This is a genomic window from Corynebacterium casei LMG S-19264, assembly GCF_000550785.1.
GTDB lineage: Bacteria > Actinomycetota > Actinomycetes > Mycobacteriales > Mycobacteriaceae > Corynebacterium > Corynebacterium casei.
Genome location: NZ_CP004350.1, coordinates 343,397 through 400,685, shown reverse-complemented (window position 1 = coordinate 400,685; position 57,289 = coordinate 343,397). Strand labels below are relative to the sequence as shown.

General features: G+C 55.0%; 55 protein-coding genes, 2 tRNA genes, 1 other RNA gene and 2 pseudogenes (2 of these 60 cut by a window edge). 32 read left to right on the top strand and 28 right to left on the bottom strand.

Translation table 11 applies throughout. The features are described 5' to 3' along the window. Positions 1–1,002 carry the 3' portion of a DUF418 domain-containing protein gene (locus CCASEI_RS02020; protein ID WP_006821293.1) on the top strand. Its footprint begins 288 nt before the window's first position, so only the last 1,002 of its 1,290 coding nucleotides appear in the window; its start codon lies off the left edge, out of view; its stop codon occupies positions 1,000–1,002. A 33-nt stretch (positions 1,003–1,035) separates the two neighbouring features. Further along, a complete protein-coding gene (locus CCASEI_RS02015; RefSeq protein WP_051461177.1) occupies positions 1,036–2,322 on the top strand; it encodes a DUF418 domain-containing protein in 1,287 nt (428 codons plus the stop codon). On the opposite strand, the gene CCASEI_RS02010 is transcribed toward CCASEI_RS02015, so the two are convergent. After that, positions 2,319–3,266: a hypothetical protein gene (locus tag CCASEI_RS02010; RefSeq protein ID WP_006821525.1), complete on the bottom strand. Its 948-nt coding sequence runs from the start codon at positions 3,264–3,266 to the stop codon at positions 2,319–2,321. The genes CCASEI_RS02015 and CCASEI_RS02010 overlap by 4 nt on opposite strands. Positions 3,267–3,316: 50 nt before the next feature. Continuing rightward, on the bottom strand, positions 3,317–6,292 hold the full coding sequence (topA, locus tag CCASEI_RS02005; protein WP_025386990.1) for a type I DNA topoisomerase: 2,976 nt from the start codon (positions 6,290–6,292) through the stop codon (positions 3,317–3,319). A 372-nt stretch (positions 6,293–6,664) separates the two neighbouring features. Here topA and CCASEI_RS02000 point away from each other — a divergent pair, with 372 nt between their 5' ends. Then, on the top strand, positions 6,665–7,297 hold the full coding sequence (locus tag CCASEI_RS02000; protein WP_006821527.1) for a DedA family protein: 633 nt from the start codon (positions 6,665–6,667) through the stop codon (positions 7,295–7,297). Positions 7,298–7,350: 53 nt separating this feature from the next. Here CCASEI_RS02000 and CCASEI_RS01995 read toward each other — a convergent pair whose 3' ends face one another. Beyond that, positions 7,351–7,782 carry a MepB family protein gene (locus CCASEI_RS01995; protein ID WP_006821528.1) on the bottom strand — a complete coding sequence of 144 codons (432 nt, stop codon included), beginning with the start codon at positions 7,780–7,782 and terminating at the stop codon, positions 7,351–7,353. Between the two features lie 238 nt (positions 7,783–8,020). Between CCASEI_RS01995 and CCASEI_RS01990 the strand changes: the two genes are divergently transcribed. Further along, positions 8,021–8,461: a PACE efflux transporter gene (locus CCASEI_RS01990; protein WP_006821529.1), complete on the top strand. Its 441-nt coding sequence runs from the start codon at positions 8,021–8,023 to the stop codon at positions 8,459–8,461. A 130-nt stretch (positions 8,462–8,591) separates the two neighbouring features. Here the strand turns inward: CCASEI_RS01990 and CCASEI_RS01985 are convergent, their stop codons facing one another. Continuing rightward, positions 8,592–8,795, bottom strand: a complete 204-nt coding sequence (locus CCASEI_RS01985; protein WP_006821530.1) for a cold-shock protein — start codon at positions 8,793–8,795, stop codon at positions 8,592–8,594. Positions 8,796–9,048: 253 nt separating this feature from the next. On the opposite strand from CCASEI_RS01985, the gene CCASEI_RS01980 reads away from it, so the two are divergent. Further along, positions 9,049–11,391: a DEAD/DEAH box helicase gene (locus CCASEI_RS01980; protein ID WP_025386989.1), complete on the top strand. Its 2,343-nt coding sequence runs from the start codon at positions 9,049–9,051 to the stop codon at positions 11,389–11,391. Here the strand turns inward: CCASEI_RS01980 and CCASEI_RS01975 are convergent. The 7 genes from CCASEI_RS01975 to ssd all read right to left on the bottom strand — a co-directional run bounded on the left by CCASEI_RS01975 (position 11,388) and on the right by ssd (position 16,125). After that, positions 11,388–11,711: an Rv3654c family TadE-like protein gene (locus tag CCASEI_RS01975; protein WP_006821532.1), complete on the bottom strand. Its 324-nt coding sequence runs from the start codon at positions 11,709–11,711 to the stop codon at positions 11,388–11,390. The two genes, CCASEI_RS01980 and CCASEI_RS01975, sit on opposite strands and share 4 nt — an antisense overlap. After that, the gene (locus CCASEI_RS01970; protein WP_025386988.1) at positions 11,711–12,025 is read right to left on the bottom strand and encodes a hypothetical protein; all 315 of its coding nucleotides are present in this window, start codon (positions 12,023–12,025) and stop codon (positions 11,711–11,713) included. Before CCASEI_RS01970 ends, CCASEI_RS01975 begins: the two co-directional genes overlap by 1 nt. A gap of 38 nt (positions 12,026–12,063) precedes the next feature. Then, on the bottom strand, positions 12,064–12,243 hold the full coding sequence (locus CCASEI_RS01965; RefSeq protein ID WP_035094186.1) for a DUF4244 domain-containing protein: 180 nt from the start codon (positions 12,241–12,243) through the stop codon (positions 12,064–12,066). Between the two features lie 86 nt (positions 12,244–12,329). Next, a complete protein-coding gene (locus CCASEI_RS01960; protein ID WP_006821535.1) occupies positions 12,330–12,959 on the bottom strand; it encodes a type II secretion system F family protein in 630 nt (209 codons plus the stop codon). Between the two features lie 36 nt (positions 12,960–12,995). Next, the gene (locus CCASEI_RS01955; RefSeq protein ID WP_025386987.1) at positions 12,996–13,790 is read right to left on the bottom strand and encodes a type II secretion system F family protein; all 795 of its coding nucleotides are present in this window, start codon (positions 13,788–13,790) and stop codon (positions 12,996–12,998) included. Continuing rightward, entirely contained in the window at positions 13,787–15,076 is a 1,290-nt protein-coding gene (locus CCASEI_RS01950) for a TadA family conjugal transfer-associated ATPase (RefSeq protein ID WP_025386986.1), read from the bottom strand. Before CCASEI_RS01950 ends, CCASEI_RS01955 begins: the two co-directional genes overlap by 4 nt. 5 nt (positions 15,077–15,081) lie before the next feature. Beyond that, positions 15,082–16,125, bottom strand: coding sequence for a septum site-determining protein Ssd (gene ssd, locus CCASEI_RS01945; RefSeq protein WP_025386985.1), 1,044 nt, complete (start codon positions 16,123–16,125; stop codon positions 15,082–15,084). Positions 16,126–16,407: 282 nt separating this feature from the next. Between ssd and CCASEI_RS01940 the strand changes: the two genes are divergently transcribed. The 7 genes from CCASEI_RS01940 (at position 16,408) to CCASEI_RS01910 (ending at position 25,145) form a co-directional block, all read left to right on the top strand. After that, a complete protein-coding gene (locus CCASEI_RS01940) occupies positions 16,408–17,283 on the top strand; it encodes an HAD family hydrolase (protein ID WP_006821539.1) in 876 nt (291 codons plus the stop codon). Positions 17,284–17,534: 251 nt separating this feature from the next. Beyond that, positions 17,535–18,041, top strand: a complete 507-nt coding sequence (locus tag CCASEI_RS01935) for a phage holin family protein (RefSeq protein WP_006821540.1) — start codon at positions 17,535–17,537, stop codon at positions 18,039–18,041. Between the two features lie 195 nt (positions 18,042–18,236). Continuing rightward, the gene (locus tag CCASEI_RS01930; protein ID WP_025386984.1) at positions 18,237–19,142 is read left to right on the top strand and encodes an alpha/beta fold hydrolase; all 906 of its coding nucleotides are present in this window, start codon (positions 18,237–18,239) and stop codon (positions 19,140–19,142) included. A gap of 205 nt (positions 19,143–19,347) precedes the next feature. After that, positions 19,348–20,964: a peptide ABC transporter substrate-binding protein gene (locus CCASEI_RS01925; protein WP_025386983.1), complete on the top strand. Its 1,617-nt coding sequence runs from the start codon at positions 19,348–19,350 to the stop codon at positions 20,962–20,964. A gap of 554 nt (positions 20,965–21,518) precedes the next feature. Next, positions 21,519–22,445, top strand: coding sequence for an ABC transporter permease (locus tag CCASEI_RS01920; RefSeq protein WP_006821543.1), 927 nt, complete (start codon positions 21,519–21,521; stop codon positions 22,443–22,445). Then, positions 22,438–23,436, top strand: coding sequence for an ABC transporter permease (locus CCASEI_RS01915; RefSeq protein ID WP_006821544.1), 999 nt, complete (start codon positions 22,438–22,440; stop codon positions 23,434–23,436). Before CCASEI_RS01920 ends, CCASEI_RS01915 begins: the two co-directional genes overlap by 8 nt. Before the next feature lie 2 nt (positions 23,437–23,438). Then, the gene (locus CCASEI_RS01910) at positions 23,439–25,145 is read left to right on the top strand and encodes a dipeptide ABC transporter ATP-binding protein (protein WP_025386982.1); all 1,707 of its coding nucleotides are present in this window, start codon (positions 23,439–23,441) and stop codon (positions 25,143–25,145) included. 150 nt (positions 25,146–25,295) lie between these two features. Here CCASEI_RS01910 and CCASEI_RS01905 read toward each other — a convergent pair whose 3' ends face one another. The 4 genes from CCASEI_RS01905 to nth all read right to left on the bottom strand — a co-directional run bounded on the left by CCASEI_RS01905 (position 25,296) and on the right by nth (position 28,638). Then, positions 25,296–26,489, bottom strand: coding sequence for a MarP family serine protease (locus CCASEI_RS01905; RefSeq protein ID WP_006821546.1), 1,194 nt, complete (start codon positions 26,487–26,489; stop codon positions 25,296–25,298). A gap of 43 nt (positions 26,490–26,532) precedes the next feature. Continuing rightward, on the bottom strand, positions 26,533–27,255 hold the full coding sequence (locus tag CCASEI_RS01900) for an NUDIX hydrolase (protein ID WP_006821547.1): 723 nt from the start codon (positions 27,253–27,255) through the stop codon (positions 26,533–26,535). Between the two features lie 18 nt (positions 27,256–27,273). Further along, a complete protein-coding gene (locus CCASEI_RS01895; protein WP_006821548.1) occupies positions 27,274–27,921 on the bottom strand; it encodes a TlpA family protein disulfide reductase in 648 nt (215 codons plus the stop codon). Between the two features lie 75 nt (positions 27,922–27,996). After that, a complete protein-coding gene (gene nth / locus CCASEI_RS01890; RefSeq protein WP_006821549.1) occupies positions 27,997–28,638 on the bottom strand; it encodes an endonuclease III in 642 nt (213 codons plus the stop codon). Between the two features lie 317 nt (positions 28,639–28,955). Here nth and glxR point away from each other — a divergent pair, with 317 nt between their 5' ends. Then, positions 28,956–29,639 (top strand): CRP-like cAMP-activated global transcriptional regulator GlxR, encoded by a 684-nt coding sequence (glxR, locus tag CCASEI_RS01885; protein ID WP_006821550.1) that lies wholly within the window; start codon positions 28,956–28,958, stop codon positions 29,637–29,639. A gap of 181 nt (positions 29,640–29,820) precedes the next feature. On the opposite strand, the gene CCASEI_RS01880 is transcribed toward glxR, so the two are convergent. The 4 genes from CCASEI_RS01880 to CCASEI_RS14655 form a co-directional block, all read right to left on the bottom strand. Further along, the gene (locus CCASEI_RS01880) at positions 29,821–30,648 is read right to left on the bottom strand and encodes an MBL fold metallo-hydrolase (protein ID WP_006821551.1); all 828 of its coding nucleotides are present in this window, start codon (positions 30,646–30,648) and stop codon (positions 29,821–29,823) included. Positions 30,649–30,666: 18 nt separating this feature from the next. Continuing rightward, complete coding sequence (locus CCASEI_RS01875; protein WP_006821552.1) at positions 30,667–31,125, bottom strand: RidA family protein; 459 nt, start codon at positions 31,123–31,125, stop codon at positions 30,667–30,669. 3 nt (positions 31,126–31,128) lie between these two features. Next, positions 31,129–31,284: a DUF4177 domain-containing protein gene (locus CCASEI_RS14970; protein ID WP_006821553.1), complete on the bottom strand. Its 156-nt coding sequence runs from the start codon at positions 31,282–31,284 to the stop codon at positions 31,129–31,131. A 237-nt stretch (positions 31,285–31,521) separates the two neighbouring features. After that, positions 31,522–31,848, bottom strand: a complete 327-nt coding sequence (locus CCASEI_RS14655) for a WhiB family transcriptional regulator (protein WP_035094188.1) — start codon at positions 31,846–31,848, stop codon at positions 31,522–31,524. A gap of 158 nt (positions 31,849–32,006) precedes the next feature. Here CCASEI_RS14655 and CCASEI_RS01865 point away from each other — a divergent pair, with 158 nt between their 5' ends. Beyond that, on the top strand, positions 32,007–34,445 hold the full coding sequence (locus CCASEI_RS01865; RefSeq protein ID WP_081748452.1) for a transglycosylase domain-containing protein: 2,439 nt from the start codon (positions 32,007–32,009) through the stop codon (positions 34,443–34,445). 117 nt (positions 34,446–34,562) lie between these two features. On the opposite strand, the gene CCASEI_RS01860 is transcribed toward CCASEI_RS01865, so the two are convergent. Next, on the bottom strand, positions 34,563–35,015 hold the full coding sequence (locus tag CCASEI_RS01860) for a GatB/YqeY domain-containing protein (RefSeq protein ID WP_006821556.1): 453 nt from the start codon (positions 35,013–35,015) through the stop codon (positions 34,563–34,565). Between the two features lie 32 nt (positions 35,016–35,047). On the opposite strand from CCASEI_RS01860, the gene CCASEI_RS01855 reads away from it, so the two are divergent. Both CCASEI_RS01855 and CCASEI_RS01850 read left to right on the top strand, forming a co-directional pair. Further along, positions 35,048–35,944 carry a metallophosphoesterase gene (locus tag CCASEI_RS01855; protein WP_025386979.1) on the top strand — a complete coding sequence of 299 codons (897 nt, stop codon included), beginning with the start codon at positions 35,048–35,050 and terminating at the stop codon, positions 35,942–35,944. Positions 35,945–36,040: 96 nt separating this feature from the next. Next, a tRNA-Pro gene (locus tag CCASEI_RS01850) sits at positions 36,041–36,117 on the top strand. A 4-nt stretch (positions 36,118–36,121) separates the two neighbouring features. Here CCASEI_RS01850 and CCASEI_RS01845 read toward each other — a convergent pair. Beyond that, complete coding sequence (locus tag CCASEI_RS01845) at positions 36,122–36,679, bottom strand: hypothetical protein (RefSeq protein WP_025386978.1); 558 nt, start codon at positions 36,677–36,679, stop codon at positions 36,122–36,124. A gap of 67 nt (positions 36,680–36,746) precedes the next feature. Here CCASEI_RS01845 and CCASEI_RS01840 point away from each other — a divergent pair. The 3 genes and pseudogenes from CCASEI_RS01840 to CCASEI_RS01830 all read left to right on the top strand — a co-directional run. Next, positions 36,747–37,076 (top strand): annotated as a pseudogene (locus CCASEI_RS01840) (ATP-binding cassette domain-containing protein); the annotation flags it as partial. Continuing rightward, positions 37,073–38,029, top strand: a complete 957-nt coding sequence (locus tag CCASEI_RS01835; RefSeq protein ID WP_038574345.1) for an ABC transporter substrate-binding protein — start codon at positions 37,073–37,075, stop codon at positions 38,027–38,029. The pseudogene CCASEI_RS01840 and the gene CCASEI_RS01835, both read left to right, overlap by 4 nt. Positions 38,030–38,056: 27 nt before the next feature. After that, a complete protein-coding gene (locus tag CCASEI_RS01830; protein WP_025386975.1) occupies positions 38,057–38,317 on the top strand; it encodes a flavin reductase family protein in 261 nt (86 codons plus the stop codon). 14 nt (positions 38,318–38,331) lie between these two features. Here the strand turns inward: CCASEI_RS01830 and CCASEI_RS01825 are convergent, their stop codons facing one another. Further along, positions 38,332–39,198: a hypothetical protein gene (locus tag CCASEI_RS01825; protein ID WP_404825275.1), complete on the bottom strand. Its 867-nt coding sequence runs from the start codon at positions 39,196–39,198 to the stop codon at positions 38,332–38,334. Between CCASEI_RS01825 and CCASEI_RS14650 the strand changes: the two are divergent. Further along, positions 39,184–39,348, top strand: a pseudogene (locus CCASEI_RS14650) (transposase); the annotation flags it as partial. The gene CCASEI_RS01825 and the pseudogene CCASEI_RS14650 overlap by 15 nt on opposite strands. Before the next feature lie 53 nt (positions 39,349–39,401). Continuing rightward, positions 39,402–40,603 (top strand): IS3 family transposase gene (locus tag CCASEI_RS01815; protein WP_404825269.1). Its coding sequence is split into 2 segments (ribosomal slippage): positions 39,402–39,696 and positions 39,696–40,603, totalling 1,203 coding nucleotides; the frame shifts between segments, so codons are not numbered across the junction. 28 nt (positions 40,604–40,631) lie between these two features. On the opposite strand, the gene CCASEI_RS01810 is transcribed toward CCASEI_RS01815, so the two are convergent. Together CCASEI_RS01810 and CCASEI_RS01805 are read right to left on the bottom strand one after the other, a co-directional pair. Then, positions 40,632–40,904, bottom strand: a complete 273-nt coding sequence (locus CCASEI_RS01810; protein ID WP_025386974.1) for an FAD/NAD(P)-binding protein — start codon at positions 40,902–40,904, stop codon at positions 40,632–40,634. Further along, entirely contained in the window at positions 40,901–41,845 is a 945-nt protein-coding gene (locus tag CCASEI_RS01805; RefSeq protein WP_006821840.1) for a pyridoxal-phosphate dependent enzyme, read from the bottom strand. The genes CCASEI_RS01810 and CCASEI_RS01805 overlap by 4 nt, the downstream gene beginning before the upstream one ends. Before the next feature lie 292 nt (positions 41,846–42,137). Between CCASEI_RS01805 and CCASEI_RS01800 the strand changes: the two genes are divergently transcribed. From CCASEI_RS01800 to tgt, 3 genes are all read left to right on the top strand, one after another. Further along, positions 42,138–42,539, top strand: a complete 402-nt coding sequence (locus CCASEI_RS01800) for a hypothetical protein (RefSeq protein WP_006821839.1) — start codon at positions 42,138–42,140, stop codon at positions 42,537–42,539. 210 nt (positions 42,540–42,749) lie between these two features. Continuing rightward, a complete protein-coding gene (locus CCASEI_RS01795; RefSeq protein WP_006821838.1) occupies positions 42,750–45,293 on the top strand; it encodes an MMPL family transporter in 2,544 nt (847 codons plus the stop codon). A 44-nt stretch (positions 45,294–45,337) separates the two neighbouring features. After that, positions 45,338–46,606: a tRNA guanosine(34) transglycosylase Tgt gene (tgt, locus tag CCASEI_RS01790; protein WP_006821837.1), complete on the top strand. Its 1,269-nt coding sequence runs from the start codon at positions 45,338–45,340 to the stop codon at positions 46,604–46,606. A 5-nt stretch (positions 46,607–46,611) separates the two neighbouring features. On the opposite strand, the gene CCASEI_RS01785 is transcribed toward tgt, so the two are convergent. Next, positions 46,612–47,976: a dihydrolipoyl dehydrogenase family protein gene (locus CCASEI_RS01785; RefSeq protein WP_006821836.1), complete on the bottom strand. Its 1,365-nt coding sequence runs from the start codon at positions 47,974–47,976 to the stop codon at positions 46,612–46,614. 237 nt (positions 47,977–48,213) lie between these two features. On the opposite strand from CCASEI_RS01785, the gene CCASEI_RS01780 reads away from it, so the two are divergent. Next, positions 48,214–49,398 (top strand): IS1249 family transposase, encoded by a 1,185-nt coding sequence (locus CCASEI_RS01780; RefSeq protein ID WP_038574342.1) that lies wholly within the window; start codon positions 48,214–48,216, stop codon positions 49,396–49,398. A gap of 433 nt (positions 49,399–49,831) precedes the next feature. On the opposite strand, the gene CCASEI_RS14965 is transcribed toward CCASEI_RS01780, so the two are convergent. Continuing rightward, positions 49,832–50,416, bottom strand: coding sequence for a hypothetical protein (locus CCASEI_RS14965; RefSeq protein ID WP_006821582.1), 585 nt, complete (start codon positions 50,414–50,416; stop codon positions 49,832–49,834). A 473-nt stretch (positions 50,417–50,889) separates the two neighbouring features. Continuing rightward, positions 50,890–51,588: a queuosine precursor transporter gene (locus CCASEI_RS01770; protein ID WP_006821581.1), complete on the bottom strand. Its 699-nt coding sequence runs from the start codon at positions 51,586–51,588 to the stop codon at positions 50,890–50,892. Between the two features lie 39 nt (positions 51,589–51,627). Between CCASEI_RS01770 and gluQRS the strand changes: the two genes are divergently transcribed. The 3 genes from gluQRS to CCASEI_RS01755 are packed head-to-tail and all read left to right on the top strand — an operon-like array spanning position 51,628 to position 54,642. Further along, positions 51,628–52,647 carry a tRNA glutamyl-Q(34) synthetase GluQRS gene (gene gluQRS / locus CCASEI_RS01765; protein WP_025386972.1) on the top strand — a complete coding sequence of 340 codons (1,020 nt, stop codon included), beginning with the start codon at positions 51,628–51,630 and terminating at the stop codon, positions 52,645–52,647. 56 nt (positions 52,648–52,703) lie between these two features. Beyond that, positions 52,704–54,266, top strand: coding sequence for a cation:proton antiporter (locus CCASEI_RS01760; protein ID WP_006821579.1), 1,563 nt, complete (start codon positions 52,704–52,706; stop codon positions 54,264–54,266). 28 nt (positions 54,267–54,294) lie between these two features. Beyond that, positions 54,295–54,642 (top strand): hypothetical protein, encoded by a 348-nt coding sequence (locus CCASEI_RS01755; protein WP_025386971.1) that lies wholly within the window; start codon positions 54,295–54,297, stop codon positions 54,640–54,642. Positions 54,643–54,767: 125 nt separating this feature from the next. Here the strand turns inward: CCASEI_RS01755 and ffs are convergent. After that, an RNA gene (gene ffs, locus CCASEI_RS14645) (signal recognition particle sRNA small type) lies at positions 54,768–54,866 on the bottom strand. Positions 54,867–55,085: 219 nt separating this feature from the next. On the opposite strand from ffs, the gene CCASEI_RS01750 reads away from it, so the two are divergent. The 4 genes from CCASEI_RS01750 to CCASEI_RS01735 all read left to right on the top strand — a co-directional run. Beyond that, positions 55,086–55,174 (top strand) — tRNA-Ser (locus CCASEI_RS01750). A gap of 195 nt (positions 55,175–55,369) precedes the next feature. Then, positions 55,370–56,641 (top strand): aminotransferase class I/II-fold pyridoxal phosphate-dependent enzyme, encoded by a 1,272-nt coding sequence (locus CCASEI_RS01745; protein ID WP_006821577.1) that lies wholly within the window; start codon positions 55,370–55,372, stop codon positions 56,639–56,641. An 87-nt stretch (positions 56,642–56,728) separates the two neighbouring features. After that, positions 56,729–57,199 carry a suppressor of fused domain protein gene (locus CCASEI_RS01740; protein ID WP_081748450.1) on the top strand — a complete coding sequence of 157 codons (471 nt, stop codon included), beginning with the start codon at positions 56,729–56,731 and terminating at the stop codon, positions 57,197–57,199. Between the two features lie 29 nt (positions 57,200–57,228). Beyond that, on the top strand, positions 57,229–57,289 hold the 5' end (the start) of the coding sequence (locus CCASEI_RS01735) for a DNA polymerase III subunit gamma and tau (protein ID WP_025386969.1). It continues 2,954 nt past the right edge of the window; 61 of the gene's 3,015 nt are visible here — the first part of the coding sequence; its start codon is at positions 57,229–57,231; the stop codon falls past the right edge of the window.

Genomic DNA, 57,289 nt, shown 5'->3' with positions numbered 1-57,289 from the left:
AGCCTGTGGCGCAAGCAGTTTCCGGCCAAGCGCGCGCGGCAGGTCATTCTTCGCCGCTACTTCTTCCTCGCTTTATTCGGTGCCATCCACCTCATCTTTATCTTCTATGGCGACATCATGTTCTACTACGGGTTGACCGGCATTATCCTCGGTTTGTTGTTGACCGTGCGCGATAAAATCCTCAGCATCGTCGCTTATGTGGTGCTCGCCGTGTTGACTGCCGCGGGCACGCTGTTTTTGATGTGGGCATTGGTATCCGGGCTGGATATGAGCGGGGTTACTGAGAGCACAAACATCGGTGACTTTGATACCACCACGCTGGGCGGTTTGCTGGCTTTTAATGCCACGACCTTTGCTATCAACTTCGTAAATTACCCGTTTTACCTGGTGGGTTACGCACCCATCATGCTCATTGGTTTTACGTGGGCGCGTCGCGGTGTGCTTGTTGATGTCCCCTCCCACCGCAAAGAACTGTGGACCTGGGTGGTTATCGGCTGGATTTATATCCTCGGTGTTGGCCTGCCGTGGGGGCTTTCAGAAATTGGGGTACTGCCGAATGAATACGCAGAGACCTTCATGTTCGCCAACTTGATGAATGGCGCAATCACCGGTCCTGCTTTGCTGGCGATGTTCGCGCTGGCGCTGCAGCCATTCCAGGATCGCGTCAACCGCGGTGAAACCCCGCCAGTCTGGCTGAAGGCGCCGATGGCTTTGGGCAAACGCTCCATGAGTGGCTACTTGTTCCAGTCCTTCGCCTTCTTCATCATCTGCTACCCCGTCGTCCTTGGCATCAGGCCCGATAGCGTCAGCGCACAGATAGGCCTGGCAGTCGGAGTGTGGGGCGTGTCCCTCATCCTGGCCTGGGTGTTGGAAAAGGCAGACATGCAAGGCCCATTTGAGAAGGTGCACCGGCGCCTGTCTTATGGCCCCACAATGCAGCCAGAGTTGCACACTAAGAAGCAGCGCCGGGAGTTGGAAGCACGCGGCAACGCCGCACAATAACCGTGCGGGAATTGTGCTGCTATTCTTGGCCGCATGGCAGTAGATGACAATGGAATGCAACAATCCCCATCGAAGGGCTTAAGCACAACCCGCATGGTGGTACCTGACGTCGCGCGTGGCGTGGCATTGCTGGGCATCGCGGTGGCGAACCTCCCCACCGCGTGGTTAACGCCCGGGGCGGCACATTCGGAGTTTCTCGGCTCCATCAATAGTGTTTTTGACCAGATTCTGGCTGTGTTGACCACGTTGTTTGCGCATACTCGTGGTTTGCCGTTGTTTACCACGCTGCTGGGATTCGGCGTGGGTCTGATTGCCATGAGCTTGTGGCGCAAGCGCTTTCCACCACAACGCGCACGACAGATCATCGTCCGCCGTTACTTCTTCCTCGCCGTTTTCGGCGCTGTGCACCTGTTGCTGATTTTCTATGGCGATATCATGTTCTACTACGGTCTCTCCGGCATGATCATCGGTTTGTTGTTGACCATGCGCGATAAAGTGCTGTCCATTATTTCTTATGTCATCATCGGATTGACGTTTGTCGGCAGCCTTGCGTTCTTGCTGTGGGGTCTTATCTCCGGCATTGATATGAGCGCGTTTACCTCGGCTGGCATCGCGGGCACGGACTACAGCACCCTCGGGGGTTTGTTGCAGTACAACGCCATTACCTTTGGTTTGGGTCTGACCGGCTACCCGTTTTATCTCATTGCTTATGGCCCGATCATGCTCATCGGTTTCACCTGGGCGCGTCGCGGTGTGCTTGCCGATGCCGCCTCGCACCGCAAAGAACTCATCGCCTGGACGGTATTCGGCTGGATCATCATCCTCGGAATCGGACTGCCGTGGGGCCTGGCAGCCATCAGCGTTTTGCCAAATGAGCTAGAAGCGTTGTTCTTAGCCACCAACTCCTTTGTTGGCACGCTCACCGGCCCAGCACTGCTGGCGATGTTCGCATTGCTGCTGCAGCCTTTCCAAGCCCGCGTCAACAATGGCGAAGCCCTGCCGGTGTGGCTGCAGGTGCCCATGGCGCTGGGCAAACGCTCCATGAGCGGCTATGTCTTCCAGTCCATTGCCTTCTTCATCATCTGCTACCCCGTTGTCCTTGGCTACACGCCTGATAGCGTCACCGCGCAGACGGCGCTGGCATTCGGCGTATGGGTGGCGTCGCTGCTTCTCGCGTGGATGCTGGAAAAGACCAACAAGCGTGGTCCTTTCGAGGCTATCCACCGCCGCCTGTCCTATGGCCCGACGCTGCAGCCCGAGCTCTACAGCGCGAAGCAGCGCAAGAGGCTAGAGCAGCAGCCGCAGCAGGGCCAGGATTAGCGGCGGTTGAGGCCATCCGCGAGCAGCAGGTGGCCAATGAAGCTGGAGGAGCTTTCCGCCGCACCGAGGATTGAGTAGAGATTGCGCTTGTGCCGCTTCGCCTCGATGCTGCCTTCTACTATCGCGCGGGCAAAGGTCATGGCTTCTGCGGCAAAGAGTAGGTTCGCGCCGTGGCTAGCGCCGCGCGCGGCGATGGAACCGGAGCGAAAGACGGACTCATCCGATGCCAGCGCAGCGGTGGTCGCAGAAGCCGCACCGCCCAAGATGACGGCGGGGACCATATCGTTCGAGACCTTCTTGGACTTCGCTGCAAGCACCGCAGCGCCCACGCCAGCGGCCCAGACCCCGGCATAAAGACCGATGGTCTTTCCTTGCGGGCGCGCACCCGCACCGAGTGCCGCTGCGGAATAGCCCAGGTTGGACAAGACAACGGCTTTTACGCCCCAACGCGACGGCGTGCGCAGGTCAAGAGTCTTTTCGGCCCTGTTCTTCGCGATACGCGCCATCGCTCCCGCGACTAAGCCACCGGTGGTTTGCCACAAAGAATCTGTTTCTAGCGTCTGCGGTGTGGCAGTCGGGGCATCGATAGAGCCCGGGTTGCGCTTTTCCTGCGCGTATTCGTCCAAGGACACATAGTGCCCCGGCGTAATTTCACCCGCGCGGGCAATCGAATTACCGGCAAGCAGGAGCAAGATTGCTGGCTCTGCCAGCACATGCACCTTCGGTGCGAAGGGCACGATGCGGCTAAAGAAGCTGACATCATTAAGGATGGCTGCCGCTAGGCGTTCTTGTTCTTTGGGCATAGGCAGCAGCGCAGCAACTAAGGCATGGAAACCTTCGAGAGAACGGGTGCCGAATTCGCCTTCGGCTTTCATCGGTGCAACATCGACAAGTAGCTCATCGAGCCCTTCTTCCAACGTTTCGGTCAGCGGCAGCTGTGGCATGGGTTAGTCCTTTCGCGCTTGTGCTAACCCTGCCCAGACTACCGCTGTTTTTACTTCCGGCGAGAGCCTGCCTTGACCACGTTCTTCGTTGCTGGTGAAGGCTTCTTAGTAGCGCGCTTGGTCGACTTCTTGGCCGTCGACTTTGTAGACTTCTTAGTGGTCTTTTTAGCCGAAGACTTCGTGGCCTTCTTAGTGGTCTTCTTCGCGGCACCACCGTCAGCGTCCTGCTTGGCGCGACGCTCAGACAGCAGCTCGTTCGCGCGCTGGTCCGTCAAGGTTTCCGGGGAGTCGCCCTTGCGCAGCGAAGCATTCGTGGTGCCATCGGTGACATAAGGGCCGAAGCGGCCATCCTTGACCGACATTGGCTTGCCGGAAACGTCATTATCGCCCAGCTGCTTTAGCGGCGGCTGCGCAGCCTGACGTCCACGACGCTTCGGCTCAGCATAGATGCGGCGTGCCTCATCCAAGGTGATGGAGAAGATCTGCTCTTCATTTGCCAAAGAACGCGAATCCGAGCCCTTCTTCAGGTACGGACCATAGCGGCCGTTCTGCGCGGTAATCATTTCATTATCCGCGGTATCAACGCCAACCTCGCGTGGCAAAGACAGCAGCTTCAACGCGTCATCAAGAGTGACCTTGGATGGCTCCATGGAGCTAAACAGCGAGGCAGTGCCCGGCTTGAGTTTTTCATCGATGTACTCGGCGATACGCTTTTCTTTTTGCTTCGCAGCTGTCTTGGTTTCCCAATTCTTCGCGCGCATGCCATCTTCTTTGCGCTGCTTATCTTCCGCAGCACGTTCCTGCGCCACAACGTCCTCGGCCTCGGCTTCTGCCTTGGCGCGCTCATCTTCGCGCACAACCTCGGTGACATAAGGACCGAAACGGCCTTCCTTAGCCACCACGGTGCGGCCATTGGCTGGGTTCTCACCCAACTCACGTCCACCCTGCGGGGTAGCAAAGAGCTTTTCTGCCAGTTCCTCATTGAGCTCATCCGGAGTGGTGGTCTCAGACAGATTTGCGCGTTGGTATTCCGGCTCGCCTTCAGCGTTCACACCGATCTGACGCTCGATGTATGGACCATAGCGGCCCACGCGTACGAAGACGTCACGGCCCTCGGTATCCGTGTACAGCTTGATGGAGTTGACCTTGCGGGCGTCAATGCTTTCTAGGTTGACATCGACAAGTGATTTAAGCCCGCCGTGCCTAGCGATGGAAGCTGCCTTGACGTCTCCTGCCTCACTGCCCTTTTCGGCATCACCGAAGTAGAAGCTGTTGAGCCAGCGCGTGCGGTCCTCATTGCCGGACGCGATAGCATCCAGCTCATCTTCCATCGAGGAAGTGAAGTCAAAGTCCACCAGCTCCGTGAAGTTGGACTCCAACAGACCAACAACGGCGAAAGCAACCCAGCTTGGGACCAGCGCGTTGCCACGCGAGAGCACGTAGCCGCGGTCCTGGATGGTCTTGATAATGGATGCATAGGTGGAAGGACGGCCGATGCCGAGATCTTCCATCTTCTTCACCAAGCTGGCCTCGGTATATCGTGCCGGCGGGTTGGTGGAGTGACCATCGACGGTAACTTCTGCGACGTTGAGGTCATCGCCTTCTGCCAGCTGTGGCAGACGGTTTTCATCCTCATTCTTCGCCGATGCCTGGTCCTCATAAGCTTTGAGGAAGCCAGGGAAGGTAATAGTACGGCCGGTAGCGGAGAACTCCACGTTCTCCCCGGTTGCGGCCTGACCTGCGACGGTGACCTTCATGGACTGGCCCTTGGCGTCCTCCATCTGGGAGGCGACGGTGCGCTTCCAGATCAGCTCGTAGAGCTTAAACTCCTCAGTATCCAGCTGACCAGACAGCTGACCTGGGGTGGCGAAAGTTTCGCCGGCAGGACGAATTGCCTCGTGCGCTTCCTGCGAGTTTTTGACCTTGCGGTCATAACGACGCGCGCTAGAAGCCGCATACTCCTTGCCGAAGTTCGACACCGCAGCATCACGCGCAGCGGTCAAACCCTGCTGAGACAGCGACGTGGAGTCAGTACGCATATAGGTAATGTGACCGTTTTCGTACAAACGCTGCGCAATACGCATGGTGCGCTCAGAAGTAAAGTGCAGGCGACGGCCCGCCTCCTGCTGCAGAGTCGACGTCATAAACGGTGCATAAGGCTTACGGGTATAAGGCTTGTGTTCCACAGAAGCGACGTGCATGGCGGCTTTATCGAGGCCATCGGCAAGCGACTGTGCTCTCTTTTGATCCAGCACCACCACTTCATTGGTGGTGAGCTTGCCGTCATCACCAAAGTCACGGCCCTGCGCCACGCGCTCACCATCAACGCTGCTCAGACGCGCATTGAACTGCGCCGGATTCGCCGAGTCCGCGTTCTGGGCAGCCAAATCAGCTGAAAGATCCCAGTACTCCGCAGACACGAACGCCATGCGTTCACGCTCACGCTCAACGATCACGCGGGTGGCAACCGACTGAACACGGCCTGCGGACAGACGTGGCATGACCTTCTTCCACAGCACCGGGGAGACCTCATAGCCGTACAGACGGTCCAATATGCGGCGGGTTTCCTGCGCATCAATCAGGTCCTCATCCAGCTCACGGGTATTCTCCGCCGCTTCCAAAATAGCGGCTTTGGTGATCTCATTGAACACCATTCGGCGAACCGGAACCTTGGGCTTCAAGACCTCCAGCAAGTGCCACGCGATGGCTTCACCTTCGCGGTCCGGGTCTGTTGCCAGATAAAGCTGGTCGCACTCTTTGAGCTTAGCTTTGAGGTCCGCGACCTTCTTTTTCTTATCCGGGCTAATGACATAAAGCGGAGTGAAGTCATCTTCTGGGTTCACGCCCAGGCGCGCCCATGCTTCCTTCTTGAACTTCGCAGGAACGTCAGCAGCACCACGAGGCAAGTCGCGAATATGGCCCACTGAGGCCTCAACTATGTATTTGTCACCCAGGTACGGCTGAATCTTCTTCGCCTTGGTACCTGACTCCACGATGACCAGTGTCTTGCCTGATGGCTCTGCCACGTCGACCTCATCTCCTTCGATGATTCGAACCTAATGTCTAATTGCCCCTACAGTACACAGCGAAAGAAACCACCAAGTCATCTTGGGCGCAGATTTAACTTTCATACAGTATTTAATAGGGCTGTTTCAGATGTTACTACCACTACTTCACCACACGATACAAAAGGCTACAAATTGCGCCCCGCATTTTCGCCGCTAATTTGGCAAACTCACACATACCTGCAACTACCGTGGCTTTCTGATGCTTTGCCATGAAATAGCCATTAGAGTGCTGCTTAACTGTTGAACTTATTACACATCAGTAGAAGTTTGGGCGTTTGCAACTAGAATCTTTTCAAGACCCAATTTGCTCAAAGAACGGAGTACGCAACAGTGGTTGACACCCTCATGATGTGGATTGAATCCCTAATGTCCACTGCATGGGTTTACCCAGTTGTCGGTATTTTAATTTTCGGCGACAGCTTCATCCCAGTACTACCTTCTGAAATTCCTTTGAACCTGGTCGGCGCCTGGGCCGGCGCCCGCGGTGAGCCCAACATTGGGTTGATGTTCCTAGTGGCCATCATGTGCGCAATCATCGGTGACAACCTGTGCTTCTTACTGGGTACACGGCTGATGCCTTATATCAACCGGATTCGGCGGGGTTCTAAAACCTACACCGCACTGGTGTGGGTCAAGCGCAACATGCGGCGCAACGCTGGTGCCGCGATCATCATCGCGCGTTTTATCCCTTCCGCCCGCCTGCTGCTGACCATCCTGCTGGGCTCCGTGCGTTTTCCCTGGCCGATGTTCTTTATCTTCGACTCCATCGGCGTCATGATTTGGGCCGCCCAAGCTCTAGCGATTGGTTATCTCGGCGGCGTGTTGTTCTCCAGCCAGCCACTCATCGGCATGATCCTCTCAGTAATTCTGGCAACCATCTTGGGCTTCCTAGTCCAACGCACCCAGAACAAAATCATGGATGCTTTGGATGTGCGCCGCGGCTACGCCGAAGCACACAACTGAGCCTCGCAAAAATTCGCCTCAGTTACAGTTGAAAACGCAAACAAACCAGGCACTCAATATTCTTGAAATGCTGGCATCTGTGCATGTTGTGTTGATTCAGCTTGTGGATTCAAGTTGCGACACCATGATGGATAAACCCGGAATCCGCGCTTTCCCGCGTGCTTTCCTTCCGTAATGCCTAATTCTTCTAAGGCCTTGGCCGAGAATCGAAAAACGCCGCGTCGATTGCGCGAGCCCGTGAAGACCAACAATCCTGCGGCACCCTCATCAGCTTTGAAGGGAACGGTTTCCCCTTTCCCATTGCGGCACCAAAACGCTACAAAAGCACCTGGCTTTCTTGGAGTATTTCGTGCAGTCCGGATGTGCCACTTCTCGCCGTTCATCATCACCACTCCAGATTCGTAGTCACTATTTTGTGATTCAGGCACCACTTCAACATCGATTCCCTGTGTACACGCATATTCTTCAAACATTCGAAACTGCATGGAGCGGATCCTACCAGCGCCATGAACAGGAGAAATATAAACTCTAGGTGTCACTAATGTGTCTCAAGGACCTCAAAGCCTTGCAGCGCTTTCCAACCGTTACTTTTGTCTTTCGGTTTCCCTACAACTAGCCGATCCCCATAGTGACTAGGACACTTGAGCCCTCAAAAGATGCTTTCTTGCAAGATCGACTCTAAGCTCTAAGCTCGCACTTAAATTTGAGCTTTCTGGAGGAACTTTGTCTGCGACTACCCGCCGCATCATCTACGTCATCACTTATGAGCTGGTGGCTATCTTGGCGGTCACCTTAGGGTTGTCCCTGCTGGGCTTCGGCGGCGGCCAATCCGGCGCGGTCGCCATTGCCTCTTCCACCGTTGCTGTCATCTGGAACTTCATCTGGACCTCCATGTTTGAAGCATGGGAGCGCCGCCAGGAATCCCAAACCCGCACCGTCAAACGCCGCATTGTTCACTCCATCGGCTTCGAGGGCGGCCTGATGTTTTTCCTCATCCCTGTTGTTGCCTGGATTCTCAAAGTCTCCCTCTTCGAAGCCTTCATCCTCGAAGCCGGCATCCTAGTGTTCTTCCTCATCTACACCTTCGTCTTCATGTGGATCTTCGACAAAATCTGGCCACCACATGCCGCTTCTGCCAAATCCAAAGCCGCAGTGAGCAGCTAAACCGACGAGACAACCACTAGTTTTCATCCGAGAAAGGGCATGAAAAAAGGACTCCCGAAGGAGTCCTTATTTTTTTATCCAGTCATCACATCCGCAGTGGATGTGGAGGATAAAGGCAGTTAGTTAAAGCTTAGACAGCGTTAACGTTGGTTGCCTGTGGGCCCTTAGCGCCCTCACCGATTTCGAAGGAAACCTTCTGGTTCTCTTCGAGGGTACGGAAGCCGTTGCCCTTGATCTCGGAGTAGTGAACGAAAACGTCTGCGGAGCCATCCTCTGGAGCGATGAAGCCGAAGCCCTTTTCAGCGTTAAACCATTTTACGGTTCCCTGTGCCATGATATTTTTCCTTAAAAATAGGGGGAGTCGTCGTTGAAGAATTATCAACGCCGGGTCAAACAAACTTTTTCGAACTCCCGGTCCCCCGGGTGCACGCGATAAAATCTTGCCATAACTCTTTTTGCGAGCACCAAAGTGGTGTTAAATCTTGCGCCAAGAAACTGCGACCACAGTCAGTGTGACACGTTTGCTCCTTATGGCGGTAGTCTTTAAAGGATTTCTTTTTATAGTCCACCTATTTAGGGGGTAGATTTTGTATTTCGGCGAGGAACTACTTTCTTCTCTTTCCCCACGGTTTTCTACCTCCTCTTTGACTCATTCCGTCACCCAACCGGCGAAGGAAGCCCGCTATGCCGATTGGCCGCAGTGGGCGCTGCCGGAATTGGTGGAGAAGTTTCAACAGCGCGAGATCACACAGCTCTATTCTCATCAGCGCGAGGTCGCGGACGCAGCCTTCGCCGGCATTGACGTGGTGGTTGCCACTGGCACTTCATCAGGCAAGTCCTTGGGCTACCAACTGCCCATCCTTACCCGCCTGGCCGAAGATGACACGGCATGCGCACTGTATTTAACCCCGACCAAGGCTTTGGGGTCAGACCAGCTGTTAGCGATTATGGAGTTGACCAAAGGCATCGACAAGCTAAGCTCTATTATCCCCTCCCCGTATGACGGCGATACCCCGTCGGAGGCTCGTGCCGGGATTCGTGACCATGCGCGTTTTGTGTTTTCCAACCCAGACATGGTGCACATGTCCATCCTTGCCGCGCATGAGCGGTGGACAAGGTTCCTGCGGCAGCTGCAGTTCATTGTGATTGATGAATGCCACTCCTACCGCGGGGTTTTCGGCGCACACGTCGCGCTGGTGCTGCGGCGACTGTTGCGGCTGTGCGCACGTTATGGTGCGCACCCCACCATCATCGGGGCATCGGCGACCATGAATGATCCGGCCGACCATATGAAACGCCTGACCAGCCGCGTTGGCATCAAGGAAGTCACCGAAGACGGCGCCCCCACGGGTGAGCGCACCATTGCGCTGTGGGAACCGGGATTTATTGAGGGCGCTGAAGGCGATAATGGCGCGCCGGTTCGGCGTGCAGCAACCACAGAAGCTGCAGAGATGATGGCGGCGATTGTTGCCGAGGGCGCACGAACGATGACCTTTGTGCGCTCACGCCGCTCGGCGGAGCAGGTGGCTTTGCGCTGCCAGGCTGAGCTTTCCGGTGGCCTGGCTCGCCCCGATTTCGCGCAACGCATTGCGTCCTACCGTGCGGGATACCTCGCTGAGGACCGCCGCAAGCTGGAAAAAGCGCTGGATAACGGTGAGCTGCTCGGCGTTGCCACCACATCCGCGCTGGAACTGGGCATTGATGTTGGTGGGCTCGACGCCGTAGTCACCGCTGGTTTCCCAGGTACTGTGGCCAGCTTTTGGCAGCAGGCCGGGCGTGCCGGCCGCCGTGGTCAAGGCTCCCTGGTGGTGTTGGTCGCGCGCGATGAGCCGATGGATACCTACCTGGTTCATAACCCCGATGCGCTGCTAGGACGTCCAGTTGAGGCGAGCGTATTCAATCCGGAGAATCCTTATATTCTTTACGGCCACATGTATTGCGCGTGCATCGAGCAGCCCCTCACGGATGCCGAGGTGCGCTTTTACCACGCTGAGCAGGTCATTCAGGCGCTCGCGCAAGAAGGATTGATTCGCCGCCGCCCACAAGGCTGGTTTGCCGTTCCGCAGCTCGACGGCGAGCTTCGTCCGGAGACCGCGCACTCGCAGGTGAGCCTGCGCGGCGGTGCGGGCAATGACGTTCTCATCATGGACACCAGCGATGGGCGCTTGCTGGGCACGGTTGATGGTGCCCGCGCCTCGTCCCAGGTTCATCCGGGCGCGGTGTATCTGCATCAGGGCGAGAGTTTTGTCATTGATGATCTAGATATAGAGGAAGGCATTGCCTTTGCCACCCCGGGTGAGCCGGAGTATTCAACGCAACCCAATGCCACCACGGATATTGCGATTATGAGTGCCGCGAATGAGGATGAGCTGGTTGATTACGGCGGTGGCGTGTGGGCCGCATTGGTTGATGTTGAGGTAACCGACCAGGTTGTGGGATATTTCCGCAAGCTTGCCGATGGCACCACCTCCGACCTCTTCCCCCTTGACCTCCCGGAGCAGCGCCTGCGCACCCGCGCGGTGGCATACACGGTTGATCCGCTGGCATTAGAAGCCATGGGTATTCGTGCTGCCGATATTCCCGGCGCGCTGCATGCTGCTGAGCATTCCGCCATTGGTTTGTTGCCGTTGATTGCAACGTGTGACCGCTGGGATATCGGCGGTGTGTCCACCGCTTTGCACCAGGACACACAGATGCCGACCGTCTTTGTCTACGACGGTCACTCAGGCGGCGCCGGTTTCGCCGAGGAAGGTTTCAAGCGTTTCCCCGAGTGGATTGAAGCCACCTTCGAAGCCGTGCGCTCCTGCCCTTGTGAATCCGGCTGCCCCTCCTGCGTGCAATCGCCTAAGTGCGGCAACGGCAACCAGCCACTGGACAAGGCAGGTGCGCTGAAGCTTCTCGGCGCGCTGGTTTCTCTTACATCTGGCTAGATGGGTCCCGCTTTCGCGTGTGCGGTTTGATTCCGCACGGTGATGGCGACTTGAATGTCGCTTCCGCTAATACTGCACTGGTCAAGACTTCCGCCGTTGGCTAGCGCAATCCGCCCTGCTTCAGCGCACCCGTCTTCGCCACTAACTAATACATAAGCACCGGAGATAGCAGCCATGTCGGCAGCTACTTGGGCTTCGTGAAAGGCAATCACGCGTGTAATAAATATGGCGACTGCTGCAAGCAACACCACGACGGCAATCACAATGCCGGATGAGGCGATGGTGGCATATCCGGAATCATCGAGAATCTTTCTGCGCATTACTGCCCACCAACTTCCGCCGGGAATGCGGCATCAGCGCTCATGGTGCCGATAACTCCTGGAACACTCGCGGTTACTATAACCAGTCCTGCTGATTCGCCGACGCTGACGGATATATCCGAGCGAGGAGGCTGGTATTCAACGCCGATGGCGTGAGCCCGCGCCGCAGCCCCGGCAATATCAACGGCTGAGATATATGCCGCCATGGTCGCCATCGCTCCCACGATTGCCGCAGCCACAATGATGAGCACCGACAAAGACAGCGCCGCTTCAATGGTGACCGAGCCCCGGTCATTAAGTACCAGCTTCTTCACGATTCATTCTCGTTTCTTAGTGGGTTTCTAAAAGGGCTTTAGCCTGGTGTATTAGACAGTGCGTCAGTAATGATTCCCTCAATGGCATCAACCACGGCGCCACCATTGATGACCATGTAAAGGACAGCGGCTAGGGCTGCGGCAGCTAAAGATCCCATCGCGTATTCAACTGTCGACATACCTGAATCATTGTTGAGTGATGCCGCTTTCTTGGTCATGATTGCGAGGGCTTTGGTTGCTGGGTTGTTGTAAGAGTTCATGATTTTCCTTTTCGGTGTGTGTTTCGGTGTTTGTTTCGATGTGGTTAGAGAAGTTGTGCGCCAAGACTGATGACCACGGGCACCAAGCCGAGCACGATGAATGCGGGTAAGAAGCACATTGCCAGTGGCAGGGAGATAAACACTCCTGCTCGCTCTGCTTTCGCAATGGCATTGCTGGTGGCGTCCGACCGCAGGGTTTCCACCAGCCGTTGACAACCAGAAGCAATGGCTGCACCAGAATGCTCAGACATGGTTACGAGCCGTGCCAGTTCTTGTAATCCGGGAAGCTGCCGCATGTGCACCCACGCTCTTTCGGGTTCGACGCCGAGCGCGAGCAATGAGTTCACCTGCTTCCAGTAGGTTGCGGTGGGTTCATCGGCCACGATGGACACTGCACTGGTGGCTTGTTGAACCGATAACCCGGCGCGCACGCAAGCGACGAAGAGCTCAATGTCGTCGGCGATGACCAAAGGATCGACAGAAGGTGAATTCTGTGGCGAGACCTTGCTGAGCAGCAGTTGCAGTTTGCCTTGCTTCGCAGGTGTTTCCTCTGGCCCGGCGCGCGGGGTCTTGGGGCTTAGTATTCGGTCCACACGTGATGCCGTATTACTTGTAGCGCTGGGCATCCAGCAGGTTGCTGCGATGAGGATGAGTGCAATGATGCTGTAATTCATGTCGTTTCCTTTTACTTTTCTTTTCTCTTAGTTTTCTTAGCTAGCGGCGTTGGCGATGAGAATGCGTGACCAGCTAAATCCGGCACATGCCAGGGCGACACCGATAACGAGGAGCAGTCCCCCAAGTCCGCCACCGAGTAGGAACCCGGCGGGCTTGGCGCCCATGATGGTTCCCATCAAAATTCCTGCCAGTGGCAAGAGCGTGAGGACAATGGCGGTTGCCTGCGGTCCTTGAAGGCTTGCTTTGGTGGCAGCACGGTGGCGTTTTCTAGCTTCAATCTGGTTGTGGGCTTGCTCGAAGACATCAGACAATGGGATTCCGTGCTTTTCGCTCAGCGTGCACAGGGATCCCAGTGTCTTGAGCTGCGGATGGGAGGCGGAAAGCACAGTGGATACGCTGCCGCCGCGATGTGTAATGACAGCCGCGGTGGCAATAGCCGCTGTAAGCTCGATCGATGCAGTTAAACTGGTGGATAAATCATCCGCACCACGTTTCAACGCCGCCGGGAACGATGACCCGGCGCGCAAGTCAGCCGTCATGCTTCCGAGTAAACGGGCAATGGAATCTTCAGCATGCAAGCTGGCTTTCTTCTTGTGCGCTTGCGTCAGGCTGTGCGCGACGGTGCCGGCAACGATGACGGCGGTAAGAATCACCGTCAACCGGCCGATGACCATGAAAAGAAATACTGCAAGAAATACCGCCGCCAGAATCATCCAGGCAGGCATGCCTTTGGCAGATTTCTTGTCATTTTCTACCCGCCCGGAATTCTTTGCCTCTGGCAACAGCGTGCTCAGAGCAAGCAAAATCAGTGCATAGGATGCTGGGTTCATGAGTCCTCCCCGAGTGGAAAGTTATTGAAGGAGCCTTCGAAGCCAGCCGGGATATGCAGCCCCTCAATATCCGAAGTCCTCGAAGCGGGAGCTTCTGAAGGTTCTGAAGGTTCTGAAGATTCAGAAGCTCCTGCAACTTCAGTTCGTGGCATGATGCGTTTGGTGAATTCCTGGTAGCCGGGATGTTCGCCCGATTCGGCAGACCAGATAACTTCAGTGGTGACGGGGTTGCCAGTGAGAATGCCGATTTCACGAAGCCGTCGGCCTTCCGGCTCACGTGACATAGTGAGTACAACATCGACGGCTGCGGCGAGCTGGGAATGCAGGCCAGTTCGGTCAAGCCCGCCCAGCGCAGCAAGTGCCTCCATGCGCGCCGGGACTTCATTCAAAGAATTGGCGTGCAGGGTTCCGGCACCGCCATCGTGACCAGTATTTAAAGCGGCCAGCAGGTCCACGACTTCGGCGCCTCGAATCTCACCCACCACGATTCGGTCGGGGCGCATACGCAGTGACTGACGCAGCAGCTGCGCCATGGTGATCTCCCCGGTACCCTCAGCATTCGCCCGGCGCGAGACCAATGTGACTGAATGTGGATGATTCGGACGCAGCTCCGCGGTGTCCTCAATAACAACGAGACGTTCAGAATCAGGAACTTCCGATAGCAACGCCGACAGCAGTGTGGTCTTGCCCGAGCCTGTACCACCAATAACAAGGAAAGATGTTCGGGCAGCAATCATCGCGCGCAGAAGCTCCGCACTTTCACTGGTTACTGTCTGGTTGTCCACTAGATCATTAAGCGTGGTGTTGGATTGGCGCAGCACACGAATGCTCAAACAGGTTCCGGATTCACTGGGCGGAGCGAGCAAAGCATGGATGCGCAGGCTTGTTCCGTCATCACGATTAATGCGGCCATCTGCGAAAGGCTGGGCATCATCTAAGCGCTGACCACAGCTAATGGCCAACCTGGTGGCTAGTCTGCGCACCTCCGCGTCGGATTTAAATGAGATAGCTACGCGCTGCAACCCGTTGCCCTGGTCCACAAAGACATCGTTCGGACCGTTGACCACCACGTCTGTAATACCGGGGCGCGCCAGGACTTGTTCCAGCAGGCCCAGGCCAGAGGTGTCATTGCGGAGCTGTCGCAAGATTTCTAGCACCTCAACATCACTGATGACACCGGCTTCTTCCCGAATTCGCCGTGCTAGCGCCGCAGGATTGTGCGCCAAGGTTGGCTCTTCGGCCAGCGCTGCCTGCAAAGAAGAGACGAATGCTTGGGTGTTTTCCATGTCATTCACCACCCCGCCGCATACAGAAGCTCAGACGCTATCGCCGCGAGTTTCTTCGGTAATGACGCAGGCATCCCTGCCACTTCTGTGGCTTTGGTGAGATTCTTCAAGTGTGGAATCTCTACTGCAACCTCGCCGTGCGTTATGCGTTCAATTTCGCGTGAGCTCAGTCCGGACCATCCGCGGTGCCGCAGTGCGACAACAAATTTGGTGCCACGTGCTTTAAGTTCTGCACAAATCTCTGTGGTTGCCGCGGAAGACCGTACTTCCGCAGCGCACACCACGACCACTAGATCGGATGCGTGTGGGATAGCGGCGGGAGGTGCATCAACAACTAGAACATCGAAGCCCCCGGCAGCTGCTGCAATCATGCGCTCTACCGCTTCGTTTTCTAACCGAAACGGCGTATCCACTCTGGTCCGCGCCGATGACAACACGGTGACGCCATCCTGGGTACTGGGCAACGCACCTGCCAAGTCCACGGCATCAATAGCGCCTGTTCCTAAAGAGACATCCGGCCAGCGTGCACCAGGTGCTGACTCCAGTCCCATGAGAAGGTCAAGGCCGCCGGAGATCGGGATGGCATCGACAAGCAAAGCGGAAGCTTGCTCCGTACACACCGTTCGGGCTATTGCTGCGGCAAGTGTTGATGCCCCAACTCCCCCGCTGGCCCCAACCACCGTGATGCGAAGTGCTGCATTGCTGGTCTGCTGGGTGGAATCTGCCGCCAAAGCTTGTAGCAACTGCGTGGATTCTGCTGGCAAAATGAAAGCCTGCTCGGCGCGGGATCGAAGCGCGGCCTCATAATCAATCGGCCCGGGTTCCGGCGCCACATAGTAAATACGTGATCTTCGACCTGTGGCAGCTACATGCGCGGCGGTAGAAGAGTCCACAATCACTGCCGATGCGTCTGGTGCGTAGCGGCTCAAATCGCGCGGATCGGTTGCGTGGATGACTTCGCGCCGGGTAGCGGCCGCGGCGTGCGCTGCCTCTGGGGAGACTACTGGGTCTGTGCAGGCTATGAGGATAAAATCGGTGTGGTGCGTCATGGCTCAACTATGACCGTTGGGCACAAGCCCGCACTAGTGCCAATTGAGTTGCCTGTGGATAACTACCCGATTTTCACCCCGAACGTTGACGTGTCATTAAAAATCTGTGGATAAGTCAGTAACACAGGAAGGAAACTCTACGATTCTCCCTATAGACATTGAGCCACAGCAGTGCCACAATAGTCACAGAAGTTAACAATTTACCCAATCGTTACACTCCGTCACTTTCATTAAGGCGATATCCTGGAGTGAGCGATTGACATGGATTTACGGAAGCAGCATATGAGCACACATGATCATCTACCAGCGAAGAACGGCCGTATCGCGGCATTCTTCGATCTGGACAAGACGATCATTGCCACCTCATCTGCCTTTGCATTTGGCAAAGAATTCATGAACAACGGGCTTATTACTCCTGCCGATGCATTGCAGATGACTTTGGCTAAGGCCAGCTACATGATGGCGGGCCAGACTTCGGAACAGATGGATGCCACGCGCGACCAATTGGCGGCGATGGTTACTGGCTGGTCTGTGGAAGAAGTAGAAAACATCGCGCGTGAAACCATGCATACCGTGGTTACTCCGGCGATTTACCATGAGGCCCGTGAGCTCATTAAGTTCCACCAGGCCGCTGGCCATGAAGTTGTGATTATCTCCGCTTCTGAAGCAACACTCGTTCGTCTTATCGCTGAAGAACTCGGCGTGGAGCACGTTGTGGCTACTGAACTTGAAACCGTGGATGGCCGCTTTACCGGCGGTATTGTCCACTACCTCAAAGGCCATGCCAAAGCTGATGCCGTGGCGAAGATTGGACAGACTGAGAACATTAACTTGGCTGAAAGCTTTGCCTACTCGGATTCTGCTACCGATATTCCAATGTTGGAATTGGTGGGCAACCCTGTTGCCGTGAATCCTGACCGCGCCATGAAGAAGGCCGCGCTGGAAAACGGTTGGGATATCCGCACATTCCGCGATCCTGTTCCTCTATTTACTATGCCTGGTGCGAAGGAAGTAGGCATTGGCGCTTCCGTTGTAGCTGGCGTTGCGGCTTTGGTGGTAGCCGGCATCTGGTTGTTTCAGCGTCCACCGCTGGAGCCACGCAAAGCCCATAAGACCCCAGACTTCTTGTCCTGGGCTCACACGCCGCTAGCCGGATAGTAATTCCCGGACGATAATAGGCGGGCTTCACCTAGCCAAAATTGGCTAATTGCCAGGTAGCTGGCACGTGTTCGGCCGCTATTTAGGGGTATTCATGAGCACTGTTTTAGGCAATCGCTACGCCAAACGGATCATCTACATCTAAATCTATTAGGATGGGCACGTATGTCACAGGGAGGTTTTTGATCTACTGTGGTTATTAAAGATTAATGAAACGACACTGCGCACCCTTTTGAGGAAGGTATTCTACCGTGAGCAAAGACGGACTCTACACCGATGGTGCCGAGAGCTTCGGCCCAAAGGTCAACTCCATTCCGCTATCGGATGTTGACACCAGCAAGCCGGGTGAGACTTCTATCGGAACGCTAGTTTCTAACGCAACCGAGCAGATTTCCACCTTGGTTCGCTCCGAGATTGAGCTGGCAAAGACTGAGCTAGCTGCATCCGCCAAGAAGGGCGGCATTGGTGCCGGCCTGTTCGGCGTTGCCGGTGTTATCGCGCTGTACAGCTCTTTCTTCTTTTTCTTCTTCCTCGCGGAGCTACTCACCCACCTGTGGTTCGACCGCTGGGCTGCTTACCTGATTGTCTTCCTTCTCATGATCGTCATCGCCGGCGTCTTGGCAGCAATCGGCTTTAGCCAAGTCAAGAAGGTTAAGAAACCCGAGAAGACGATTGAATCTGTCGGTGAGCTCAAGCACTTGGTTCCAGGTAAGGCAACCAATGCTGTGGAAAAGCGCAACAAGGGTCTTTACACCTAAAGGTTTCCTTTTCCTTTCCTCCCCACCTTCACCTATCCGCCCGTTGCACGACTTCCTGCCGCGGGCGGATTTTTGTATGAACCACCGATGCCGGATTCTTTTGCCCACGCATTCCCACTAACACCACCATTTAGCTAGCGTCAGCATTGAAGAATCAACGTAACCCCAGCAGCATTAAACATTTAAGGACTTAACTTGCCGTCTAAGCCCCTCTCCCCGTCCGTGGTTGAACTCAAAGGCGATTTTGAACATGAGTTTGTCCATACCCACGGCATTCGCCTGCACGTGGTGACCGCGGGCGAAAATGGTAATCCACTGATTGTTCTTATTCACGGCACTTTTGGTGGCTGGTTCGAATACCGCGATGTCATTGCACCACTTGCTCAGAAGGGCTTTCGAGTGGCCGCTGTAGACCTGCGTGGATTTGGCATGTCGGATAAACCACCAGCAGGACTAGGGCAAGACATCCGCACTCTCACCGGGGATATCTCCGGCGTCATCCAGGCGCTCGGCTATGACAAAGCCATTGTGGTGGGCAATGACACCGGCGCTTCGCTGGCCTGGTCAGTGGCTATTGATAAACCGGAGCGCGTTGCCGGAGTCGTGAGTATTTCCGGGGCCTACCCCGTTGATTTCCGCCGCAGCATGGCCGCCCGCCCCTGGGATTTCCTGTATTTGTTGATCAGCTCCATTTGGTGCCGCCTGCCTGTGCGTAAAGTTCCGCAGCGATTCTACAAAGCCGAGCTAAGCAACAACACCTCATCAAAGTTCCGGAAAAACGACGTGCTGCGCTTTGAAGAGAATCTCCGTCTGCGTCAATCCGCGGCGCAGATTGGCAACGTTCAACGCGGAACTATCCACAACCACCGGCTTCTAACTTCAAGCGTTCCTCTTCGCTGGATGGAGAGACGGGTCGAATCACCGGTGCTGTTTTTGTACTCAGGACAGCGTCTGTGGTTGCCCGTTATTCGCCGGGCAAAGGCACGGGTAGCCTCTGCATTTACCGAGCAGACAATAGAAAAAGCCAAGAACATGCCCCACATTGAGAACTCTTCTGGGTTCATTGAGGCCATTTCTAGTTGGATACGTCTCACCCCTTAACTGGGGTGAGATAAAATACATTCTTAGCAAAATAATTCGCAGTCTTTGCAGGTAGCTCCAAGTTTCACTGAGTGGGACTCAACCGCCTTAACCAGTGCAGATTAGTTAATCTTGTCTGTGCCGTCTTTCACAAGGTAGATTTACTCCAAGCCCAATCACAGGTTCGGCTATAGGTTTTTTCATCTCAACGTGGAGGTCCACCCTCATGACGATCAAGAAGACGATCGCGCTGCTTGCTGCAGCCTCAACCTCGCTCGCCCTCGTGGCCTGCTCCGACTCCTCATCTTCCGATGATTCCGCTGCATCCGACGGCGGTGCATCGTCCGGCGGTGACAACTACATCCTGACTATCGGCACCGAGCCCCAGAACCCGCTGGTTCCTGCCAACACCAACGAAACTGGCGGCGGCAAGATCGTTGACTCGATCTTCTCCGGCCTAGTTGGCTACGACGCTGAGGGTGAGACCTACAACGAAGTTGCAGAGTCCATCGAACCAAACGACGATAACACCGAATTCACCATCACCCTGAAGGACTGGAAGTTCACCGACGGCACTGACGTCACCGCGAACTCCTTCGTTGATGCATGGAACTACGCTGTTGCTAACGCACAGCTCGGTGCTTACTTCTTCGAGCCAATCAAGGGCTATGCAGAAGAAGGCGTGGAAGAGCTTGAGGGTCTTGAGGTTATTGATGACAAGACCTTCAAGGTAACCATGAACAACCCAACCGCTGACTTCCCTCAGCGCTTGGGCTACTCCGCGTTCTCCCCACTTCCAGAGGTTGCTTTCGAAGACATGGACGCCTTCGGCGAGAACCCAGTGGGCAACGGCCCATACATGCTCGAAGAGTGGAACCACAATTCCAACGCATTGCTGGTACCAAACCCTGACTATGCTGGCGACAACGCTGCACAAAACGATGGCCTAGACATCATCTTCTACCCATCCCAGGATGCAGCTTATGCTGACCTGCTTTCCGGCAACCTGGACGTTCTGGACAAGATTCCAGACTCCGCGTTCTCTGTCTACGAGTCTGACCTGGGCGACCGTGCAGTCAACCAGCCTTCCGCTGTCTTCCAATCCTTCACCATTGGTGAGAACCTAGAGCACTTCGGTGGCGAGGAAGGCGTTCTGCGCCGCCAGGCACTGTCCCACGCCATCAACCGTGAAGAGATCACTGAGACCATCTTCCAGAACACCCGCACCCCTGCTTCTGACTTCACCTCTCCAGTTGTAGCTGGCTTCTCTGAGGACGTACCAGGCAACGAGGTTCTTGAATACGACCCAGAAAAGGCTAAGGAACTCTGGGCACAGGCTGATGAAATGAACGAGTGGTCCTCTCCAGAGTTCGCAATTGCGTACGACTCTGACGGCGGCCACCAGGCATGGGTTGATGCAGCTGCAAACTCCATCAAGAACACCCTGGAAATCGAAGCAATCGGCGCTCCTTACCCAGACTTCAAGTCCCTGCGTGATGAGGTCACCAACCGCACCATCGAAACCGCATTCCGTACCGGCTGGCAGGCTGACTACCCAGGTATGGGTAACTTCCTGGCCGCAATGTACGGCACCGGCGCTGGTTCCAACGATGGTGACTACTCCAACCCAGACTTCGACGCGAAGATCCGCGAGGCTGACGCAGCTGACTCCCCTGAGGAAGCAGCAGAGCGCTTCAAGGAAGCTCAGACCATCCTGTTCGAAGACCTTCCAGCTATCCCACTGTGGTACTCCAACGTGACCGCTGGCTACTCTGAGAACGTTGACAACGTGGTCTTCGGCTGGGACTCCGTTCCAATCTTCACCGATATCACCAAGAACTAATTTCTCCCCGGGTCCTTGGACCTAACTGATGACGTAAGTTCTTAAGCTAGGCCCTCGCTCCACGCACCTGTTGGATGGCGAGGGCTTAGTCATGCCACCCCTCCAAGGCTGAATCCAGCGGGCCTATACGCCCGTCTCCATCATCTTTTTAGTACTTCCCCCTAGTGCGATCCTGGCTTGCGGGCTAGGATTCTTCACAACAGCTGCCAATGTCTGCAACAGTTATTCACACTTGTTTCAAATCGGGGACGCCAAGATTGCCCACTATTTGGGGTAACCGTGAAAGACCGCAGCCAGCGAGCGGTTTCCCATTTTATGGGATAGATTTTTATGGTTTCTTGGATTAGCCCAGCTTATTAATTTTCGTATACCACACTATAGGACGTAACACTCAACAGTTTATTTACGTTGGGTGAATAGGCTTTCAAATGGGGCTGTGCCGATTATCAGTAGCAGGGCGAGGGATTTAAGATAAGTCACAACGACTCGACTTGGTGACTTAGATACGTTGCGGAATCGGTAGTTGGACCCACAATTTTGTAAAGGACACATTTATGTTGCGCTACATTGGGCGACGAGTGCTCCAGATGATTCCGGTGTTCTTCGGAGCGACCCTGCTCATCTACGCGCTTGTCTTCCTCATGCCTGGTGATCCGGTAGAGGCACTGGGCGGTGACCGCGGCTTGACCGAAGCCGCGCGTGCACGCATTGAGGCTGAATATAACCTGGACAAGCCATTCATTATTCAGTACCTGCTGTATGTCAAGGGCATTTTGACCCTGGACTTTGGCACCACCTTCTCCGGCGTGCCGGTTACAGAGGTAATGCAGAATGTCTTCCCAGTAACTCTGAAGCTGGCCTTCATGGCTATTGTCTTCGAGACCATCTTCGGTATCGCCTTCGGCGTATTCTCCGGCATCCGCCGCGGTGGCTTCTTCGACTCCACCGTTCTGGTTGTCTCCCTGCTGGTTATTGCAGTTCCTTCCTTCGTTACCGGCTTCGTCTTCCAATACATCGTCGGTATTCGCTGGGACTTGCTACCGGTGACAGTCGGTAGAGATGAATCATTCCAATCACTGCTCATGCCAGCAATCGTGCTGGGCGCGCTCTCCTGTGCATACATCATCCGTCTGACGCGACAGTCCGTCAGTGAGAACATGCGCGCGGACTACGTACGTACTGCACGCGCAAAGGGCTTGTCAGGCGGCCAGGTGATGAACCGCCACGTGCTGCGTAACTCGCTGATTCCCGTTGCTACCTTCATCGGCGCCGACCTCGGCTCCCTGATGACTGGCGCCATTGTTACTGAGGGCATCTTCGGTATCAACGGTGTCGGTGGCACGCTCTACCAAGCAATTCTGCGCGGTGAGCCAACCACCATCGTGTCCTTTACCACCGTCCTCGTAGTTATCTACATTGTGGCCAACCTGCTGGTTGACCTTCTCTACGCGGTACTCGACCCAAGGATTCGCTATGCCTAATATCGATCGCAATACAGACCCCCAGGATCTCGGCGAAGAAATCTTGGTTTCCCAGGGCCGTCGCGGCCAGGACCACTACATCGCCGAAACTGATGAAACCGGTTTGGGTGCAGTGGACGCCGTTAAGGACGAGTCCGCACCATCCTCGCAGTGGGCTGAGGCTTGGCGCTACCTGCGCAAGCGTCCGCTCTTCTGGGTTGCTTCCTTCATGATTTTGGTTGCCCTTTTGCTGGCGCTGTTCCCATCACTGTTTACTTCTGTCGATCCACGCGCTTGTACGCTGGCCAACTCACTGAATCCTTCTGAGGAAGGACACATCTTCGGCTTTGACCGCCAGGGCTGTGACATCTACTCCCGCGTTATCTACGGTGCACGTGCATCCGTTCTCGTGGGTGTTCTCACCACTGCTTTGGTCACCGTTGTTGGCGCCCTGGTTGGCTCCATCGCTGGCTTCTTTGGCGGCTGGGCTGACACCATCTTGTCCCGTATTACTGATATCTTCTTCGCAATTCCACTGGTTCTTGCAGCAATCGTGGTTATGCAGATGTTCAAGGAATACCGCACCATCCTCACCGTGGTTCTGGTTCTCGGTCTCTTCGGCTGGGTTAACATTGCCCGTATTACGCGTGGTGCCGTGATGTCCATTAAAAACGAGGAATTCGTTCAGGCAGCACGTTCTGTTGGTGCATCGAAGTGGCGCATTCTGTTCAGCCACGCCCTGCCTAACGCTGCAGCCCCAATCATCTCCTACGCAACGGTGGCACTTGGTACGTTCATCGTGGCTGAGGCAACGCTGTCGTTCCTTGGTATTGGTCTTCCGCCAACCATTGTTTCGTGGGGTGGAGATATTTCTCAGGCACAGGCATCACTGCGCCAGGAACCAATGGTTCTGTTCTACCCAGCAGGTGCCCTAGCACTGACCGTATTGAGCTTTATCATGATGGGTGACGTTGTCCGTGACGCGCTCGATCCAAAGGCAAGGAAGCGATAATCATGACTGAACATAACGCTGAACAGCCATTGCTGGAGATGAAGGGCGTCAAGATCGCCTTCGCTTCCTCCACCGGTATCGTCGAAGCAGTCCGCGGCGTCAACATGACCATCTACCCAGGCCAGTCTGTTGCAATCGTGGGTGAGTCCGGCTCCGGTAAGTCCACCACCGCAATGTCTATTCTTGGTCTGCTTCCCGGCAACGGCAAGGTTACTGAAGGCCAGATCATCTTCGAAGGCGAAGATATTACTGGCTTCGATAACAAGGATTATGAGAAGCTTCGCGGCTCTCACATTGGCTTGGTTCCGCAGGATCCAATGTCCAACCTCAACCCGGTGTGGCGCATTGGCACCCAGGTCGAGGAATCCCTCAAGGCCAACAATGTGGTTGAGGGATCCAAGCGCAAAGAGCGCGTTGCGCAGGTACTGGAGGAAGCAGGGCTTCCCGATGCCGAGCGGCGCGCGAAGCAGTACCCACATGAGTTCTCCGGCGGTATGCGCCAGCGTGCTCTCATCGGTATCGGCTTGGCAGCACGTCCGAAGCTGCTGATTGCCGATGAGCCAACCTCCGCGTTGGACGTGACGGTTCAGAAGCAGATTCTGGATCACCTGGAAACGCTGACCAAGGAGCTCGGCAACGCCGTACTGTTTATTACCCACGACTTGGGTCTGGCAGCAGAGCGCGCAGAGCACCTCATTGTTATGCACCGTGGTCGTATCGTGGAATCCGGCCCATCGCGTCAGATTCTTAAGGCACCGCAGCACCCGTACACCAAGCGTTTGGTCACGGCTGCTCCTTCCCTGGCGTCTTCACGTATTCGTGCAGCACGCGAAGCAGGTATTGAGTCTTCTGAACTGATTGCGGGTGCTTCCGAAGAGCGTTCCGAAGAAGCGGTTATCTCTGTTCGTAACCTGACCAAGGAATTCGATATCCGTGGTTCCCGTGGCGATAAGAAGCACTTCAAGGCCGTGGATAATGTCTCCTTCGACTTGCGCCGCGGTTCCACCTTGGCGCTGGTGGGGGAGTCCGGTTCCGGTAAGTCCACCGTGGCAAACATGGTATTGAACTTGCTGGAGCCAACCTCAGGCACCATTTCTTATGAGGGAACGGATGTCTCCACCCTCAACAGCAAGCAGCTGTTTGACCTTCGCCGCAAGATGCAGGTCGTCTTCCAGAACCCTTATGGTTCTTTGGACCCGATGTACTCCATCTTTAAGTGCATCGAGGAGCCACTGCGTCTGCACAAGATTGGGGACCGCAAGGCCCGCGAGAACCGCGTGGCTGAGCTCCTAGACATGGTGGCTATGCCGCGTTCGGCTATGCGCCGCTACCCTGATGAGCTCTCCGGTGGTCAGCGTCAGCGTATTGCTATTGCCCGCGCTCTAGCACTGAACCCTGAGGTCATTGTCTTGGATGAGGCCGTGTCTGCACTGGACGTTCTGGTTCAGAACCAGATCATTCAGCTAATGGCTGAACTGCAGCGCGACCTGAACCTGTCTTATCTGTTCATTACCCACGACTTGGCTGTGGTTCGCCAGACCGCGGATGATGTTGTGGTTATGCAAAAGGGTGCTGTGGTTGAGCAGGGCACGACCGATGAAATCTTTGACAATCCAACCCAGGATTACACAAAGAACCTCATCAACTCTGTGCCAGGTATGCACATTGAAATTGGTATCGGCGGGAACCTCGACTTGAACGAGAACTAACCGCCACCGGCACCAGGCAAGGCCAACAAAAGGCCCCAAAAAGGGACTCGCGCTTGTAGTGAGTTGGAAGAAATTCCAACAACCTACGAATGCGAGTCCTTTTGCTTTAGTTACTGGTTAACGCTTTGCCGCTCCCCGTGCGTTAAATCGTTATTGTGCGACGCACTCTTGGGTGTCAACGGAGTTCTGCAGTTGGGTGACATCACCTATGTGGTTTTGGACTTCTTGGGCGGTGATGGCGTAGCCGGTGTCGGTGTCGTCCACGGAGGCACCAAAGATGAGGCCAAGAACCTTGCCGTCGGGAGAAATCAAAGGACCGCCGGAGTTGCCTTGAACAACACTGCCACGCAGGATGTAGGACTCGCGTTCCACGCGGTTGTTGGAATAGATATCTGGTCCGGCAATGGTGACGCGTTCGCGTACACGCGCGGGGTTGGCGGTAAAGGGACCGGAGTTTGGAAAGCCCATCACAACAGCATCATCACCGGTGTTGGATTGGCCATCAGCCCATTCCAGTGGTGCCAGGCCGAGGTCCTCTGACTTCAGCACGGCAATGTCAGTTTCCGGGTTGTAGTAGACCACGCGTGCTTCTTTAATGCCCAGCACGGTGTCCACGTACGCGGTTTGGGTACCGGCCACAACGTGAGCGTTGGTCACCACGTAGTTGTCAGCAGTGACAAAGCCGGAGCCCATCATGCGGCGGCGGCAGCCATCGGCATCAGCAATAACGTGGACAACGGATGGGCGCACAGCACGTACCATCTCTTGATCAGCGACTTCAATGTTTGGCTCATCAACCTCAACAGATGCGCCTTCTTCCCACGGCATCATGACTGGCGGCAAACCAGATTCATTGAGCATCGCAGAAATGCTGCGCGGCAATTGCGCGAACTCAGCCGGCATTACACCGTGCACTTCACGCAAAATAGCGGAATCACGCAAGCCCTTGCCCACGGAGTTAGATAAGCCGGTGGCCAGTGGAGTAGCGATTACCCAGATGAGAATGATGGTGAAGACGGACATCAATATCGCGCCGAAGGTGGAGTCCACGCGTTGCGCGGACTTGGTTTTCATCCGGTCACGTATGGCATGGCCTAGTGCAGAGCCCATGAGTTGGCCCAGGCCAACTAACAAAATCAGCATGCCAATCGCCAACAAGAAGCGAATAGCAACCTGGTCCGTCACGTTCAGCACCACGGGTGCCACGCCAAGGCCAACAACCAGACCAGCAACAATACCGATGACTGCCAAAAGTGATGCGAACCCGCCTTGGCGCCAGCCAATTCCCATCGCTGCTATGACGGACACGATGATGAGTCCGTCAACTATCCACGATGGGTCCACAACTTCTCCCTTTAGCGTTGAATGCTTAACCTAAGGGACTTTACTAGACCCGACGTTCATTATTACGTGAGGCCGCGATGGTCTCATGCAAATCAAAGTGTTTATCCTGGTCCCATTCACGTTCCCAGCCGGTTTTATTAAACAATGTTGTCAGCGCTGCGGCGGTAAATCCCCAGATGATGTAGTCATTGATGCGAAAGCTGGGAGAAGTCCACTTGTCCCACGCCAGCATCAGCCGGTTTTCTGGATCCAGCAGTTCGGACACCGGAAGTACAAACACGTCATCGGCTTCTTCCTGGTTCACAACGCCCACCGGCGAAGGCGTGCTCCAGTGCGCCAAGACCGCATTAATACGGTTGCCGCGCACGGGCACAAAGGTTTCACCCCAGTGCGCTAACGGGTTAACGGTGGTGCGGTCAAGACCGGTTTCTTCCCATGCCTCGCGCAACGCGGCATCCACGACGTTGACATCGGGTGGGTCAATTTTGCCGCCGGGAAAGGCAATTTGGCCAGAATGTGAGCGCAGGTGCGGGGAACGGTGGGTCAACAGTACTGTGGCGTCCTCCTTGCTGGTTCCACCCAGCAACATCAAGACGGCAGCGGAACGAGGGGAAGACAAAACATCTACTCGGGTGCGCTCACCAATGACATCAACAACGTCTTCACCGGTGACATCGAGTGCAGGACGGAGCCATTCGGGCGCATAATCAGGACGCAATTCAGTATTAGTGCCGGGCGAGTCAGCATCGGGGAACTTATCTGCCATGCTCCCCATCCTAGCTATTTAGCCCAAGGCTTCAGTGACAGAAGTCTCTATCTCTTCGGCCGAGGTAAACGGCCTAATAAATCGCTCTTGCACTTCCCCGTCGACCACCAACAGGGTAATGGGGATAACCCCAGGCAGTGCGAGTGTTCCGGCGAAAAGGTTGGAGTCATCTTGGTAGCTGGGCAGGTCCACGCCAAGGTCGTTGAGGAAAGCTGCGCCATTGCCCGCATTGCGGTCGGCGTGCACGCCCACGACGTTCCATTCGGGATGGGATTCGGCTACTTGCTCCAGGTAGGGAAGTTCTTCGCGGCAAGGTTCGCACCACCAGGCCCAGATGTTGACTATCGAAATGCCTTCGTCGGTAGCTTTCGCATCACCCATATCGCCGCCGAGACACGGTAGTTCTACCCCCGCTACAGGTTCAGCAGGGCAGTCAGGTCGTTGCGGCATGTTGTCGGGTGCAGAGTTGCTTGACCGTGTCTCCTCGCCCACCTCGGCCTGACCAGAAGCCTCTGTAGCTGCTGTCTCCTCGGCTACCGTGCCCTCGGCGTTAACGTCTTCAGGAGTTGAGCCGGAATCAGAGTTGAGAATGGACATGGCGGCGAAGATGACGCCGATGGTCAGCACAATTGCGACCACCACGGACAGGACAACGCTCTTTTTCACCACGAAACCCTTAATCAGACAGGTATTAAATATCTGGGCAATAAACCACTGGGGGAATTTTTGTTCTTTATCAGTTTAACTTTCAACCATTCCAGCAGGAAATGGACAATCCTTGCGCACGGGGCACGCACCACAAGCCGGCTTCTTCGCAGTGCAGCAGCGACGGCCATGAAAAATCAGCCGATGTGAGAACATGGTCCACTCTTTTTCGGGAAGCAGCGCGCACAGTTCCTTTTCAATCTTGAGCTCAGTGGTTCCGTGCGCCAGACCAAGGCGGGAAGATACCCGTTTCACGTGGGTATCTACAGCCAGCCCCGGCAAGCCAAAAGCATTGCCGCGCACTACCAGCGCAGTTTTTCGACCAACGCCGGGCAAAGAACTGAGGTCTTCAATGCTGGTTGGCACTTCCCCATTGAAATCCCCAACGAGCTTTTGCCCCACGCCCACTAGGCGCTTGGCTTTGGATGGAGCGAGCCCTAAGGTGCGGATGATTTCTTGGATGTCTTGCTCATTCGCCGTGGCATAATCCATCACGGTGGGATAAGCGGCAAAGAGTTCTGGAGTTACTTGATTGACCCGCACATCAGTGGTTTGTGCTGAGAGCAGCGTGGCCACGGTGAGCTCTAGAGCGTTGGTGAAGTTCAATTCGCAGTGGGCATCAGGGTATTCATCGGCTAAGACTTCGTTGATGTGCTGCGCGCGTTCAGCGATACCCATGGCTAATCTCCTTGCCGCGATGAAGTATTCTTGAGAATTCTTGAGGTTTGGGAACTTAATCGATTCCTCGTTAGTTAGACTCTAGGACATGATCGTTTTAGTAGTACTCGTCCCCGTCGGGTTAGCGCTGTTTGCCATCCTAATGGAGAAACTCGAAACACAGGTGCTTGATAGCTAGGCATTCCACTAACCACCCCAACGATTCCCTCAACGGGAGTTTCGTGATTGATTGGGGGGAATTGCACAATAGTGACTAATTCCACTGTAAGATGTGGAGTGTTATAGATTTTTAGGCGTTAAAAGTAAAGGAGACGCACGTGGAAGGCGTACAGGAAATTTTATCGCGCGCTGGCATTTTCCAGGGTGTCGACCCGGTAGCTGTCAATAATTTGATTGAGCAGATGGAGACTGTTCGTTTCCCACGCGGCACCACCATCTTTGAAGAAGGTGAGCCAGGCGACCGCCTGTACATCATCACCGCCGGCAAAATTAAGCTGGCACGCCACGCTGCTGACGGACGTGAGAACCTGTTGACCATCATGGGTCCATCAGACATGTTCGGTGAGTTGTCCATCTTCGACCCAGGCCCACGTACCTCCTCCGCAGTGTGCGTGACTGAGGTTCAGGCAGCCACCATGAACTCGGAGATGCTCAAGCAGTGGGTCTCTGACCACCCTGCTATTGCGCAGCAGCTGCTTCGCGTTCTGGCTCGCCGCCTGCGTCGCACCAACGCGTCCCTCGCGGACCTCATCTTCACTGACGTTCCTGGCCGTGTGGCAAAGACCTTGCTGCAGTTGGCAAACCGCTTCGGTGTCCAGGAAGGTGGCTCACTGCGCGTGAACCACGACCTGACTCAGGAAGAAATTGCCCAGCTGGTCGGTGCTTCCCGTGAGACCGTGAACAAGGCTTTGGCTACGTTCGCACACCGTGGCTGGATTCGCTTGGAAGGCAAGTCCGTTGTCATCGTTGATACCGAGCACCTGGCAAAGCGTGCCCGCTAGTTATACCTGCTAGAAAATCTATAGCATTTAAAACTGCATAGATACGCCCGCCGTAGAGTTGAGCATTCGCTTTCTCTATGGCGGGCGTCGTTTTCACACACCAGCATCTAAAAGGAATCCAATAGGAAAAGACCTACTGATTACTCACTAGGTCTTTAAAAAAGTTTCGAGCGAAAGCCCTTTAGGCTTGATCCGGGTGTGCTTCCAAGTACTTCAGCGCAGTGCGGGTGGACTGCTCAGCAGCGTGGCGTAGAACTGGATCTACATCGTCATACATCTCATCAATCATGACTTTGAGTTCAATGTCTTTGCCGTGCTCAGCCCACAGTTTCCGAATCTGATCCAGACGCAGGTGACGGCGGTCAATATACTTGCGTGCCACTTCAGATACGTCCGGCAAATCCGGTCCGTGGCCGGGGAGCAAAGGCACGTTCTTGCCGCGTTCTTCCAGCATGTCCAAAGACTTCAGGTAAGCCTCAAGGTCACCATCAGTTTCAGAGAGCAACGTGGTGTGGCGTCCAGCGATGGTGTCACCGCTGACAATGCCTTCTAGCTCTGATTCTTGAGGCTGACTAGCCCAGATGAGGAAACTGACGGAGTCACTGGTATGACCAGGAGTGTGTGCGACCTCGAGAGTGGGGCTGATGCCGTCGAGAGAAATGATCTCCCCATCAACCAACGGCTCCGCATCCTTGCTGCAGTAGCTTGGGTCGAATGCACGAATTGGCGCACCGGTGAGCTGACGTAAACGGTGTGCACCTGCAGCGTGGTCATCATGACGGTGGGTAAGCAAGATCAGCGCAACTTCGCCGCCTGATTTTGCGGTGACTACGTTGAGATGACCTTCATCATCTGGCCCCGGGTCAACAACAATCGCGGCACCATCTTCATCGCCTTTGATGACCCACGTGTTAGTACCTTCAAGTGCTGTGTAGCTGGGGTTATCACACAACACAACACCGGCGTGCTGCGTAACGGGACGCAGTTGACTGTATGCAGGATGCTCCATAAATGTCAGCCTAGCCTATTACTTTGCGAATTCCACGATGAGTTCTACTTCAACTGGTGCATTATTCGGCAGCACGGCAACGCCGACTGCGGAACGAGCGTGAGCACCGGCCTCACCGAATACTTCACCGATGAAATCGGATGCGCCATTGATGACAGCTGGCTGGCCAGTGAAATCAGGAGCGGATGACACAAAGCCGACAACCTTGATGACGCGGGTGATGTTGTCCAGTCCAACCTCAGCGTCAATGGCTGCGAGACCGTTGAGGATGCAGGTACGCGCTAGTTCTTGTGCCTTTTCGGAAGTTACTTCTGCGCCGACCTTGCCTGTTGCAGGCAATGTGCCCTCAACCAGTGGAAGCTGGCCGGAGGTCCAGACCTGGTTTCCAACAACAGTTGCTGGAACGTAGGAAGCTAGTGGCTTAGCCACTGCCGGCAGGGTGTATCCAAGTTCTTCGAGACGAGCCTTGATTGACATGTTTTATTCCACCTCTCGCTTGAAGTAAGCAACAACGTTTTCAGGGTTCATACCTGGTGTGATGCTGACCAGCTCCCAGCCGTCTTCGCCCCAAGAGTCAAGAATCTGCTTGGTGGCGTGAGTAAGGACAGGTGCGGTTGCGTATTCCCATTTCTTCATGCGACCCATCTTAAACAAAAGTCCATAAGGGCGCGCTGGTCAGGTGGATCTCGGGGGATATTGCCTCGATAAATCACCCACGCAGCAGCCCAAGCATGACAAATTCCGCCAGGAAACAAGCTAAACAATCAGCCCGAACTGCTCTTGTTAGCCATTTGCTGATGCAAGGCAGCTTCGTAGTTACACGACGGAATTAGTAGTAAAATTGAAAGTGGATGACAGTTGAGCGAGAAGGAATTAGATTCCTTCGAGCTCGCCACCTTCGGCCAAATAGTCGGCCCAGCTGGTGATGTGTGGATTCTTACGCAGAAGTGCGCGGCGCTGGCGCTCAGTCAGTCCACCCCAGACTCCGAATTCAACTCGGTTATCCAAGGCATCAGCCCGACATTCATTGAGTACCGGACAATGACGACAAATTACGGCAGCTTTACGCTGCTCTGCACCACGCACAAAAAGTGCATCAGGGTCGCCATTTCGACACTTAGCTTGTGTCACCCACTCCCCGCGTTCCGGGGTTACATTGCAGGTCCCAGCCTGACTCGACGGTTTCAAGCTCACGGTCATCTGGCGCTCCTTCCGCTTAGCCACACATTCTCTATCCACAGCGTATTCACGCGTTGGCCGTAAGTGTATTCACAGCATTCGCAAGCTGTCTAACAGGTCACACTTTAGGGGGGAGTTTGGTATTTCTTCCCGGGCATAGACCTTGTAGGGTATTGGGAGTGAAAGCTCTAGGAAGAATCTCTTTGGCAACGATCATCATTGGCCTGCTCATCGCCGTAGCACTAGCCCCATTGGCTAGTCTCTCTGGCGTTGCAATCGCCAAAACAACTGATGCCATGGAATCAGACATTGAAGAGCTGGAAGCGGGAAACACCCCGGGTGTAACAACCATCCGGGATAGCAATGGCGGCAACATGGCCTACCTGTTTAACCAGCGACGTCACCCGGTGGAGCCAGATCAGATTTCGCAGACGATGAAGGATGCGATTGTCTCGATTGAGGACCACCGCTTCTATGAGCACGAAGGCGTTGACTTCCAGGGTAACTTCCGTGCCTTGGCCACTAACCTGCTGGCCGGCGGTGTTTCCCAGGGTGCTTCTACGCTGAATCAGCAGTACGTGAAGAACTATCTCTTGCTAGTAGATGCTGAATCGGATGAAGAGCGCCAGGCTGCAACAGAGCAGTCCATTACCCGTAAGCTGCGTGAGATTCGCATGGCTGCGGAGATTGACCGCACTCTGGAAAAGGATGAGATTCTTGCGAATTACCTCAACCTTGTCCCCTTTGGCAACCACGCCTATGGCATTGAAGCAGCAGCTCGCACCTACTTTGGCGTCAATGCTAATGAGCTAACTTTGCCACAATCAGCAATGCTGGCCGGCATGGTTCAGTCTTCTGAATACTTGAATCCGTACACCAATACGGAAGAAGTTCTGAAGCGTCGCGCAACCGTGCTGCAGTCCATGGTGTCTAACGGTTACATCTCCCAGGCCGAGGCTGATGAAGCTAATGCGGATTCTTTGGGCGTCTTGGAATCTCCATCGACTCTGCCGAATGGTTGCATTGGCGCTGGTGACCGCGGATTCTTCTGTGACTACGTGCTGGAGTACCTCGAGGAGCGCGGCGTGAGCACAGACGAGCTTGCACGCGGTGGCTACACCATCAACACCACGCTGAATCCTGTTATTCAGGACCGCGCAAAAGAATCCATTAATGCGCAGACTTCCTTCGATGCTGCTGGTGTTGCATCGGTAGTGAACGTGATTCGTCCATCTGAGACCAGCCGCGATGTTCTGGCAATGGTTTCTTCCCGTACTTACGGTTTGAACCTGGATCAGAATGAAACTTTGCTACCGCAGCCATATTCCATGGTGGGTAACGGCGCGGGCTCCATCTTTAAGGTCTTTACCGCTGCTGCCGCTGTGGAAGCGGGCTACGGCATTAAGAACATGCTGGATGTTCCTACCCGTTATGACGCTGAGGGCCTGGGCCACGGCGGCGCAGAGAACTGTCCTGCGAACCGCTACTGCGTTGAAAATGCTGGTACCTACCAGGCGCGCATGACTTTTGAGGATGCGCTGGCACACTCACCAAACACCACCTTCATCCAGTTGGAAGAACAGGTAGGCATCGAGGCTACCGTCGATATGGCGGTCAAGCTGGGCCTGCGTACTTATGACGATGAGGGCACTTATAACGATGAATACTCCCTGGCGGAGTTCGCTAAGGCAGCCCCAATGGGTTCTTTCACCCTGGGGCCAACAGCGGTAAACCCACTGGAGCTATCCAATGTTGGTGCAACATTGGCATCGCACGGCACCTGGTGTGAACCGAATCCAGTCACCGGCATTACCGACCGCAATGGCCATGAGGTTTATGTGGAGTCCACTCCATGTGAGCAGGTCATGGATAGTGACGCTGCGGATGCTTTGACCAATGCCATGACGGCGGATGCTGGTCACGGCACTGCAGCAGCCGCTGCAAACCAGATGGGCTGGAATGGTGAGATTGCCGCGAAGACCGGTACCACCGAGTCCAACCAGTCTGCAGCATTCTTGGGCTTCAACTCTGGTCTGTCGGCCGCACCGTACATTTACAACGACGGCACCACCACGACCCCACTGTGTACCAGCCCGGTTCGCCAGTGTGGTGATGGTTCACTCTTCGGCGGTACTGAGCCAGCACGCTCCTTTTTCGGCATGGCAACGCAGCTGCAGACCGCGACCGAAGGAACCATTCCGGATTATGACCGTGCTTATGATGACGGCAAGTCTTCTGAGTTGATGGATTCTCTGCGTGGCCGCAGCGAAGGCGATGCCCGCCGCATCCTGGAGGATGAGGGCTACAAGGTTCGCGTCATTTCCGTTCCAGATACTCAGCGTTCTGGCACCGTGGTTCGTGCACTGACTGGCACCGATGGGCTCTCCGACGGCGCGGAGATTACTCTGCAGGTTTCCGACGGTTCAGGCTATGCCGCGCCAGCCTCCAATAATTCGGGCGACGGAAGTGACTCGGATGATGATGACGATGATTCTGGTAGCAATAGCCGCGGCAATGGCGGAGGAAACGGCGGCAACAGTAATCCGCCACCGCTGATTTCGCAGGATGATATCGACAACTTCACCAATGAGTTACGCCGGACATTCGGCTTTAACTAAAGCGTTGTAGATAGGCTCATCTAGCAGCAAAAGAGGCAGACCCAGAATCTCTGGTGTCTGCCTCTTTTTGCCTCGGCCACTGACTCCTAAGGCTATTAGATGTCCTAATTAATAGGCTTAGGAGCTGAGCTTGCCTTTCACTGCATCAGACAGGCGCTTGCCATCAACTGCGCCGGCAGCCTTCTCGGAGGCAATCTTCATAACCTGGCCCATCTGCGCCATGGAATCAGCACCAACTTCGGCAATCGCGTCATCGACAAGCTTGTCCACCTCGGCATCATCAAGCTGTGCCGGCTGGTATGCCTCAAAGTAAGGCACCTCAGACAGCTCTGCCTCGGCCAACTCAGGACGGCCATTATCCGAGTACATCTGCGCGGACTCACGGCGCTTCTTGATTTCACGCGCGATAACTTTCAACACGTCTTCATCGGTGATTTCATGACGAGCACCGGTGGTTTCTTCTGCCTGGATAGCGGCAAGAAGCGCACGGATAGCACCGGTGCGCTCTTTTTCTTTAGCCTTCATGGAGGTCTTGAGGTCTGCACGGATGGTTTCTTTTAACTGACTCATAGTTTCCTAATTTACCCCTGTAGGCTTGATGCGTGAAGAAAATCGTGCCATTACTCCTAACACCAGCAATCGCGGGCCTTGCCACCCTTGCGTGGGGCTATTCCGAATTAACCAAATTCGAGCTCAAGGAAGTGACCGTGCCACTTCTCAAACCAGGCACTTTGCGCGGTGAGAAGGACTTCAAGCTGCTGCACATCTCCGACCTGCACATGATTCCAGGCCAGGAGAAAAAAATTGAGTGGGTTTCCGCACTTGATGCTCTTGAGCCAGATTTGGTGGTCAATACGGGCGATAATCTCTCTGATGTCGCCGGTGTCCCAGACGTCCTGCGCGCATTGGGTCCGCTGCTCAAGCGCCCTGGATTATTCGTCTTTGGCACCAATGATTATTGGGCGCCGCGTCCTGTGAACCCATTCAAGTATTTGTGGGGCGCAAAGCGCGAGCCTTCTTATGTGGATCTGCCATGGCGCGGCATGCGCGCGGCGTTCATGGAGCACGGCTGGCGTGATGCCAACCAAGCCACCCATGAGTTCCAGGTGGGCAACGTGCGCCTTGCTGCCGCGGGTGTTGATGATCCGCACCATGATTTGGATGATTACGCGGACGTTGCCGGCGCACCGAATCCTGACGCTGACCTTGCCCTGGCTTTGCTGCACAGCCCTGAACCACGCGTACTGGAGAAGTTCGCCGCTGACGGCTACCAATTGTCACTGTCTGGCCACACCCACGGCGGTCAAATCTGCCTTCCGGGCTCCCACGCTTTGGTGACTAATTCCGGCATTGACCGCAAGCGCGTGCAGGGCATGCATGACTTCGGTCCGATGAAGATGCACGTTTCCAACGGTCTGGGCACCTCCAAGTTTGCTCCAGTGCGAATCTTCTGCCGCCCTTCGGCAACGCTGCTGCGCATCACCGAAGTAGCCGAGTAGATGAAGCAATCCACCCCCAAATTCGTGAAATGCGATTTGGGGACGCACCCCATCCCGGCGTTATAATTTTTCAGTACCGCAAAGCATTGCGATATTCGGGATATGGCGCAGGTTGGTAGCGCGCGTCGTTCGGGACGACGAGGTCGCAGGTTCAAATCCTGTTATCCCGACCAATTTTTACACCAACAGCGGTTCCGCCCGCAGCGGATAAACCCCGGTCAGACGCACTGCGTCCCGGGTGGCAGCGGGGCTAGCCAAACTAATCCGCAGCTGGCTTGCTGCCCGGCGCGCGCGGACTTTGTTCACAACATTGCGCAGGCCGACGCGGTCAATGACGAATGCTTCGCCGGCCAGGACGAGTGCTGCGGGGTCCACGATGTCTAGAACTAATGTGGTGGCATCAACCAGCAGGTCATTGCGGGCATCGACGAAGCGCCGCGCGGTCGAATTCTTTCCGGCTGCTTGTACTAGTTCCCGATAAGTGTGTACTTGCGCACCTGCACGTTGTGCTGCTGCGACAGTGGCTAGACCGCTCAGAGGATGAACCTCATCATGCTCCAGCCCAGTGCCGCGGGCAAGATCGTGAAATGCGGAAGTGTTCTTACCGGAGTGCAGACGGTGGACGGCGCCGTTGACGATCCACGCGTGGTTGACCACCTCGCGCGCAAAGAAGTACAGCGTGGAGCCGGGGTCTTCACTGCTCAAGGGGGCGCTGAGGAGTTCCTGCGCAACCATCGCTGCAGCACCCGAACCGACATGGACGGGTTGGTTGTCCCAGCCGGAAGGCTAGCTCGGCCGCAGACAATCCCAGCGCGTGTCCTTGGCCCGGGCCCTGATTAGCAAGCCAGAGCTACTGCTGTTGGATGAGCCTTTTGGCGCTCTCGACGCACTGACCCGCATTACTGCGCTGCAACTACTGCTTGACACCGCGTCCTCCCGCAACTTCGGCATTCTTCTGGTCACCCATGATGTTGCCGAAGCAGTCGCTCTGGCCGACCGAGTGATTTTGCTCGAAGACGGATACATCTCTGCCGAAATCACCGTCGGGCTACCCACCCCGCGCGATCGCAACAATCCGCAATTTGCTCACTACACCGCTGAACTCCTCCGTCTTTTGAAGGTCACCTCATGAACAAGATTTATAAACCATTGTCCGTAACCGCTATCGCAGGGCTCATCGCAACGTCGTTGGTGGCGTGCTCGCCAGCCGGGGGCTCTACCTCTGACGTTGAAAACATCACGCTGCAGGTCGGCGACCAGATCGCCGGCACGGAGAAGATCCTCTCCGCCGCGGGTGGGCTGGATGATCTTCCTTATGACATCACGTGGTCCACGTTTACTTCGGGCCCACCACAGATTGAAGCGTTAAATGCGGGGCAGATTGATTTCGCCATCACGGGCAATACGCCGCCGATTGTCGGTGGGTTGACTGATACCAAGGTGGTCTCGGCATATTCCAATGAGACCAAAGGCGATGCCATTCTCATTCCGGAGGATTCGGATATCACCTCCGTTGCGGATTTGAAGGGCAAAAGCGTGGCAGTGGCGCGTGGCTCCAGCGCGCACGGCCACCTGGTCTTGCAGTTGGAAAAGGCCGGGGTGGATGTAGAGGACCTGAATATCAATTTCCTGCAGCCTTCAGATTCCAAGAGCGCTTTTGAGTCCGGCCAGGTAGATGCCTGGGCGGTGTGGGATCCGTACACCGCCATCGCAGAGGTCAGCGGCGCGGTGCCGTTGATTACCGCCGGGGGTTTGTCCAATGGCTACGGGTTTGGTGTCGCCAGCGACCAAGCTCTTGCCGATGACACCCGCGCCGAAGCTATCGATGACCTGCTTAATCGCATTGACCGCGCGTATCAGTGGACAAAGGATAATCCGGAGGAGTGGGCGAAGATCTTCGCCGAGGAAACCGGCGCTGACGCCGAAGCCGCGGAGATTAATGTCCGCAGCTCACGCCTTCCAATCCCGCTCGATCAGACAGTGATTGATTCCCAAAATGACCTCATCGGCGCATTTGAGCGCGCGGAAGTTCTCCCCGAAACCTTCGACTTTGCGGACCAAATCGATGTCCGTTTCGAAGACTAGTAAACCCTCTTTTGCAAAGGAAATATCATGCCTACTACTTTTTCTCCTGTTGCACTTCGCCCAGTTCTCGCGCAGGCTCCGACACCAATCACGGCGGTTGCAGGGCTTGTCGATGGCCAACCGACTTCCATGGTTGTCGATGACGCCACCGCCACCTTCACCACCCGCCTGGTCGAGGAAATCACCACCGGCGACCACACCCTCGCCGTGCTCGAAGCGCTCGACGCCACCAGCTACGCCGAGCAAACTCCGCTGATCTTTCACAACTCCCAGTTCAAACCGCACTGAGGCAAGCTGGCTACTTAAACCAGCATTCCGGTGAAGAATGCGACGAGCACCATGGTCACAGACAGCGCCCAAGCGATGGGGAATGCCAGCTTAAGGTATTTGCCCATCTGGGCGCCGGCCAAGCCCAGTGCCAACCACAGCGCTGGGGAGAATGGGGAGACGAAAGTACCGATGACATTGCCGATGATCAGTGCGGATGCTGCGCCCATTCCGCTGACATCATATGTCGCGACAGTTTCTTGAACGATTGGCAGCACTGAGAAGTAGTACGCGTCGGTAGAGGTCAACAGATCCAGTGGAACGCCCAGCAGGCCAACAATGACGTGCAGGTATGGCCCAACAGCCTCTGGCAAGACTGCCACCAGCATCAGCGCGATTTCTTCCAGCATTCGTGATTCATTGAGGACGCCGAGGAACATCGCTGCCGCCAGGATGACACCAGCCATGGACAGGGCATTCGGCGCGTGACGCTTCAGGGCATCGGATTGGTCATCGGCTGAAGCAAAGTTGAGCACCAGCGCAATCGTGGTTGCGATGAGGAATGCTGGTGCCGGCGGCAATAGCCCAGACAGCAAGCTGACAAGTACGCCGAGTGCAAGAACGATGTTGATGATGGTGATCGCACGACCCTTGCGGAAGTGGTAGCCCTTTTGTTCCTGAATCTCATCTTGACGATTCTGGAAGTCCGCCGCGATGTCGGCAACATTCACCTCAGTGGTGCCCACAAATTCACCAGAAGCCTGTAGCTTGGCGATGCGTCGCTTCTCCGACCAACCCAAAATCGCCGCGATGCCCAGAACCAGTACCGCTGCCACGCCTTGAATTGGAATGAGGTGTACCCAGATAGAGTTCGGATCCTGTGAGATAACGGTTACCGCCACCGTGACCTTGATACCCGGGTGGGTACCATCGACGTTGCAGTACCTAAGCTTCGCACTGGATCGTTCTTCCCGGACTGGCTCCTGGAACGACGCACCCGGGCAGAACGCGCACTCACCACCGTGATAGCCACCTGGGCACTGACCCCTGTTTGGTAGACACCTAATATCCCATCAACGTGGGACTGAAAGGTAATCTCCTCACTATGCCAAGCAAGACCTATACCGAAGAGTTCAAGCGTGATGCTGTCGCACTCTATGAGAATTCCTCGGGTGCTTCATTGACCACTATTGCCACTGATCTCGGGATCAACCGCGCTACCTTGCATAACTGGGTCAAAAGGTACGGGACGGCCGCGCGCACCACGATCATTACCCCGGATTCTTCCTCGTCGGCCTCGGTCACCGACACCGAGCGGATCCGGCAGCTTGAACGCCAAGTTAAACGCTTGCAAGAAGAGCGCGATATTTTGCAAAAGGCTGCTAAATATTTCGCGGAAGAGACGAATTGGTGATCCGCTTCCGGTTCGTTGACGACGCGCGAAAAACCTACCCGGTTAAGCGGTTATGTGAAGTTCTGACGTTGAATCGTTCCTCGTATTACAAATGGAAATCTAGTGCAGCCAAGCGCAAGAAACGCTTGTTTAGCGATGCTATCCTCGGCGCGAAAGTCAAGGCCGTGTTCGCCGCAGAAAAGGGCTGCTACGGCGCCAAACGCGTCACGGCAGAACTCAACGACAATCCAAAAGATAGACCTGTCAACCATAAACGGGTCGCACGGGTGATGAGGTCAATGAAATTGTTTGGGTTCACGAAAAAACGCAAAGTCACCACGACTGTTTCGGATAAGAAAAAACCAGTGTTTCCGGACCTAGTCGGACGGAAGTTCACTGCCGACAAGCCAAATCAGCTCTATGTCGGTGACATTACGTATTTGCCGATTGACGGTGGGGCAAATATGTACCTGGCTACCGTGATTGACTGCTATTCACGCAGGCTAATCGGTTTCGCGATTGCGGATCACATGCGCACTAGCTTGGTTCAAGATGCCCTCACAGCTGCCAAAGGCCAGCGAGGCAGCCTTAAAGGGGCAATATTTCACTCGGATCACGGCAGTGTTTATACCTCGCAAGCATTCCAGCAGACATGCACGCTACTTGGGGTGAAACAGTCGATGGGAGCAATTGGAACCAGCGCAGATAACGCCTTAGCTGAATCGTTTAACGCCTCAATGAAGCGTGAAGTGCTGCAAGATTCTAAAACATTCACTAACCAGCTGGTGTGTCGGAGGGAGGTGTTCCGGTGGTGCACCAGGTACAACACGATGCGAAGGCACTCGTGGTGTAATCACCTCGCACCAAACGTGTTTGAGCGGCACAATGAAGCTACACTCAAACGTGCTTCTTGATTAAATCCCTGTGTCTACTTTCCGGGGGTCAGGCCCCTCCAACCATCCGGCGGGGAGGAAAATCAGTGCCGACACCGCGCGCACGGAGCCATCCATCAAAGCTTCCCAGTTGGGTGCGGATAATAGAAGAGCGAACATTGACCAACCATTCTTCGGGTTGATCGAGACTATAAGCTACGCCAAATCCGTCATCATAGACATGAAGATCTACATCCACCGACCGTTGTCGTGCGAGCTCAAGTAGTTCTTCCGCGGCCCATAATCCCCGTGGACCGCCGCCGATGATTGCCACCTTGATCACAGGTTTTTCTCCACCCAATCGTCGTTGTACATCGTGTCCATGTACCTAGTTCCATCATCATGCACAATCACCACGACATCACTGCCTTCGGCGATACTAGGCCGAAGTTTTTCCACAGCTGCGATAACTGCCCCACCTGACGCTCCTGGAAGGATCGCTTCTGTCCTGACCAATGTGCGGGCCGCGTCAACAGATGCCCGATCTTTAATACGGATAACCCTGTGAGGAGATAGCTGCTTGGAAAGCTCCGGCACCATGCCAGCACCAAAACCGGGAAGGTGGCGGGTGCCCGGATGGCCATCGAAAAGAACTGAACCTTCTGCATCTACTGCCGTGACCTGGGTCGCCACATTGTTCGAAGCAACATAGTGCAGGCAACCGCCGATCGTTCCTGTGGTGCTAACCGCTACCAGCAGATGATCCGGCGCGTGACCCAGCTGAGCCACAATTTCTGTCATTGTGCCCTTATCGTGCGCTACAAACGCCGCTGTATTGGAATATTGATCCAAACAGACGGCCTCCGGCATCTGCTCAAGTAGCTGAGCCACGCGAGCCCGACGCGCAACAAGCCAATCGCCGGTCTCAGGATCTGGTTCAGTGATTTGATGCACCACAGTTCCAAGCGCTTTCATATGAGCGACAGTAGTACGATTCGCGCGCGGGTCCACAACGCAGTGAAAAGTCCAATCACCCAGCACAGCTTCACGTGAAAGCGCGATACCCAGGTTTCCCGAACTAGACTCGACGACCGTGGCCCCAGGATTGAGACTGCTGGCCGTGGCCATGGCACGCGCTGTTCGGTCCTTAGCGCTGCCACCCGGATTGTAAGCCTCTAGCTTCGCCCACAGATTGAAATTCCAATCTCGGGCCAGTCTATCGAGCCTAACAAGTGGAGTATTACCAATGGCATCAGCGATAGTGTGACCGGAGTTACGTATCATGCATGCGATCATACAGGGCTTCAATGGGGGAGCCCGAATGGAAATGTGAGTGTAAACTATCCCGGAACGTTTGATGGGAGGTACTTTCTCCCAAAAAGTGTCGATGCAGTAGAGGGCATTTGCATTAGCTGTGAGTTCTAAAAAAGGGGCGCGCGATTCACATTGCGTTTAATGGACGATTGCCGTGGTCTCTCGATCATTCAATTTGCTTATGTAATGAAGTGAAGCTGAGTCCGATAATTACTTAGTAACAGATTCATAAAGATCATTTGGAAGTAAAGGAATCTTAGGCATGAAGATCACCCGCCTCGCAGTAGCAGCAGCTGCCGTTTCACTCACTTTGGTCGGCACGGGTGTCGCACAGGCAGACACCACCAAGGAACATACCACCACTGAGGCGACTGCCACCGCAGAAGCGTCTAGCGAGGAGTCATCTTCCCAGTCCTCTTCTTTGAGCAGCACCGATGAAAATGTCGACTCCGATAAGGACGGCGACAAGGATGACGCCAAAGAGCAAGACGAGTTTGAGCAGCCTAGCTCCCAGGCCATTGAAGATAACGCCGGCCCATTCGCGCCACTGCTGCTGGCTATCATGCCGACTCTTGGTGGCTTCTTCGGAATCATCGACCAGCTCGTGGGCTTCCTCAGCCTGATCGCTGGTCCAGCGCTCAACGCGCAGTACTCCGCTAAGTAGGCCTTGGTAAAGTATGACCGATGCGCGTGGCGTTGGGCGCGCCTCGCACTCTGTGCGCAGACATAAAATCTGCGTAGAGGAGAATAGATTTAACCGGGACATGGTCTGGGAAATTTCCGTGACAACAATCCATGCCTAAACTAGGGGTTCTAGTCTTTTCTAAGCCTTAGGGTTCATTTTCTGTTGTCTGGTTGAAGGTAGTTTGTCACTGTGGCTAAGTTTCTTTTCCGCGTAGGTCGCTGGTCGTACCTCAACAAGTGGAAAGTCATCATCGCGTGGGTTCTGTTGCTCGCAGGAGTCGGCGGCGCAGCGGCAGCGCTGATGAAGCCCATGACTTCAGAGTTCTCTATCTCCGGTACCCCGGCGATTGAGGCAACGTATCGCACGGTGGAACTTTTCCCTGAAGGTGGTAACCCCGCCAATGCGGCCTCCGTGAACTTAGTGTTCAAAGCCCCGGACGGGGAGAAGCTTTCAGATCCAGAAAATTCTGAAGCCATTGATGAGGTGATTACTTACCTCGAAGACAACCTGGCCATGGGCGATACCATGCGCTTTGGTAATCCGATTGAGTTTTCGCCGGAATTTGAACAAGGCGTCGTTGACCAGTTCACAGAGATGGGTCTGCCAGAAGAAGCCGCGCGTGAAGACGCTGACAACCTGTCCATGGTCAATGAAGATGAGACCATCGCGTACACCACCTTCAACTTTGATGCGGAAAGCCCATACTCGGTTGAGCAGTCCGACAAGGATATCGTTACTGATGCGATGAACATTGGGCGTGACTTGGGGCTCCAGGTGGAGGCCGGCGGTGCTGGTTTCGGCGATGAAATCGCGGTGAATACCACCTCAGAGCTCATCGGTCTTGGCGTTGCGTTCTTGGTTTTGATCTTCACCTTCGGCTCTTTGGTGTCCGCAGGTATGCCGCTGATTTCCGCAGTGATTGGCGTGGGCCTAGGCTCGCTGGGTTTGTTCATTGCAACGCACTGGGTTGAGCTCAACAACATCACTCCGGTTCTGGCTGTGATGATTGGCCTGGCGGTGGGCATTGACTACGCACTTTTTATTTTATCGCGCTACCGCTCAGAGCGTGAGACCAAGGATGGGCCGGATGCAGCCGGTATGGCTGCCGGTACGGCTGGTTCCTCAGTGGTCTTCGCTGGTGCCACAGTGTTCATTGCGCTATTCGCGCTGATTGTTGCCAATATCGGCTTCCTCACCGCCATGGGTCTGGCCGCGGCCGGAACCGTGGCCATTTCCGTGGTCGTTGCACTGACCCTCATCCCGGCGCTACTGGGCGTGCTGGGCGATAAGGCTTTCGCGGGCCGCATCCCAGGTGTGGCGGGTAACCGACGCCGCGCGAAGAAGAATAAATCCAACAAACAGGACATGAAGTCCTCGCAACTGGCGAATGAAGTTGGCGTTGCAGGCGATCAAATCGCAGATGCGGAGTTTGGTGCTGCCGCGCCAGCTGAAGCTGAACCACCTAAGGGCAAGTTCCGCATGACCCCAACCATGGGCAACCGTTGGGTGCGCTTGGTGCGCAAGATGCCGGGCGTCGTCATGGCTTTTGTGGTGCTGAGTTTGGGTGCACTGTCCGCGCCGGTGCTGAACATGGAATTGTCTTTGCCAGCAGATACCACCTCTAATCCGGATACCACGCAGCGTAAAGCAGCTGACTTGCTATCGGAAGGTTTCTACCCAGGTATCAACGGTCCATTCTTGGTCATCGTTGATGCGGAGAACATCAACACTGAATCGGCAGCACTGCAGCCACTGATGGCAGCGCAGGGCGAAGATTCCACAGTGGAAGAACAAGCACAGCTGTCGTCATATATGTACACCGCGGATGCGCTTAAACGTGTCGGTGGAGTGCGCCATGCGCAGATTGTGGGCTTGAGCGAAGACGGCCAAGCAGCGCAGATTATGGTCTCCCCGCAGACTTCCCCAACTGATGTGGCAACCGTTGGCGTGGCCAGCGCGTTGCGTGAGGCTACCAGTCGCATTGAAGATGCCACCGGCGCGGAACTCGGCATGACGGGTCTAACTGCAGTGCAGCTGGACATCACGGAACGCTTGGAAGAAGCGATGCCGCTATATCTGGCCCTTGTGGTGGGGCTGGCTATTTTACTGCTGTTCTTGGTCTTCCGTTCTCTACTTGTCCCGCTGGTCGCAGCACTCGGCTTCCTATTGTCCGTGGGCAGTGCCTTCGGACTGACTGTTCTGGTGTGGCAGGAAGGCCTGTGGGATTTGGTTCCTGCGCCCGGTCCGTTGATTTCCTTCATGCCAATCTTCCTTATCGGCGTCACCTTCGGTTTGGCTATGGACTATCAAGTATTCTTGGTCACCCGAATGCGTGAGCACTACTCGCACACGGGAGGTGAACCATCGCCGGGCTCGCCGTATTCGGGTGTGGATGAATCCACCATCGTCGGCTTTACCCAAGGCGCACGAGTGGTCACTGCCGCGGCCATCATCATGATTTCGGTCTTCGTGGCGTTTATTAACCAGCCGCTACCGTTCATTCAAATCTTCGGTTTCGCACTGGCGGTTGCCGTATTCTTCGATGCCTTCTTCATCCGAATGTCGCTGGTTCCTGCCACCATGTTCCTCATGGGCAAAGCCACGTGGTGGCTTCCAAAGTGGATGGATAAGGCAATGCCGCCGCTAGATATTGAAGGCACGGCTCTGGAAAAAGAGTGGGAAGAGAAAGAGCGGGCACAGCGTACTGAAGAGCAAGACCTTTCAGCCAAATAGGCCTGGGATAGTCCGTGAAGGAACACAGATTAGACTAGGTGGCTATGAGCCATGAGCACTCTGATGATCTTTCCTTTGATGTGACTACCCGCTTGGGCGATGGTAGCCCCGGCAAGCACGGCCGCACTGGTGTTATTCACACCCCACATGGGGATATCCAAACCCCGGCGTTTATCCCTGTTGCAACCAAAGCAACCGTAAAGACGCTAACCCCTGAGCAGATTAAATCCACTGGTGCGCAGGCTATTTTGTCCAATGCCTACCACCTGTACCTGCAGCCAGGTCATGATATCGTGGATGAAGCAGGTGGCGTCGGCGCCTTTGAAAACTGGGAAGGGCCCACCTATACGGACTCCGGCGGATTCCAGGTGATGAGCTTGGGCGTGGGCTTTAAAAAGGTCCTTGCCATGGACGTGGCTAAGTTGACCGAAGTCGATATCCGCGCGGCAAAGAAAGAGCGCCTTGCGCACGTGGATGAAGACGGCGTTGATTTCCGTTCCTTCATTGATGGTTCCAAGCACCGTTTCACACCAGAGGTTTCCATGCAGATTCAGCATGGCCTGGGCGCGGACATCATGTTTGCCTTTGATGAGCTGACCACGCTGGTGGATACTCGCGTCTACCAGGAACAGTCTGTTGAGCGCACCCACCGGTGGGCAAAGCGTTGTTTAGATGAGCATGAACGTTTGACCAATGAGCGCACCCACCGCCCGAAACAGTCGTTATGGGGAGTTGTGCAGGGGGCACAGTATGAAGACCTGCGCCGTCAGGCCACCCGTGGGCTGGTTCAGCTATCAGAGCAGGCAGAAGCAGAGGGCAAGCGTGGCTTTGGTGGCTTCGGTCTGGGTGGTGCTCTGGAGAAAGAAAACCTGGGCACCATCGTGGGCTGGTGCTGTGATGAGCTGCCAGAAAACAAGCCACGCCACCTGCTGGGTATCTCAGAACCAGATGACATGTTTACAGCGATTGAGGCCGGTGCTGACACCTTTGACTGTGTCGCGCCAACTCGTCTGGGTCGCCGTGGTGGCGTGTACACCCTTGATGGCCGCATGAATTTGATGGGCGCGAGGTTCAAGCGTGACTTCCGCGGAATCGATGAAGAATTCGGTGGATACGTATCGGAGAATTACTCTCGCGCGTATATCCACCACCTGCTCAAAGCCAAGGAATTCTTGGCGGGAACCTTGTGCACCATCCACAACCTGCAATTTATGATCAGCCTGGTTGATAACATCCGCAAGTCCATCGATGGCGGCTACTACGAGGCCTACCGCGATGAATTCATGGGACGGTACTACGCCAACAAGAAGTAGCGGGATTAACCCAAGAGTGCGTTGAAGACCTCGGTGCTGGACGGGTGGGTATAGATGCCATCGCCAAGCGCTGAGGCCGGAATCTTTTGGCGCATTGCCACTGCTACGAAGTTGATGAGCTCTTGGGAATCAACGCAGTACAACGTTGCGCCTAGGATCTGATCATCTTCCACATCGATGATGAATTTCGCTACACCTTCTGGCGTGCCCAAAATTTTCGGGCGCGGCATGATGGGAATATCGGCGATCTTTTTAAACCGCACCTCCGCGGTGTGCCCGCCGGAGGCAGCGTTATCTTTGGCGTCCTGCTCGCCCATGCCAATCGTGGAAACCGGTGGATTAATAAAGGTGGTGGTTGGGTATAACCGTCCAGTGGCTACCCGCGAGCCATCGCCCCAGCGATCCGAGGTGATCACGCGGTGGTCGTCATAAGAGATATAGGTAAATTGCGGACCCCCGGTGACATCACCAGCTGCGTAGACACCTTCGACGTTCGTGCGCAGGTGCTCATCCACGGCAATCGCACCGCGTTCCGTGGTATCGATTCCAGCGGATTCTAATCCCAGGCCCTCGGTGGCGGGAGTACGGCCAATGGAAAAGAGCACGTTGGTGGCATCGATGGCATGTTCACCGCCATCCTCCGAGTAACGCACTTTGATACCGTCATCGGTATCGTGCAGCTCCGTGACATCAGCGCCATTGATAATGGTGATTCCTTTGGTTTCTAAGTCGGCTTTGACCTCTGTGGCAACATCCTCATCGAAGGCTGTGCCGAATTTTGCCCCGCGGTCCAAGATGGTGACCTTCGTGCCAAACTGCGTGAACATGGTGGCAAATTCCATACCAATCGGGCCACCGCCAACGATGACCAAAGAATCTGGCGTGGAGTCTAAATGCTGCGCACCGGTGGAATCTATGACGCGAGACGAATCTACACCTGGAATATCAGGGATGACGGGGGTCGAACCGGTATTGATAATAATCGTGGTCGCAGTGATAGCCAGCTCTTCTTCACCGCCGGTGACCAGCACTGAATGCGAACCGGTGAATTCAGCGTGCCCGTCGACAACAAGCACGCCGGAGTCATCGGCAAGCTCCTTGTTGACCTTGTTCAAGGTGGCGATAAAGCTATCGCGGTGCTGAACCGAACCTTCGTAATTCACGCCGCGCTCGGAGTCTACCAGCATGGTCTTGGTCGGGACACACGCAATATTGATGCAGGTGCCGCCGTACATCTTCGGGGACTGCTCCACCAAAATAACGCGGTCGCCGTGCTCCGCGCGGTTCATGGCGATGGTCTTGCCGGCCTTACCAAAACCGATAGCCAGCACATCCGCGGTAGTTTCAGCCTGATTAGTTGTCGTTGCCATAAAATCCCTGCCCTTTCATAAAAAGAAATGGCTTGGCGAGCCACTAAACGTTGCTACACCAAGCCTAATCACATACGGGCTATGTGACAAAAGTGGTGTCTAGATCCGGCAATCTCCGCAGCTCTCAATAGCTAAATCAATACTCTGCAAGGTCAAAAAGCTTGCACACACGAGTTTTTCGGTCAATCCCGAAGTTTCTACCGCACCTGTGCTAACAGGTGCGGTTTTGTATTTCTCATGCCCGAAATACGACCACGATGCCCACTATGCACTGGGGAAATGAAGAAAAATGGGAAAAGAAACGCACGCACCCGATGGCGCTGTAAAAACACCACCTGCGGAATATCCGAACAAACCCACCGACCAGACATCACTGCCAAGCGCCACTTCACCTACTTCCACAACCACGTCACCGGCATTTACCCAATCACCGAATGCGCCAGGCTGATGAAAGTATCCACCCGCACCGTATACCGATACTTCGAACCACTATGGCTTATCGAAATACCCAACAACCCTGACAAACACCGCATCCACGACCAAATCTTTATCGACGGCACCTACACCGCAGCCGGATGTCTACTCATAGCCTCAACCTCCGACCACGTCTTGTGCTGGCACTGGTGCAAACACGAAACCACCCACTCCTACACGCAGCTACTCTCTAAACTCGCAGCACCCTTATGCGTGGTACTCGACGGYGGACAAGGTGCTCAAGCCGCCATCAAAAAGCTCTGGCCTAGCACCTTGATCCAACGCTGCCTCATCCACGCCCAACGAGTTGTTCGCCGCTACGTCACCTCCCGGCCACGGACCGAAGCCGGACGCGAAATCTATAATCTCGCCTTAGAACTAACAAGCAGAGAAACCGTGCAACAAGCCCGAAAATGGGCCGTCGACCTCCACAAATATGGAATCAAACACCACGATTTCCTCAACGAGAAAACCCCCTTGCCCCCAGAAATAAACCGCACCGGCAAACGCTATGAATTCACCCACCGCAGAGTCCGCAGCGCCTATAACTCGCTGACTAACCTGCACAAAAAGGGACACCTATTTATCTACCTCACCCCACCAAAACAAGCGATAGACAAAGAATCTTGGGCATCAAATACCAACAGACTAGAAGGCGGCATCAACTCGCAACTGAAATTCATCGCTCGCTGCCACCGCGGGCGCGGCGGGGAACGGCAAAGAAAAATGCTCGAATGGTGGCTCTACAACAAAACACCACTGCCTGGCGACCCACGCAAGATCGCCAGACAGCAGAACTGGGGAAAAGACCAACTCGCCAAAGTCCACGTCTTAACCCACACCGAGAACCACACCAACCACGAAACCGGAAGGCCAGCCCTCTACGACAATGCTATCCCAACCGAATACAACCACTCAGTAGGAATCAGAAAAGGAACCATCCGCTAAACATCCCACCCCGACACGCCGCCAGACACCACTTTTGGCATATAGGCCTCACATACGGGGCGGGAGTTATTTACACCGGAAGCAAAATGACGCTTCCGGGTTGGATGAGACTTTTTAGTTCAAGCCCTTGCCTCGATAGGTACTTCAGCAGGATGAAGCACCATCAAACAGCTATAGCGCGTTTGCGTTCCAAGGCTTCTGCGGAATACCGAACCAGTCTGATTATAAAAAGCACCAAGAATATTCCGCCTAATATGGCTGCGACCGTGAGCATGCTGTGAGCTTGATCAATCAATCGAAATGCTTCGCTAGGATCACTGCCTGCCTCCAGTGACAGGCGAGCGCCGTGTAGTTCATTGAATGCCATGACAAAAGCGACGCTTGCTACAGTCAGCGAGAATATCTCACATAATAATAAGATGATTCGCATAATTTATCCTATATTGTGGCACTGCTCGCCACGGTATTGGTCTGCGACGAAAAGGCGCGCACATTGCTTTGAGCCGGACTGCACGTAAACATTCTGGGGTCCAGTGTCCGCAGCTGCTCCGAAGCTGCATCCAATGTGCTTAGAACCCACAAAAGTCCGGTGAATTCGGCTTCCGGTACGATTCTGATAATCAACTCTCCAATTGCAGATCGTTGAAGGTACACGATATTGAGAGCCTTCCGACTGGATGTAATTTCCAGAACCAATGATTCTATGTTGAAGTTCGCCTGTAGTTACGTGGAAAGTATTTCCTCTGAATGTGAATGAAAAGCCGTTGATAGGCTGGTAGCCCGATGCGCTGAGTGGCCGGATCAGGCTCCCTGAAGCATCTGTATCCTCGGGAACGTAATTGTATCCGGTTGGATCATCGCTTTGTGTTTCGCCACCATCAATTATCTGGTGGAGCCCGTCTGCTGTGGTGAGCCCGGGTGATGTTGTGCGGTACTCATCGGTTTGAGCGCTCGCAAAAATTGGCGAGTACATAGTGATTAATACAAGCGCCGATATAGAAGTGAAGAGCTTTTTCATGGCATTGCCCCCTTGAATGTGAATTTATGAGATCGGATGAGCTGGTTCGCTAACTTGCCGCGGCAGTGTAGGGCTGCGAGACGTATACTGAGTCAAACTTTCGATTGAGGTTAGTCCATTCTAAGTTGCATGTTATTCAATCGGTGTGGCGCCGTCAAGCGTTCTAGGTCACTTATTTAGCGAGGTTCCAACGTTTGGCCAGCGGTGATTGCGAAATTGGTATTGGCTCTAAAATGCTGGGATATCGGCCGGTGCTTTCCGATTATCGGGATAGTGGCGATTGCTATTAGCCTTCATAGTGGTCGAGTATGGTTTCTGTGAGGGGGGATGCGCCGACATTCAAGCGATACCAGCTATCCGAAATGCCCATGGCAACTCGACCGAAACGGCATGTCGAATCTGGTGAATATTTGGAGGAAGCACATCACTGAGCACTTCTTGTACTTTTAGCTCAGAACATTGCCAGAATTTATTCACACCGGAACGTAATCTTCGCGCTTTTTCACCCAGGCGATCACTCGGGTGGTCACCGGCAAGAGCACAATTTCAATGAGTGTCTTCCAGAAAAAGCCCACGGCGACGTAGTTGATGAAGCCGCCGACGGAGTCGACACCGATGACGGACGCGGCGATGGCGCAAAACAGCAAAGTGTCGCCAAATTCACCAACAACGGTCGAGGCAATCAAGCGGGTCTTCAAACCGCCTTCGCCAGAACGTTTCTTCATCGTGTTCATGATCCAGGCGTTGAGCAGCTGGCCCACCAGGTAGCCCGCCAGAGAAGCCAGAACAATTTGTGGCACCAGGCCTAAGGTCGCAGCGAAGGCTTCTTGGCCTTCATAGAAGCTTGCCGCAGGCAGCCAAATAGCGATATAGAAACACACCACGGCCAAAAGCGCCATGCAAAAGCCTATGTAGATAGCGCGCCGGGTCGATTTAAAGCCGTAGCACTCAGCCAGGACGTCGCCGACGATATAGGCCAGAGGGAATAAGAAAAATGCGCCGTCTGTGATCAGAGGGCCAAGTTCCACGCCTTTGGTGGCGTTGATGTTGGAAATGAGGAAGACGACGACAAACACCGTGACCAACCACGGATACAGAGTGGACTGTACCGGGATGAATCGGATGCTCTCGCCGCCATTTTCAGCGGTTGCGGTTGCCGATTTACTTGTCATGGAATACATCTTCGCACTTGGAGTCGTAACCTGGAAATTATGGAAAATCCGCCACACAACAAATCTCAACCTCATGGCGCCGGGCACGAGCACAGGCCGAACTCGCGCACCGGCACCAGCTCTGGCACTGGCGCTGGCCGCTATGCGCCGAGCCCTTCTGGTGATCTGCATTTTGGAAATCTACGCACTGCTGTGTTGGCGTGGTTGTTTGCGCGCAGTACCGGCCGGCAGTTCCTGATGCGGGTGGAAGATATTGATCAGCAGCGCTCTTCCATGGAATCGGCACAGCGTCAGCTCGATGATCTTGCGGCATTGGGTATTGAGTGGGATACGAAGGTCATCTACCAGCATGATCGCTACGGTGCTTATGAGGCCGCGCTGGCGAAGCTACCGCACTATGAGTGTTATTGCTCGCGCAAGGATATCCAGGAAGCAGCGCGCGCACCGCATGCCATTCCGGGGCAATATTCGGGCACATGTCGCGATTTAAGCGATGCTGAAAGGGAAGAAAAGCGAGCATTGCTTGCCGATACCTCCCGCGTCCCCGCCCTTCGCCTGCGCGCCGAGGTGTCCAGTTTTACGGTCCATGATGAATTGTTGGGAGAGTACACCGGCGATGTCGATGACATGATTTTGCGTCGTGGCGGCAACGCGAATCAGATTGGCCCGCTGGGTTCGGACTGGGCATATAACCTGGCAGTGGTGGTTGATGACGGTGACCAAGGTATTGACCAAGTCGTACGCGGTGATGACCTGTTGTCCTCCGCGCCACGGCAGGGGTATTTAGCCACATTGTTGGGCTATGACGTCCCAAATTATGTGCATGTCCCGCTGGTTCTTAACTCTGCAGGCCAGCGCCTGGCCAAGCGTGATGGTGCGGTGACCTTGCGTGAGCTGCTGGAGGATTCTTCAATTGAAACCGTCATCGGGCAGCTATCCCGCTCCCTTGGTTATAACGGCATCACCACGGCGGAAGGGCTAAAAGAGGCATTTGACCCGGTCGAGTTTGCGGCAACCGATGCCGCACGCAGCCCATTTACCTGGGCCAACCCGAGCTAGTCCACCACGCCAAGCCTCAAAACAGGCCTCACCGATCCATATAAAGGGATACACACATGGACGTTTTAATGATCCTGACTGGGCTGCTGTTTGCCACAGTATTCTCAGTTGCTTTGGGCAACAGAACCGGTTTGCCATGGCCGGCGCTACTGACGCTGGTTACCACCGTGGTGGTCTTTATCCCGGGTTTCACTACGTTCACGGTGCCCTCGGAGCTGATTCTTCCTATCTTCCTACCGCCACTGTTATGGGCATTGGCGCGGCGCACCTCATGGGGCGTGATTCGGGAGCAATGGCGAACTATCGTGCTGCTCTCTGTCGTTTTGGTGATTCTCACCACCGCCGGCGTGGGCTTGGCTGCATGGTACTGGCTGCCAGGAATCGGTCTGGCGGGCGCCATTTTGATTGGTGCTGCTATCGCACCACCAGACCCGGTAGCGGTGGAAGCCGTGGCGGAACCGGCAGGTATTCCGCACCGCATTACCACCTCGCTGCAGACCGAGGGGCTTTTCAATGATGCCGCCTCCATCGTGTTGTTCCACCTGGCGCTGTTCGCGATTACGGAGGGCAATGACTTATCTGTAGCCAGCGGCGTTATGAACTTCGTGTACTCGTCTGTCGTGGCCGCGGTGCTGGGTTTGGTCATCGGTTTGGTAGCAGCGTGGTTTATGAAGCACATTGATGACTCCACCGCGCGTAATGCCCTGACCTGGGTGGTGCCATTCGGTACCTACATCACCGCGGAGTATTTGGAAGCATCCGGCGTGATTGCCGTGGTGGTCGCCGCGATTGAGCTCAGCTCCCGCGCACCTTTGATGGCGGAGGACCGCTCTTCGGGGCAGAACTTCTGGGAGACAGCTGAGTTGCTTTTTACCGGCGTCGCTTTTGGTCTCATTGGCATGTCCGTGCGTGACGCAATTGGTGAGGTCGGCTCAGATCTCTGGCATTCCGTGTTCGTGGGCGTCGGTTTGTCACTGGTTGCCATCGTGATTCGCGGGGTGTGGATGTACATTGTCTGCCTCATCAACAAAAAGACCAATCAGCGGCGCAGCGCCCCAACCAGGCTGCAGGAAGTCCTGCTGATGACATGGTCGGGCATGCGCGGACTGGTGACACTAGCGCTGATCTTGTCCATCCCAACAGGCACCCTGGCATATCACCACGAGCTTGCGATTATCGCGCTCACCGTCTTGCTGGTCACCATGGTGATTCCAGGACTACTGTTGCCATGGCTGATGAATCAGCTGTCGCTGCGCTCTCAATCCGAGGCTGCTGAGGATGCCATGCGTGCTGCCGTCTCTGAGCGTTCCCGCCAAGCGGCGATGACAAGCTTGCGCGAATGCGCCGACAATCTGGATCCTGAAATCGCTGTCGCGGTGGATAACTGGTTTGAAGAAAACCTCGGCGCCGGCGACCTTTCCTCCGATGAACGTGGCGTGCGTATGGAAAAGCTCAAACGCGCCCGCACTGAGGCGAGCAAAGCCCGCGAAGTCGCTTTGCTCGCCTCCCAGGCGGAGCTTCTGCGCATGCGCAAGACCAGGGAATTTAACCCTGTCATCGTGGATGAAATCCTCGGCGAAGTCGACCGCGCGCTGCTAACAGTCAAAGACCGGAAGTAGCGCAGCACTTCTGGCTACACTGGCAGCCATGGATGGGCAGGGAATTTATGAATACGCCGAACTCGACAAGAGTATGGACTATCTGTACGAGTTCTTTGACAAGGACCTCAAAGACCGCCTCGACACCGAACGCCAATTTATCCCCGAAGGACTCGAAGACCTGATCGGGGATAACTCACTGCTCGACTACATCTGGCTGTGGATCAAAGACACCGGACCGCGCGGATTTCGCCAATATCTCTTTGACGGTGGCTATGAAGTATCCGAAGTCACGGAAGCTTTCTTGGCCAAGCGCCAAGAGTGGGGAATGAACACCCCACCGCATTTGGAATGGCTGGAACAAGATGAGTTCGACGCCGAATCTTTGAAGGTTTGATTTGAAGATTTAATTTGAGCGTCTAATCAACCCTTTTTCTAAATCCCTGTCGAAGTCGTGTTGTACTACGCAGGTCTTGTTGTTCTCCGGTGCAGCCGATGCGTGCCTTTGAAATCACCCCGAAAACTTAAAGGGGACCCCGCGCACCCGTCAGAGCCTGCTGACCCTTGCTGCATTCCTGCCCTGGGGGAGTTCACAGGATGTACGCCACGCGGAATCCTGTCCTAGAGCCTAGCGCTTGGTTGGCTTCAATATCAAATGAAGAAAATAGCGCCGAAATAGAAAGGGAAATAGCCGCGCTCGCGGGGCGGCATCACGGGAACAAGGCCACGGAAGGATTGAAGAAAGACTATGTACGGTTCGTGTTGGTGGTTTAAACGCAGAAAGGTGTGATGACCTGCTGATTTTGTTTCAACTTACCCGTGCTGATAATGTTTCTTCTCGGAGGATTCGACTAGCGGCCTATGTCACACGCCTGGAACGCGTGCGGGGCTCACGCCCCTCGTGGGTTCAAATCCCACATCCTCCGCCAGAGAAAATCTCGGGCTACTGCGAAAGCGGAAGCCCGAGATTTTTTGTTTTGCATCGGGTAGGCTTGCGCTGATGGTGCCTGCAAAAACGGACGCCCGCAAATGCGGGGATGTGCGCCCAGCGGTCGTATTAATTGGCTACTATTGGACTCCACATAGGGCCTTATACAGAACCGAAAGGTAGGCGAGCACGTCTCATGTCGCTGCTTGAACTTGACTCTGATCAGCTAAAAGAATTAGCTGACCGCACTCGTAAAAATTATGAAGAGCTCAAGGCCAAGGGCCTCAAGCTTGACCTCACCCGCGGTAAGCCATCCGCTGAGCAGCTGGATTTGGCTGATGAACTGCTTACTTTGCCGGGTAAGGACAACTACAAGGACAAGAACGGCGCGGACCTGCGTAACTACGGAAATGCTGAAGGCATCGCGGATATCCGTGAGCTGTGGGGCGAGCTAATCGGTGTGAACCCAGCGCAACTGCTGGCTGCTGATTCTTCTTCCTTGAACATGGAATTTGATCTGGTGTCTTGGTCCTGCGCATTCGGCAACAATGACTCTCAGCAGCCGTGGTTCGCGGATGAAGCGCGCAAGTGGATTTGTCCTGTGCCAGGCTACGACCGCCACCACACCATCTCTGAGCAGTTCGGTTTTGAAAACGTCACCGTGCCAATGCTCGAAGACGGCCCAGATGTTGACGCTATCGCTGAACTGGTCAAGGACCCATCGGTTAAGGGCATGTGGGCTGTTCCAATGTTCTCTAACCCGACTGGGGTGACGTTTAGCAAGGAGAGCATCGAAAAGCTTGCCTCCATGGAGACCGCCGCACCGGACTTCCGCATCATGTGGGACAACGCGTACGCCGTGCACACCCTGACTGAGGAATTCCCAGAAATCATCGACGTGCTCGACATTTCTGAAAAGGCCGGCAATCCGAACCGCTTCTGGGTGATGTCTTCAACTTCGAAGATCACCTTCGCAGGCGCGGGCGTGGCCTTCTTTGCTTCATCCAAGGCAAACTTGGACTGGTACCTGTCCATCGCGAACACGCGCGGTATTGGTCCAAACAAGCTCAACCAGCTGGCACACGCGAACTACTTTGGCTCCGCTGAAGGCGTACGTGCTGTGATGCGCAAGCACTCCGGCATCCTTGCGCCGAAGTTCACCGCTGTGCAGAACATCCTGGAAGAACGACTGGGCGAATACGAGGTTGCACGTTGGACCAAGCCTGAAGGCGGCTACTTCATCTCCATGGATGTCATTGATGGCACTGCTTCCCGCGTGTGGGAACTGGCCAAGGACGCCGGCATTGTGCTGACCAAGGCTGGTTCTGCTTTCCCTGGTAATGATGACCCGAATGACCGCAACATCCGCCTAGCGCCTTCCCTGCCACCACAGGAAGAAGTTGAAGAGGCCATGGATGGCGTGGCTACCTGTGTTCTGCTCGCCGCAATTGAGAAGTTAGGTGCCTAAATTAACCGCGAGGAAACTGCTGTTTGGTTAGACCAGATAATCCCTGCTGACCTTGAATTTAAGAAGGTCAATGGCAGGCAGCTTGGTTTGGCGGCGTTAGATGATGAACAAAACCTTGCCGTGACCACCCAGTTCGCCGATGTGAACACGGGGTTGGTCAAGCAAGGAACTGAGATGGCCGTGCGCTGTGAGCTGCTAGCCGTGACGCGCGCACCGCAGGCGGCTGTTGCCGCAGCGATAGTGGGCGTGGCAGAGAAACTCGAAAGCGCAGGCGGCGTGCTTCCTGCACAACCCGGCGTGCTGCTGCCTAATATTGCCTCCCCGCTGGAAGACGCCGCCGACATCACCGTCTCCCACGCCATGCTGATCGCCCCATATTTGTGGGGCGGTCCATCCCCGCAGGTCCAAGAGGAAGAACGGCTGACTTTGGCATTGCAGGTAGTCATGCTGACTGATGCCGAATACGCCTACGCCGTGGATGAAGGCGTACCGGCGGTGCAGCAGGCGGTTGCCGAACAAGGCATCGACATTTTGGACTGGACTCGGGCGGATTCCTAGCCCAATTCGAAGAAGGTAGAATCAGCGTCGTGGCTTTATACCGGAAATATCGTCCAGCGACTTTTGCTGAAGTAGTTGGGCAGGAACAAG

Coding starts and splice junctions, on each gene's coding strand:
- CCASEI_RS02015 (WP_051461177.1), top strand. CDS start 1,036: ATGGCAGTAGATGACAATGGAATGCAACAATCCCCATCGAAGGGCTTA.
- CCASEI_RS02010 (WP_006821525.1), bottom strand. CDS start 3,266: ATGCCACAGCTGCCGCTGACCGAAACGTTGGAAGAAGGGCTCGATGAG.
- CCASEI_RS01995 (WP_006821528.1), bottom strand. CDS start 7,782: ATGCAGTTTCGAATGTTTGAAGAATATGCGTGTACACAGGGAATCGAT.
- CCASEI_RS01985 (WP_006821530.1), bottom strand. CDS start 8,795: ATGGCACAGGGAACCGTAAAATGGTTTAACGCTGAAAAGGGCTTCGGC.
- CCASEI_RS01975 (WP_006821532.1), bottom strand. CDS start 11,711: ATGCGCAGAAAGATTCTCGATGATTCCGGATATGCCACCATCGCCTCA.
- CCASEI_RS01965 (WP_035094186.1), bottom strand. CDS start 12,243: ATGACCAAGAAAGCGGCATCACTCAACAATGATTCAGGTATGTCGACA.
- CCASEI_RS01960 (WP_006821535.1), bottom strand. CDS start 12,959: ATGAATTACAGCATCATTGCACTCATCCTCATCGCAGCAACCTGCTGG.
- CCASEI_RS01955 (WP_025386987.1), bottom strand. CDS start 13,790: ATGAACCCAGCATCCTATGCACTGATTTTGCTTGCTCTGAGCACGCTG.
- CCASEI_RS01950 (WP_025386986.1), bottom strand. CDS start 15,076: ATGGAAAACACCCAAGCATTCGTCTCTTCTTTGCAGGCAGCGCTGGCC.
- ssd (WP_025386985.1), bottom strand. CDS start 16,125: ATGACGCACCACACCGATTTTATCCTCATAGCCTGCACAGACCCAGTA.
- CCASEI_RS01940 (WP_006821539.1), top strand. CDS start 16,408: ATGAGCACACATGATCATCTACCAGCGAAGAACGGCCGTATCGCGGCA.
- CCASEI_RS01925 (WP_025386983.1), top strand. CDS start 19,348: ATGACGATCAAGAAGACGATCGCGCTGCTTGCTGCAGCCTCAACCTCG.
- CCASEI_RS01920 (WP_006821543.1), top strand. CDS start 21,519: ATGTTGCGCTACATTGGGCGACGAGTGCTCCAGATGATTCCGGTGTTC.
- CCASEI_RS01915 (WP_006821544.1), top strand. CDS start 22,438: ATGCCTAATATCGATCGCAATACAGACCCCCAGGATCTCGGCGAAGAA.
- CCASEI_RS01910 (WP_025386982.1), top strand. CDS start 23,439: ATGACTGAACATAACGCTGAACAGCCATTGCTGGAGATGAAGGGCGTC.
- CCASEI_RS01900 (WP_006821547.1), bottom strand. CDS start 27,255: ATGGCAGATAAGTTCCCCGATGCTGACTCGCCCGGCACTAATACTGAA.
- nth (WP_006821549.1), bottom strand. CDS start 28,638: ATGGGTATCGCTGAACGCGCGCAGCACATCAACGAAGTCTTAGCCGAT.
- CCASEI_RS01880 (WP_006821551.1), bottom strand. CDS start 30,648: ATGGAGCATCCTGCATACAGTCAACTGCGTCCCGTTACGCAGCACGCC.
- CCASEI_RS01875 (WP_006821552.1), bottom strand. CDS start 31,125: ATGTCAATCAAGGCTCGTCTCGAAGAACTTGGATACACCCTGCCGGCA.
- CCASEI_RS14970 (WP_006821553.1), bottom strand. CDS start 31,284: ATGAAGAAATGGGAATACGCAACCGCACCTGTCCTTACTCACGCCACC.
- CCASEI_RS14655 (WP_035094188.1), bottom strand. CDS start 31,848: ATGACCGTGAGCTTGAAACCGTCGAGTCAGGCTGGGACCTGCAATGTA.
- CCASEI_RS01860 (WP_006821556.1), bottom strand. CDS start 35,015: ATGAGTCAGTTAAAAGAAACCATCCGTGCAGACCTCAAGACCTCCATG.
- CCASEI_RS01845 (WP_025386978.1), bottom strand. CDS start 36,679: ATGGTTGCGCAGGAACTCCTCAGCGCCCCCTTGAGCAGTGAAGACCCC.
- CCASEI_RS01835 (WP_038574345.1), top strand. CDS start 37,073: ATGAACAAGATTTATAAACCATTGTCCGTAACCGCTATCGCAGGGCTC.
- CCASEI_RS01830 (WP_025386975.1), top strand. CDS start 38,057: ATGCCTACTACTTTTTCTCCTGTTGCACTTCGCCCAGTTCTCGCGCAG.
- CCASEI_RS01805 (WP_006821840.1), bottom strand. CDS start 41,845: ATGATACGTAACTCCGGTCACACTATCGCTGATGCCATTGGTAATACT.
- CCASEI_RS01800 (WP_006821839.1), top strand. CDS start 42,138: ATGAAGATCACCCGCCTCGCAGTAGCAGCAGCTGCCGTTTCACTCACT.
- tgt (WP_006821837.1), top strand. CDS start 45,338: ATGAGCCATGAGCACTCTGATGATCTTTCCTTTGATGTGACTACCCGC.
- CCASEI_RS01785 (WP_006821836.1), bottom strand. CDS start 47,976: ATGGCAACGACAACTAATCAGGCTGAAACTACCGCGGATGTGCTGGCT.
- CCASEI_RS14965 (WP_006821582.1), bottom strand. CDS start 50,416: ATGAAAAAGCTCTTCACTTCTATATCGGCGCTTGTATTAATCACTATG.
- CCASEI_RS01770 (WP_006821581.1), bottom strand. CDS start 51,588: ATGACAAGTAAATCGGCAACCGCAACCGCTGAAAATGGCGGCGAGAGC.
- gluQRS (WP_025386972.1), top strand. CDS start 51,628: ATGGAAAATCCGCCACACAACAAATCTCAACCTCATGGCGCCGGGCAC.
- CCASEI_RS01760 (WP_006821579.1), top strand. CDS start 52,704: ATGGACGTTTTAATGATCCTGACTGGGCTGCTGTTTGCCACAGTATTC.
- CCASEI_RS01755 (WP_025386971.1), top strand. CDS start 54,295: ATGGATGGGCAGGGAATTTATGAATACGCCGAACTCGACAAGAGTATG.
- CCASEI_RS01745 (WP_006821577.1), top strand. CDS start 55,370: ATGTCGCTGCTTGAACTTGACTCTGATCAGCTAAAAGAATTAGCTGAC.